Raw genomic sequence first — 56,001 nt, 5'->3', positions numbered from 1 at the left:
GGCCCGGTTCGATCAGCCCCAGATCAAGAAGTTGCTGCGAATGCCAGCTGAAGCGCAGACTGCCGGGCCAATGAAAACCGGTAATGTCTTCGCGGCTGCCGGGGTTGCGGCGCAGTGCCTTTGCCGTCCGAAATGAGCACACCGCCGCAGTTGGGCTGTGGTGCCAAGGGCAGGCAAATGTGTTGTATTCCGGCATATTGAACAGGCGGTCTGCGCCCATTTCCAATCCCGGACGGGCGCGGAACACCGCAGCGCGATCAATGCGGCGGCGATCCCACGGCACATGTTCTTCGAAACGCCACCGTAACCCGCCAAAAACATCCATTTGCCGGTCCAGCGCAACACCGCGGGTGTCATGGCGGGCCAGGGCGTAATAGCCGGTCTGGTCGAAATGCGCGTCATCGCGTGACACGCCGTCGGGTCCCGTCGCCAGATCGGCGGCATATAAATCAACAACCTGACACATGACGGTGTCGCGTCGTTCTTCGGTCACAAACGCAGTCAGTTCAGGCAGGCTGCGTGTTTCGCAGAACGGGAAATACAGGTATTCCGCGTTGTAGCCGTAATAGAGCCACTGCCCGGGTGCCGCCTTGATCGCGGCATTCACAATCTGTTCCAGCGCATCGTCCCGGGTGACGTCATAATCGACGCGTCGCACCCGATCGCCAAGTGTGGGCAGACCCCTTTCGGGATCACAGAACAGGATGATTTGCGCGAAACCGGCGTTTTCGTGATGGGTGATCGTGCTTGCCACCTCGACGTCATCCTCGACCAGGATCAGCGCGACCGGCCCTGTGGCAAGGGCGTTGCGGCGATCGGCGACTAGGGCGGGCAGGTCTGGATAATGCATATGTGTCCATGGATGTTCAGGCGCGCTGCAAATTCGATCAAATCGCCTTGCATTGCAAGCCTGCACCGGGCCGGTTAGAAGGCCTTGAACCCGACCACCCGCAAAGAGCATTCCCATGTCCGCGCCCAAGAAGCTTTATATCAAGACCTACGGCTGCCAGATGAACGTTTACGACAGCGAACGCATGGCCGAGGCGCTGGGCGGCAAGGGCTATGTCCAGACGGATACGCCGGGCGACGCTGATATGATCCTGCTGAACACCTGCCACATCCGCGAAAAGGCCGCCGAAAAGGTGTATTCCGAACTGGGCCGGTTCAAGGGACTGAAGGCGGAAAATCCCAACCTGAAGATCGGCGTGGCAGGCTGCGTGGCCCAGGCCGAAGGGGAAGAGATCATGCGCCGTCAGCCGCTGGTCGATCTGGTCGTCGGCCCGCAAAGCTATCACCGGCTGCCCGCGATGGATGATGCGGTGCAGACGGGCGCCAAGGCGCTGGATACTGATTTTCCCGAGGACGACAAGTTCGACACGCTCAAAAGCCGCCCCAAGGCCAAGCGCGGCCCGACGGCGTTTCTGACCGTGCAGGAAGGCTGCGATAAATTCTGCGCGTTCTGCGTGGTGCCCTACACCCGCGGGGCAGAGGTGTCGCGCCCCGCCGACCGAATTATCCGCGAAGCGCGTGAACTGGTCGATGCGGGCGTGCGCGAGATCACGCTTTTGGGGCAGAACGTGAACGCCTATCACGGTCACGAGCAGGGGCTTGCCGGCCTGATCTGGGAAATGGACAAGATTGATGGCCTGGAACGCATCCGTTTCACCACCAGCCATCCGAACGACATGGATCAGGCGCTGATCGACGCGCATGGGACCTGTGACAAGCTGATGCCCTATCTGCATTTGCCGGTGCAATCGGGGTCCGACCGCATCCTCAAGGCGATGAACCGCAAACACACTGCAGAAAGCTATCTGCGCCTGATCGAACGCATCCGCACAGCACGGCCCGATTTGCTGCTGTCGGGTGATTTCATCGTGGGTTTCCCCGGTGAAACCGATCAGGATTTCGAGGACACGCTGCAACTGGTCCGCGACGTGCATTACGGGCAGGCCTATTCGTTCAAATATTCCACCCGCCCCGGCACCCCTGCCGCCGAAAAGCCGCAATTGCCCGAGGATGTGATGAACGATCGCCTGCAACGCCTGCAGGCCTTGCTGCGCGAACAGCAGCAACAGACACAGGCCAGCATGGTGGGCCGCGACGTCAGTGTGCTGTTCGAAAAGGCGGGCCGCGAGGCCGGCCAGATGATCGGCAAATCCGAATATCTGCACGCCGTCTATGCCGATGCGCCGGCGGAGGTGCTTGGTCAGGTCCGCCGGGTCAAGATCGTGCAGGACAGCCCCAATTCCCTAAAGGGTGAATTGATCGGGTAATGTGGGTTGGACCCCGCCTTGCGGGGCAGTGTCTGCGCCGCTTGTGCCATTTTTGATGTGAAATTTGTGACAATTGCATCGTGGTGCTTGCGCCTGCCCGCATGACTTGCCACCTTGAGTGTCAAGACAGACTCAAAGGAGAGCTATGTGGCCACCGGTGCCCTGACCCCAACTGCCCAAGACGTCACCGAATCCCTGTTGGAATTTCCCGACAATTTCCTGTTGATCGATCTTTGCGGTGAATATGACCGCAACCTCACCACCATTGAAAACAGTCTGGGTGTGCAGATCCTGCGCCGTGGCAACCAACTGGCCGTCATCGGCGAAGAAGCGCCGCGCCGCGATGCTGTGGATGTTTTGCGCGCCTTGTATAGCCGGTTAGAGGCGGGACGTTCGCTGGACCCCGGCGATATCGACCGCGAACTGCGCATGGGGCCGGCGTCCGGGGCGGGTCCTGATGACCAGATCGAACTGTTCAAGGGCGAAACCGCGCGGGTCGAAATCAAGACACGCAAGAAACTGGTCGAGCCGCGCACCGACGCCCAAAAGGCCTATGTGAAATCGCTGTTTGACCATGAACTTGCGTTCGGGATTGGCCCGGCCGGTACCGGCAAGACCTATCTGGCCGTCGCGGTCGGTGTGAACATGCTGATCAGTGGCCATGTCGACAAGATCATCCTGTCGCGTCCGGCAGTCGAGGCGGGCGAAAAGCTGGGCTATCTGCCCGGCGACATGAAGGACAAGGTCGATCCTTACATGCAGCCGCTTTATGACGCGCTGAACGATTTTCTGCCCGGCAAGCAGGCCGCCAAGATGATGGAAGAAAAGGTGATCGAAATTGCGCCGCTGGCGTTCATGCGCGGGCGGACACTGTCGAACGCTTTTGTCGTGCTGGACGAGGCGCAGAACGCGACGACCATGCAGATGAAGATGTTTCTGACCCGTCTGGGCGAAGGATCCCGCATGGTCATTACCGGCGACCGCACCCAGATCGATCTGCCGCGCGGGGTGAATTCGGGGCTGTGGGATGCGGAACGGTTGCTGAAAAACATTCCCAAGATCAGCTTTAACTATTTCACATCCAAAGATGTGGTGCGCCACCCGCTTGTCGCCGCCATCATTGAAGCCTACGAGGCGGACGAGCCGCAGTGACCGTCGATTGTGTGATTGAGGATGGGCGTTGGGACGATATCGCAACCCTTGCGCAGACAGCGACGGACGCGACGCTGGAACGGCTTGGGCTGGAACCATCCGTCTTTGAAATCAGTGTCCTGGCCTGTGATGACATCCGAATCGCCGCCCTGAACGCCGATTTTCGTGACAAGCCGCAACCGACGAATGTGCTCAGCTGGCCATCGCAGGAACGTGGGGCCGCAGTGGACGGCGAAATGCCGCAGTCCCCCGCGCCGGGGCCTGACAATGAACTGGGCGATATCGCCATCGCCTATGACACATGCGCGCGCGAGGCGGCGGCGGCAGGCAAATCCATGGCCGATCACACGACCCATCTACTTGTTCACGGCACGCTGCATCTGTTGGGTTTCGATCACGAACGTGACCGTGATGCCACCCTGATGGAAGGGTTGGAAACAGAGATACTTGGCAAACTGGGTCTTGCTGACCCATATAGGGACTGACGGGGCCATGGGGCCCTTTGATGGTAAGGACGAAATGGGCGATACAGACGGCGCTTCATCTATCGCTGCGCAAAGCGCGCAAACCGATGAAACAGACACGCAGGATGATGGGTTCTTTGCCCGTATCCGCAATGTATTCACTCCGAACCCCGCCGATGACGCGGCAGAGCAACCCGTCCGCGAAATCACGCGACCAGCCGGATCCATGCTGGGTATGCTGAACCTGCGCCGCAAGCGGGTCGAGGATGTATCCGTTCCCAAGGCCGATATTGTCGCGGTGCCTGTCACGATTGCCAAGGATGAACTGGTCGAGGTGTTCCGCGAGAGCGGTCTGACACGTCTGCCGGTTTATGATGGTACGCTTGATACGCCCATCGGGATTGCAAACCTAAAGGATTTCGCACTGCTTCACGGGTTCAACGGCGATAGCCCGGAATTTGATCTGCGCGATATGTTGCGACCGCTTCTGTTCGTGCCCCCGTCGATGCCGTTGGGAGTGTTGTTGCAGAAAATGCAGGCCGAACGCATCCACATGGCCTTGGTGATCGACGAATATGGCGGCACCGATGGTCTGTTGACGATCGAAGACCTGATCGAACAGGTCGTTGGAGAGATCGAGGATGAACACGACATCGAAGAGGCGCAGAGCTGGGTGCTTGAACAATCCGGTGTCTACATGGTGCAGGCCCGCACCGACCTTGAGGATTTTGAGGCGGAAATTGGTATGGATCTGACCGCCCATGATGAAATTGACGAAGAAGAAATCGACACGCTTGGCGGGCTGGTCACGATGCTGGCCGGTCATTTGCCTGCCCGGGGCGAGGTGATCGTGCATCCGGACGGCGTGGAATTCGAAGTCGTCGATGCCGATCCGCGCCGGATCAAGCGGTTGCGCGTCTGCTTGCCCAGACGATCGGATGGCTGATACGCCTGCGCGCCTGATGGCGTTGCCGGGATGGTTGCGGTTTCTGGTGCTGGTCGGTGCCGGGGCCGTTGCCGGCCTAGGGCAGGCGCCCTTTGATCTTTGGCCCGCGACGATTGTCTCTTTGGCGATCCTGTTCGGTGTCCAGGCCCGCGCGGACACGACTAAAGTTGCGGTTTTCGCCGTCTGGTCATTTGGTCTGGGGTATTTCGGGTTCAGCCTGCGCTGGATCGTGGAACCCTTTCTGGTGGATGTCGCCCGGCATGGCTGGATGGCGCCCTTTGCACTGGTGCTGATGGCCGGCGGTGCTGCACTGTTCTGGGCCGTGGCGGGATGGCTGGCGCGACGGATGGCCCCCGGGGGGATGTTGTTCTTTGGGCTGATGCTGGTCTGGGCCGAGTTGACCCGGTCGCTTGTCCTGACGGGGTTTCCCTGGGCGCTGCTGGGCCACATCTGGGTGCCGACCGCGCTGGCGCAACTGGCCGCGTTCGGCGGTCCGCATTTGTTAACTCTGATCACCGTCCTGGCCGCGTGGTCGCTGGCTGCGGTGTGGCACAACAAGATTTTTCCGGGGCTGATCGTGCTAGCCGTACTGGGAGGGGGAGCGGCCTTCTTGCGCATAGGGCCGGCACCAGAGCCGCGTGCGGATGCGCCGCTTGTGCGCATCGTGCAGCCGAATGCGCCGCAGCACCTGAAATGGAATCCGGCATATCGCGATGTGTTTGTGAACCGTTTGGTTGATCTGACCGGACAAGGCGCAGTTCCTGATCTGGTCGTCTGGCCTGAAACGGCGGTGCCGACCTTGCTGAATTATATCCAGTCAGATCTGAGCCTGCTGGATGGCGCGGCCCGTGGTGCGCCGCTGGTCTTTGGCATCCAGCGGCAAGACGCGACCGGTGGGTTTTTCAACAGCATGGTGGTGATGGGGCCGGGAGGTGTGATCCGCGACATCTATGACAAACGCCATCTGGTGCCGTTCGGGGAATATATACCCGGTGCACGGTTGATCGCAGATATGGGTTTTACCGGCCTTGCCGGTCTGGTTGGCACGGGTTTTACCCCCGGCGCGCAGGAGGAGCACGTGATGATCCCGGGGATTGGTCCCGCGGTCCCGCTGATCTGCTACGAAGGTATCTTTGCCGAGGAAATCAATCGCGGGCCAGCGCGCCCGCGCCTGCTGTTGCTGATCACCAATGATGCGTGGTTCGGTCAGGCGGCAGGCCCCTATCAGCATCTGGCGCAAGCCCGGTTGCGCGCCATTGAACAGGGGCTGCCCATGGTGCGCGCGGCCAATACCGGCGTCAGCGCGATGATCGATGCAAAAGGGCGCATCATAGATCAGATTGCGCTTGGCGGGGTCGCGGCAATCGATGTGCGCTTGCCGCCCGTATTGCCGACACCGCCCTATGCCCGCTGGGGGGAGTGGCCGTTTGCTGCAGTGCTGATTTTGTTAACCTTTGTGTTCTATTTCAGGCGGTTCCGCTTTCCTGATTGACGCCATTGCCCGCAGCGCATAGACGATTGTCTGGTTCTGTCACAACGGCTTCCTGACGTGGCAGAGAAATTTCATTGGAGCACTTCCCCATGACACGACAAGACTACACGTTCACCTCGGAATCCGTGTCCGAGGGACACCCGGACAAGGTCTGTGATCGCATTTCGGATGCCATTCTGGACGCACTGCTGGCCGAAGAGCCAGAGGCGCGGGTTGCTTGCGAAACCTTTGCCACGACAAACCGGGTCGTCATCGGGGGAGAGATCGGGCTGGCCGATCAGGACAAGCTGCGCGATTATATGGGCCGCATCGACGAAATTGCGCGGGCCTGTATCAAGGATATCGGATATGAGCAGGACAAGTTCCATCACGCGACCTGCGAGATCACCAACCTGCTGCATGAACAATCCGCACATATCGCCCAAGGCGTGAATGCCCGTGCGGGCAAGGATGAAGGTGCCGGCGATCAGGGGATCATGTTCGGCTTTGCGACCAACGAAACCAAGGCGTTGATGCCTGCGCCGATCCAATATGCCCACGCCATCCTGCACCGTCTGGCCGAGGTGCGCAAATCCGGGCAGGAACCCACACTGCGCCCCGATGCCAAAAGCCAGATATCGCTGCGCTATGCCGATGGCAAACCGGTCGAGGTGACGTCGATCGTGCTGTCCACGCAGCATCGCGATGCCAGCCAGACCAGTGCCGACATTCGCGCCATCGTCGAGCCGTATATCCGCGAGGTCCTGCCAGAGGGGTTCATTACGCCGCGCACCGAATGGTGGGTCAATCCGACCGGCACATTTGTCATTGGCGGCCCCGATGGCGATGCGGGACTGACCGGACGCAAGATTATCGTAGACACGTATGGCGGCGCCGCACCCCACGGCGGCGGTGCATTTTCCGGCAAGGATCCGACCAAGGTGGACCGCTCTGCCGCCTATGCCGCGCGCTATCTGGCCAAGAACGTCGTGGCGGCTGGCATGGCCGAACGCTGCACGATCCAGCTCAGCTATGCCATCGGTGTGGCGCGGCCCTTGTCGATCTATGCCGATACCCATGGCACTGGCGAGGTTGATCCGGTGGCGATCGAACGGGCCATCGCGCAGGCGATGGACCTGACACCGCGCGGGATTCGGGAACATCTGAGACTGAACCGTCCGATCTTTGAACGCACGGCGGCTTATGGTCACTTCGGGCGTGAACCGGACGCCGATGGCGGGTTCAGCTGGGAAAAGACCGATCTGGCAGCGGCATTGGCCCGCGGGATCTGACAGGCAGGGTGGGTCAAGACCCACCTTACATGCGATTGCACACGGCGCAGGCCCTTGCTACATCCCGCGCCATGACAAAGACCAAACACCCTTCGGGCGCGCCTTGGCGCAATTTCTATGGCCGGTTTCGTGGCAAGACGATCCGTGCCAGCCAGCATGACTATCTGGAAAACGATCTTGGGCCGCTGTCGCCCGGTCCTGTCAGCTGGGAAGACAACCCTGACCGCACGCCATTGAATTTGGCAACAGTTTTTGGCGACCGCGAGATCTGGCTTGAAATCGGCTTTGGCGGCGGCGAACATCTGGTGCACATGGCGCAGCGGTATCCCGATATTGGGCTGATCGGCTGCGAACCATTCATCAACGGGGTTGCCATGCTGCTGGGCAAGATCCGCAAGGCAGAGGTTGAAAACCTTGCCGTGCATCCCGGAGACGTGCGCGATCTGTTCGATGTGCTGCCGGATGCGACCCTTTCCAGGGTCTTTCTGAACTATCCCGATCCCTGGCCCAAGAAACGCCATCACCGCCGCCGGTTCGTGACCACAGAACATCTGGTGCCGTTGCATCGCGTGATGAAACCCGGTGCGATCCTGCGGGTTGCGACGGATATTCCCGATTATGTGCGGCAAACGCTGGAACAGGTGCCGCGTCACGGGTTTGACTGGCTGGCAGAGGGGCCGGACGACTGGCGCAACCCGTGGGAAGACTGGCTGTCCACCCGTTACGAACAAAAGGCCCTGCGCGAAGGCCGGACACCCCATTATCTGACGTTCCGCAGGCGGTAGGCGTCGGAGCGCTCCGCGCGGGGATATTTATGCTCGGAAGAAGCGGGGCGTGATGGACCCCGGCGTAGGCCTGCGGTATCACCGGCCTGACGCAAGACAAGGAACAAGACATGTCCGGCCACGGCACCCCCATTCCGATGATATCGCGCACCTGCGGCCCGCTGACGGGCATCGCCCATGTGCCGGGAGACAAGTCGATTTCGCATCGGTCCCTGATCCTTGGCGCGCTTTGCGTCGGGAAAACGCACATCACCGGTTTGCTGGAAGGTGAAGACGTGCTGGATACCGCGCGTGCGATGCGTGCCTTTGGTGCGGTCGTGACCAACCATGGTGGCGGGGAATGGTCCGTGCAGGGTGTGGGTGTGGGTGGTTTTGCCGAGCCTGACCAGGTTATTGATTGTGGCAATTCGGGCACTGGTGTCCGCCTGATCATGGGGGCGATGGCCACATCGCCGATCACGGCGACCTTTACCGGTGACGCATCGTTGAATGGGCGGCCAATGGGGCGCGTGACCGATCCGCTGGCGTTGTTCGGGGCACAGGCGGTGGGGCGTGCGGGTGGACGCTTGCCTATGACGATCGTGGGCGCGGCCGACCCGGTGCCGGTGCGCTATACCGTGCCGGTGCCGTCGGCGCAGGTGAAATCGGCGGTGTTGCTGGCGGGATTGAATGCGCCGGGCCAGACCGTGGTGATCGAAAAGGAAGCGACCCGCGACCATACCGAACGGATGTTGCAGGGTTTTGGCGCGACACTGACGGTGGACGACACCGCCGAGGGCCGCGTTATCACGCTGACAGGTCAGCCGGAGCTGCAACCCCAGACGATCATCGTGCCCCGCGATCCTTCTTCGGCGGCGTTTCCGGTCTGTGCTGCACTGATCGTACCCGGATCGGATGTGCTGGTGCCCAATATCGGATTGAACCCGACCCGTGCGGGGCTGTTCACCACGTTGCAGGACATGGGTGCCGATCTGACCTATGAAAATTTGCGGACCGAAGGGGGCGAGCCTGTTGCCGACCTGCGTGCGCGCTATTCGCCTGACCTCAAAGGCATCGCCGTGCCGCCGGCGCGTGCGGCGAGCATGATTGATGAATATCCGGTGCTGTCGGTCGTGGCCGCCTTTGCGGAGGGCGTGACCGACATGCAGGGTGTCAAGGAATTGCGCGTCAAGGAAAGCGACCGGATCGATGCGATGGCCAAGGGGCTGCGCGCCGCGGGTGTGATCGTGGACGAGGGGCCGGACTGGTGGCGTGTGACGGGGCTTGGCCATGGCAATGTGCCGGGGGGGGCTACGGTAGCCAGCCAGTTGGATCACCGGATCGCCATGGCCTTCATGGTGCTGGGGATGGCGACGCAGGACCCGATGCGCGTGGATGATGGCAGCCCGATTGCCACGTCTTTCCCGGTGTTCGAGCCGCTGATGGCGGGCCTTGGCGCACAGATCATCCGGGACGGCACATGAGCTTTGTCGTCGCCATCGACGGCCCTGCGGCGGCGGGCAAGGGGACCATTTCGCGGGCTGTGGCGGAACGGTTCGGGCTGGCCCATCTGGATACAGGGCTGCTGTATCGGGCGGTCGGGGCCAAGGTGCTGGCGGGGGGCGATCCGGTGGACGTTGCCCGAGCGCTGGACCCCGTCGATCTGGAAAACGATGATCTGCGCACCCCGGCCGTGGCGCAAGCGGCCAGCGAAGTGGCTGTCATCCCGCAAGTGCGGCGTGCCCTTGTCGATTTTCAGCGTGCCTTTGCCTGCCGCGCGGGTGGTGCCGTATTGGATGGCCGCGATATCGGGACGGTGATCTGTCCCGATGCGGATGCAAAGTTGTTCATCACCGCCAGCCCGGAATGCCGCGCCGCGCGCCGCCACAAGGAACTGATGGACAGGGGCATGGATCACACATTTGAGAATGTTCTGGCCGATGTCAGGGCGCGCGATGCCCGTGACAGCGACCGGGCCACAGCACCTTTGATCCCGGCCTCAGATGCGGTGCAGATCGACACATCGGACCTGACGATCGACGCAGCGGTCGCGCAGGCTGTTGCGGTGGTCGCTGCTGCACGACAGCAAAAGGGATAGCTGGTCTTTCAGCTGTCACGACAGTCGCGATGACGTAGCCAGAACGCTGGTGGTGTGCCGATAGCGCCGTGCCTGCCTTAATCCGCAGCGACCAAGGTCACCGGCAAGGTTCCGATCCCGTCGATCACGACCTCGACGATATCCCCTGCCTTGACCGGCCGCGCGCCAAGCGATGTGCCGCAGGCAATGATGTCGCCGGGGTGCAGTGTCATGTCTTGCGACAGTTTGCTGACGATATCGGTGGGGGCCATTATCATGTCTGACATCGGATAGGATTGCCGTTCGCGCCCGCCGACCAAGACCTTGACCGTCAGGTCGCGCCAATTCACATCGGTCGCGATCACCGGGCCAATCACGCCGAACCCGTCATAGCCTTTGGCGCGGGTCCACTGGGGAAAGGACGGATCGGCGAACAGGACTTGAAGCGCGGTAATGTCATTGACACAGGTATAGCCAAGTATTGCTGCCTCGGCCTGTTCCGGGGTCACGTTTTTGCATGTCTTGCCGATGACAATGCCAAGTTCGCCTTCGAATATCACCCGCCCGATCCCGTCGGGAATTGTCACACTGTCGCGCGGTCCTGCCAATGACGTCGCGGACTTGAGGAAATAGAGCGGGTGGTCCGGTGGTGTCAGCCCGTTCTTTGCGGCTGCGGCGTGAAAGTTGTTCCAAAGCCCCAAAAACTTGCCGGGCACACAGGGCGGCAGCATGGTCGCATCGTCCAGGGCCACCGGATCGCCTGCGGATTCGGACGCCCCAAGCGCGGTGCGCGGATGCAGCGCTCCTGCGCGGATCACGCCTGTCAGGATTGTGCCATCCTCTGTCTGAATACGGGCCCACTGCATGGCGCTTCTCCTGCTGTCGCTTGTCATCACTTGGCAATTTTTGCCAGCCGCGATGTTAGCGTGGATCAGACCAGCCGCCAGCCCCCAAAATTGCCCTGTCTTGCATTTGACCGCCGTCAATCAGTTGGCGCGGGCACCATGCTAGAAATGGATAGTTTCAGTTCATCAAAGGGGTCTGCGATGGAAGATGTGGAAAAGTTGCTGAAGGGGACGGTTGAAGAACTGGATCGCCTTTTGAATGCCAAGAATGTGCTTGGTGATCCGATAGAACGCAATGGTGCGACGGTCATTCCAATCGTTAGTTACGGGTTCGGCTTTGGCGCCGGGGGCAATACCGGGGCCAAGACCGGAAGTGGCGCGGGAACCGGCGGCGGCGGCGGCATCAAACCACTGGGTGCGATCATCTTTGATGCAAACGGTGCCCGGGTCGAAGCCGTCAAAGGCGCGCTGTCCAATGTGGCCGAGGTCATCGGCGAAGCGGCGGCACATGCAATGGACAAACCTTCGGCCCGCAAAGACAGCGCGGACGGCTGATGTTGACGGCCCTGTTCTGGGGGCTTTTGGGGGTTTTTGCCCTTTTACTGGCAGTGCTGATAACGCCGGTCAGGCTACAGGTTCGCCTGCAGACGGACCCAAAGCTGCGCTATCTGGTGCAAGTCCGGATTTTGGGCGGGTTATCCCCGCCCATGGCAATCATCGACAGCGCCCGCCCGCGCAAGAGCAGACCAAAGCGGACCAAGCGGCGCAAAAAACCGTCGGACGCGAAGAAAATGGCGGGCGGGGGCAGGGCGGTCGCCGCTATTCCGCAACTGGTGAAAGGGGTGATGGGCGCCATCCACCTTGATTATCTGCGGCTTGATGTGGTGGCGGGTCTGGATGACCCTGCCGATACTGGCTGGATGTATGGTGGCCTTGCCCCGCTACACTATGGTGCGCCATGGTCGGACAAGTTTGTGATTTCCTTGCAACCGGATTTTGCGCAGCAAAGGTTTGATTGCGCGCTGGATGCCGCAGCGCATGTCACGGTGTTCGCGCTGGTGCCTGTCTTGGCGCGATTTTGCTGGCGCATGTTTGGGCCGGTTGCAGGATGATGCGGCTTGATATGCGTGTGGTTTCAGACACCACGGTGGTCGCCGCCGTGGTGGGCAACGCCGTAAAAACGTATGCGATCGGCCCTGTTTTCCTGATCACTGGTAACAGGCGGCCGTTTGCCCTGTTGGTGCGGCGCGGCGATCTGATAGATGCGTTTACACCAGCGGGAGCACCAATGACGATGGCCGAGGTTGACACCTTTTGCCCCGGCGCGGTGGCGCAGGTGCTGTCGGTCGAGTTGAAGGGGATCACGCAGGGATGAGCCTAAGGTGCATGGCCGTCTTGCGGGCCACCTTTCCTGACCGGGCGGATATGACCGACCCCAACTGGCGCCGGTTGGGGCAAACCCCCTTGCAAACAAGCCTCATCCGGCATATATGGCCGATGTCGAAGCGCCGGGACAGGCGCGGGCGTGAGACTTGGGCGGGGTCGGTTCTAACCGGCCCTGTTGTTTTATGGCCGCCTTGGCGCCCAAACCAACTGAAACCTGAAAGACCGGCGGAGACAACCGCGCGGCCCGTATAAAACAAAACGTTAGGAAAACGACGCCACATGGCTAACACAATGGAAGAGTTTGAAGCACTCTTGAACGAAAGCTTCGAAATTGACACGCCGAGCGAAGGTTCGGTCGTCAAAGGCAAGGTCATCGCAATTGAAGCGGGACAAGCCATCATCGACGTGGGCTACAAGATGGAAGGCCGCGTTGATATCAAGGAATTCGCAAACCCCGGGGAAGAGGCCGAGCTGGCCGTTGGCGACACTGTCGAAGTGTTCCTGCGTCAGGTCGAAAACGCCCGTGGCGAAGCCGTCATTTCGCGTGAAATGGCCCGCCGCGAAGAAGCCTGGGATCGCCTGGAGAAAGCCTATGCTGACGAAGAGCGTGTCGATGGCGCGATCTTTGGCCGCGTAAAGGGTGGCTTCACCGTGGACCTTGGCGGCGCAGTTGCGTTCCTGCCCGGCTCTCAGGTTGATGTGCGCCCTGTGCGTGATGCAGGCCCGCTGATGGGTCTCAAGCAGCCGTTCCAGATTCTGAAAATGGACCGTCGCCGGGGCAACATCGTTGTATCCCGTCGTGCCATCCTTGAAGAATCCCGTGCCGAACAGCGCGCCGAGGTTATCGGCAATCTGACCGAAGGTCAGGAAGTTGACGGCGTGGTCAAGAACATCACCGAATACGGTGCGTTCGTTGATCTGGGCGGCGTTGACGGCCTGCTGCACGTCACCGACATGGCATGGCGCCGGGTCAACCACCCGTCCGAAATCCTGTCGATCGGTGAAACGATCAAGGTGCAGGTCATCAAGATCAACAAGGAAACCCACCGCATCAGCCTTGGCATGAAGCAGCTGCAAGACGATCCATGGGATGCGGTCGAGCAGAAGTTCGCGCTGGGTTCCGTGCATCAGGGCCGGGTGACCAACATCACCGATTACGGTGCATTTGTCGAGCTTGAGGCCGGTGTCGAAGGTCTGGTTCACGTGTCCGAGATGTCCTGGACCAAGAAAAACGTGCATCCCGGCAAGATCGTATCGACCAGCCAGGAAGTCGAAGTCATGGTTCTGGAAATCGACAGCGCCAAGCGTCGCGTTTCCCTTGGCCTGAAACAGACACAGCGCAACCCATGGGAAGTCTTTGCCGAGACACATCCAGAGGGCACCGAGGTTGAAGGCGAGGTCAAGAACATCACCGAATTCGGTCTGTTCATCGGTCTTGAAGGCGACATCGACGGCATGGTGCACCTGTCTGACCTGACATGGGAAGGCCGTGGCGAAGACGTCATCGGCGATTTCCGCAAGGGTGACATCGTGAAAGCCAAGGTTGCCGAAGTCGACGTTGAAAAAGAGCGCATTTCGCTTTCGATCAAGGCGCTTGACGGTGATCCGTTCGCAGAGGCCGTTGGCGGCGTAAAGCGTGGGTCGATCATCACTGTTGAGGTTACCAAGATCGAAGACGGCGGTATCGAGGTCGAGTATGAAGGTATGAAATCCTTTATCCGTCGGTCCGACCTGTCCCGTGATCGTACCGAACAGCGCCCAGAGCGTTTCGGCGTCGGCGACAAGGTTGACGTCCGCGTGACCAACATCGACAGCAAGACCCGCAAGCTGGGCCTGTCGATCAAGGCGCGTGAAATCGCGGAAGAAAAGGAAGCCGTCGAACAGTTCGGTTCGTCTGATTCCGGTGCATCTCTGGGTGATATCCTGGGTGCTGCATTGAAGCGCGACGAATAAACTTTTTGCCGCTTGGCAAATGCGAACCCCGCCGCAGGAGACTGCGGCGGGGTTTTTCGTGTTCGGGCGGTTGGCGGATGAAAGATTCGAACATTGCAAACCAAAAGGGTTGTGTGAGCGCAAACATAAAATCGGTAAAGGTGTTTTCCGCCCTTTGAGGGCCCTGAAAAGTGATCCGCGAAAAACGGCAGAGGCATTGTTTTATAAGGGAAGTTTTGAAGAAGATTCTGCCATGGAAAAAGAATGCCGGGTAAATTGGTAACATTTACTTGCCAATTTTCGTGTATCACATAAACTTCACCTGAAGAGACTTGAATCGTCATTTGGCGGAGGAGCGATCTTTGACCTGCGGGTTGGATACGTCGCCAATGTTCGGAACAGGCCTTCTTTGCGAAAATGGGCGATGCGCCCCAATGTGATCCGGCTGCCGAAATGGCGATGCCGTTGGGAGGAAAAATGTCAAACAAACTAGACCGCAGAAAGTTCCTGCGTGGTTCCGCTGTTGCGGGTGCTGCTGCACTTGCCACGCCTGCCATTGCGCAGAATGCAACGACAACACTGAAAATGCAGGCGTCATGGGGCGGTGGTATCTTTCTTGAAAACGCACAGTCCTATGTGGATCGCGTGCACGCTATGGCCGGTGACGCGCTGCGCATCGATCTTCTGGCCGTTGATTCGGTCGTAAAGACCAGCCAGATGCAGGATGCTGTTCACCGCGGTGTGCTGGATGCGGCCCACTATGTGCCGGCCTACTGGTATTCTAAATCCAAGACAGCGTCGCTGTTCGGCACCGGCCCCTGCTTTGGCTGGTCCAGCCAGGAAGTGCTGGGTTGGGTCCATTACGGTGGCGGTCAGGAACTGTTCGACGAACTGATGGGTGAACTTGGCCTGAACATCGTCTCTTTCTTCAACAGCCCGATGCCTGCGCAGCCCCTTGGCTGGTTCAACGAGCAGATCACCAGCGCCGAGCAGATGAATGGCCTGAAGTATCGCACCGTCGGTCTGGCTGCGGACGTTCTGCTGGAAATGGGCATGTCGGTTGTGCAGCTGCCCGGTGGTGAAATCCAGCCGGCCATGAAATCCGGTCTGATTGATGCAGCCGAATTCAACAACCCGACATCCGACCGCGACTTTGGTATGCAGGACGTGTCCAAGCATTACCACCTGGCGTCGTTCCACCAGAGCCAGGAATTCTTTGAAGTTACCTTCAACAAGCGCAAGTTCGAAGGTCTGCCGGCAGAGCTTCAGGCGATCCTGAAGTATGCATCAGAGGCTGAGAACTCCAACTTCTACTGGAACAACACCAAGCGGTATGCAGACGACCTGAACACGTTGCAGACTGAACAGGGCGTGAACGTCTATCGCACACCTGATGATGTCATGGCGGCACAGTTGAAGGCATGGGATGTCGTGGTTGATCGTATCTCGGAAGAAGACCCGTTCTTTGCCCGCGTGATCGAAAGCCAGAAAGCCTACGCCAAGAACGTGATGGGCTATCTGAACCTCAACCAGCCTGATTACAAGCTGGCCTACAACCACTACTTCGCTTGATCTGAAGATCGTCCAACTGATCCGGGGGCCTGAGAAAGGCCCCCGGATTTCCATTGCCTGAGGGAGAGCAACGCCGTGAGCAAATTCGTACATGCCATTGAGGGGTTAAGCCTGTGGGTCGGTCGGGCCTTTGGATGGTGTATCCTGATCCTGACGCTATCCGTCAGCTATGAGGTGTTCATGCGTTATGTGCTGAACGCCCCGACGGTATGGGCCTTTGATGTGATGGTGCAGATGTATGGCGCGCTGTTTCTGATGGCGGGCCCTTATGCGCTGGCACAAGACAGCCACGTGCGCGGCGACGTTTTTTACCGCCTGTTTCCGGTCCGCTGGCAGGCCCGGGTGGATTTTACACTCTACATCCTGTTCTTTTTCCCCGGGATCCTCGCGCTGTTCTGGTTCGGGTGGGAAATCGCATCGGATAGCTGGCGCTACAAGGAAGTCAGCTGGAACAGCCCGGCGCGTATCCAGATCTATTTTTTCAAGACGCTGATCCCATTGGCGGGTGCCTTGCTGCTATTGCAGGGGTTTGCCGAAATGATCCGCTGCTGGAAGGCGATGAAAACAGGCGTCTGGATGGACCGGCTCGACGATGTAAAAGAGACCGAAGACATGCTGATGCATATGGATGAGATGACGGTTCCCGTCGTCGTCCCCGGCACCGACAGCAAGAACAACTGAGCCTCTGGCCGCTTCAGAAAGAGAATAACAAATGAGTAACCCCGAAGTCGCCATTTTCATGCTGTGCCTGTTTATCGTGCTGGTGCTGCTAGGCTTTCCGATTGCATTCACCCTGATCGCCATGGGCGTGGGTTTTGGCTATTACGCCTATTATCAGGGCCCGCCCGAGGTCTTCTCGGACATCTTCAACAACAACATCTTCTATCTGCTGAACCAGAACACCTATTCGGTGATGGAAAACGACACGCTGGTCGCCATCCCGCTGTTCTTGTTCATGGGCTATGTGGTGGAACGGGCCAATATCGTGGACCGGCTGTTTTTCTCGCTTTACATGGCGGCGCGAAACCTGCCCGGATCATTGGCAATTGCGGCGTTGTTGACCTGTGCGGTGTTTTCGACTGCATCGGGCATTGTGGGCGCGGTCGTGACGCTGATGGGCCTTCTGGCGTATCCTGCCATGGCCAATGCGGGCTATAACAAGTCATTCGCATCCGGTGTGATCTGCGCGGGCGGGACGCTGGGTATTTTGATTCCGCCGTCGATCATGCTGATCGTCTATGCCGCGATCGGCAACCTGTCGCCTTTGCGTCTCTACGCCGCGGCGGTGTTCCCCGGTCTGCTGCTGGCCAGCTTGTATATCGTCTATGTGATTGTCCGCGTCTGGATGAACCCGGGGCTGGCGCCCAAGCCGAACCTGAAGGATATTCCGCCAACGGCACAGATCTACAAGGATTTGCTGGTATCCTTTGTGCCGCTGACCGTGCTGATCGCCCTCGTGCTCGGTTCGATCCTTGGTGGTCTTGCGACCCCGGCAGAAGCCGCTGCAATGGGCGCGCTGGGCGGGATCGTGCTGGCCCTTATCTACCGGTCAATGTCGTGGCAAAAGATGAAGGAGAGCGTGTTCCTGACGGCCAAGGCGACGGCAATGGTGTGCTGGTTGTTCGTTGGCTCATGGACCTTTGCATCGGTCTTTTCCTATCTGGGCGGCGAACACCTGATCTCGGAATGGGTGATCGGGATGGATCTGGAACCGTGGCAGTTCCTTGTCATGGCGCAGTTGATCATCTTTGTCCTGGGCTGGCCTCTGGAATGGTCGGAAATCCTGATCATCTTTGTGCCGATCTTCCTGCCACTGCTGGACGTGTTTGGCGTGAACCCCTACTTCTTTGCCATGCTGGTCGCGCTGAACCTGCAAACGTCCTTCCTGACCCCGCCGATGGCGATGTCGGCCTACTACCTCAAGGGCGTATTGAAAAAGCAGATCGAGCTTGTCGAGATCTTCAAAGGGATCATTCCTTACCTTGGGATCGTGATTTTCACGATGGTGATGATGTATCAGTTCCCTGGCATTGCGCTGTGGTTCCCAGACTATCTGTTCGGTGAATACATCCCGTGAAGCCTGCACCATACACCCTGACAGCGACTGAGGCGGCTGCGGCGATTGCAGCGGGTCGGCTCAGTTCGGTGGAATTGGTCAAGTCCTGTCTGGCCCGGATCGACGAAACCGATGGCGCGATCAAGGCTTGGGCGCATCTGGACCGCGACGCGGCATTGGCGCAGGCGGCCGAGTGTGACCGTATCCGCAAAAGCGGTTACGCGGTCGGTGCGCTGCACGGGGTGCCGGTGGGGTTGAAAGACATCATCGACACCGCCGATATGCCTACCCAGCGTGGCACGGCAATCTTTGCAGGCCGGCAGACGGAAACAGATGCGCGGTTGGTCGAACTGCTGCGCGACGCCGGTGCCGTGATCATGGGCAAGACCGTGACGACCGAACTGGCCTTTGTGCACGCCAACGAAACCCGCAATCCGCATCATCCCGAACACAGCCCGGGTGGATCATCCAGCGGGTCTGCGGCGGCGGTCGCGGCGAACCACGTGCCGCTGGCGATTGGCACCCAGACCAACGGGTCAGTCATCCGGCCCGCGTCGTTCTGCGGGGTTTTCGGGTTCAAACCGACCCGCGGTGTGATTTCGCGTGATGGATTGTTGCAGACCTCTGTATCCTTGGACCAGGTCGGTTGCTTTGGCCGGACGCTTGCCGATGTGGCGCTTCTGACTGATGCCATCGCTGGCTATGATCAGCGCGACCCGGTCAGTTTCGCGCGGCCCCGCCCCGTGATGGTGAAAGGCGCGGCAGAGGATGCGCCGGTAAAGCCTGATTTCGCCTGGTTCGATCTGCCCTTTAACGACAGGCTGAGCGAAGCCGCAGTTGACGGGCTGGATGCCGTGTTGGAAACGCTTGGGGACCAGTTGACCAGACTGCCCGTCGCCGATGCGCTGGCCAATCTGGTGGCCGTGCAGGCCCGCATCCATGAATTTGAGATTTGTCAGCATCAGGCGGATGTCTTTGATACACATTGGGACCAGATCAGCGACACGCTGAAACCTGTGATTACGCGTGGCCGTCAGATTAGCCGCGCCGAATACGAGGACGCGCTGGCGGTAAAACAGTCGGCTCAGGATTTTTTTGCCGACTTCTTTACCGAGTTCGATGCGATCATCGCCCCCGCCGCTGCGGGTGAGCCACCCCGTTTTGGCGAGGGCACGGGCGATCCGATTTTCTGCACGCTCTGGACCCTTGCGGGGCTTCCGTGCGTGACGCTGCCGATGCTCGTGGGGGAAACGGGCCTGCCGATCGGTGTGCAACTGATCGGCCCGATCGAGAAAGATAACCGCCTGTTGCGCACCGCGCGCTGGCTACAACTTCATCTGGCAGAATCTGCCTGAAACGAAAGGGAACATCATGTCCTATCCGGTTAAAGTCATTATGGGTCTGATCGGCACTGCGTTGTTGCTGACCTTTGTTGGCGGTCTTTCGCTGAGCATTTCATCCGGGTTTGCCGGTTTCGAAGGCGGTTTGCCTTTCATGATCATCGTGATCTTCGTGGGCCTCATGGCCGTCTATGATTTTTTCGATGAATGCGTGCGCCGCAAGAAATGACCAAGCCGCGCCTTTGGATCACCCGCCGCCTGTCGGATGCAACGCTGGAACGCGCCGCGCGCGATTATGATGTGGTCGTGAACTATGACGACACACCCGGCAGCGCCGCCGATCTGATCGCGGCCAGCCATGAATTTGACGCGATCATCCCCTGCCATTCTGAACATTTCACCGCAGAGGTGGTGGCACAGTTCGGGGAGCGGCTGAAAATCGTTGCGAACCATTCTGTCGGCGTGGATCATTGCGATCTGCCGGCTCTCAAGGCGCGTGGGATCGCGGTGACCAACACGCCGGATGTCCTGTCCGATGCAACGGCCGAGATTGCCATGCTGCTGATGCTGGGTGCGGCCCGCCATGCGGTTGCTGGCGACAGGATCGTGCGGACTGGCGCATGGGATAGCTGGTCACCCGCCTTTATGGTCGGCAAACAGGTGACGGGCGCGCGGCTGGGCATCATCGGGATGGGCCGCGTCGGACAGGCCTTTGCCGCCAAGGCGCGCGGGTTCGGGATGGACATCCACTATCACAACCGCCGCCAGGTGTCAGAGGCCGAGGCCCAGGGCGCACAGTTCCATGACACTGTGGAAAGCCTGCTGGGCGTTGCCGATTTCCTGTCGCTGCATTGCCCGGCCACGCCGGACACGGTAGACCTGATGAATTCTGAACGCTTTGCAATGTTGCCGCAGGGTGCGGTTGTCGTGAATACGGCCCGCGGTGCGCTGATCGACGAAGACGCGCTGATGGCGGCGATCGACAGTGGGCAGGTGATGGCGGCAGGCCTGGATTGTTTCAAGGTCGAACCGGGGGGAAATCCGGATTTTGCCGCTTATGACAATATCTTCATGCTGCCCCATATCGGCAGTGCGACGACCCGCACGCGTGATGCGATGGGGTTTCGCGCGCTGGACAATCTGGATGCGTTTTTCAAGGGCGAAACACCAGGCGACAAACTGTAATAGCTTGGGCAATTGCGACGCGGCGATGGCTGGATTATCAGGTCCCGGCAGTAAAGGGGACTGATCATGTATGATGGCAATCTGCTGGCACATGCCTTGCGCGCGGGGGCGTTGGGACGCAACGATGCGCCATTCGTTACTGACCGCACGACCGGGCAAGTGACGCCCTATCGGCAGCTTTGGCAACAGGCAGACCGGGTCGCAGGTGCCTTGATTGCGCTTGGCGTCGTGCCTGGTGACCGTGTCGCGGTGCAGGTGCCAAAATCTGTTTCCGCGATCCCGCTGTATATGGGCACCATCCTGTGCGGCGCGGTGCATTTGCCGCTGAACACCGGCTATACTGCGGCCGAGGTCGATTATTTCCTGACTGACGCCCGCCCGCGTGTCTTTGTCTGCGACCCGACCGAAAAATCCACGCTTGAACAGGTTGCTGCCAAGGCAGGGGTGGCCACGGTCCTGACGCTGGATGCCAAAGGCGCGGGCACGCTGGCCGATGCTGTGCAGCAGGCCGCGCCCATAGCGCAGGCCGTGCCGCGCGGGGCGGATGATCTGGCGGCGATCCTTTACACGTCGGGCACGACGGGCCGGTCCAAGGGCGCTATGCTGACCCATGAAAACCTTGCGTCGAACGCGCTGGTGTTGCGTGATTTGTGGCGGTTCACGGCGGATGATGTGCTGATCCACGCGCTGCCACTGTTTCACACACACGGGCTGTTCGTAGCGATCAATGTGACGCTGATGGCAGGCGGCGCGCTTTTGCTGCACCGCGCGTTTGACGCGCCCGCGGTGCTGGACGATTTCGCCCATGCCACCGCGCTGATGGGGGTGCCCACACTCTACACCCGCCTGCTGGATGAACCTGGGCTGAACTGCGACGTGGCGCGCAACATGCGGCTGTTCATTTCCGGATCGGCCCCGATGCTGACGGAAACCCACCACCGCTGGCACGACCGGACCGGGCATTGGGTGCTGGAACGCTACGGGATGACCGAAACCTCGATGAGCACGTCAAACCCCTATGACGGTGCGCGGAAACCCGGCACCGTGGGGTTGCCGCTGCCCGGTGTCGATCTGCGGGTGGTCGATGACGCGGGCGCGGCGGTGCCGGTGGGTGCAGTCGGCGGGGTCGAGGTGCGGGGGCCGAACCTGTTTGCGGGCTATTGGCGGATGCCCGACAAGACAGCCGAGGATATGCGCCCCGATGGCTGGTTCAAGACCGGTGACTTGGGACAGTTGGACGATGATGGCTACCTGACGATCGTTGGCCGGTCCAAGGACCTCATTATTTCAGGTGGCTACAACATATATCCCAAAGAAGTCGAAACGATGATCGACGCGCTGGATGGCGTGGTGGAAAGCGCGGCGTTTGGCGTGCCTGATCCCGATCTGGGCGAAGTGGTGGCCGTGGCCGTGGTGTTGGCCGCAGGTGCCAATCTGGATGCGGACGCAGTCAGGGCGGGTATCGCTGCTGATCTAGCGCGGTTCAAACTGCCGCGCCAAGTGCATATTCTGCCCGCCCTGCCGCGCAACACCATGGGCAAGGTGCAAAAGGCGCAATTACGCGCAAAGTTTGCGCAGGGCTAGTGTTCATGACCTGACGAGAGATTCCCGCGCCCCAAGCGACGCGGTGCAACAGGCAGCTGTGCGGGACGGAGTTGCCCTTGGCGCCGCTCAGTTCAATGGCCGCTTTCGCGGGGCTTTCCGACTTCCATCATCTGTCAATGAGGGCCGGTTCGGCTAACTTAGAACGACTTCGGGTGCAATGACCTGACTGATCAGGCCACCAGTGTTCACCGCACTATAAATGGATCTAGGCGGGCGGGCGGCTCCATCTACGCTGCGGCACACCCAGCTCCTTGCTTCCATTGATTTCAATGACTGAGACAGTGCTCGATCTGTAATCGTCGGCAGGTGTCGCTTGATACCCATGAAATGGCTTGGTTTGTGGAGCGACGTCAGAACCGGCAAAGTCCATGACCGGCGAAGCAAGGGCCAATCTTTCTCCGAAGAAACATCGTGAATTTTATCGGCGATGGCCGCGACCGTCTTCCCCAGCTTTGTGAGCCGGAATTCAGGGCGCAGCGGATGACCGTATCCGGGGTTTCGTTCAAGCAAGCCCAGTTCGATCAAATGATCCATGCTTTGCACGAAGGCTGTCCTGCTTGCGCCCGTCGCAGCCAAGAGTGGCGCTTGTCGTCCGGCGATACCTGAATGAAGGCACGATAATATGGGCATCGCCCAAGCCCTTGAGGTAATGTTGACAAACAGTACTATGTCCATAAAGTATAGTTAGTATATTTAAAATCGTAAGGAAAGCCCATGTCTCTCGTTTCCGTAGATCAGACCATCACCATCGCCATGTCGGTCGAAGATCGCCATGCAAGCGCGAAATGGTACGAAACAATGCTTGGGTTCGAGCTGCTTTATCATGCCGATGATGCGGGCTGGTCCGAGATACGGACGAACACGCCAGGTGTCGTCATCGGCCTTGGCGAGCACGCCAAGCCAGCACCCGGCAACTGCGTCCCGGTCTTTGGGATCGCTGAACTGGATTCAGCCCGGCAGAAACTGGAGCAGGCGAACGTGAAATTTGATGGGGAGACGGATGTCGTTGAGGGCATGGTCAAGACCGCGACTTTCTACGATCCCGACGGCAATGCGTTGATGCTTGCTCAGGACTTGACCGGAGGAATTGGGTAATATGTGAATTTTTCATGGATTCTGCGCCGTGTCCGCCTCTGGCGGGCACGGCTTCAACTGCTCCTGATGGCACTTCTTCGGGGCTGTATGTTCAGCCGCAATCGCCAGATCTGTCACCATAGCGGTCTTTTGAGGCCTTCGCAGCATTTGTCGGAATGGGCTCTAAGCCGTCATTCACAAGTGTTGCGTTGGGGCCGAACACCAGGCGTTTCGACCTTATCCTGAAAAAAATTCGCGGCCTCTCTCTGATGGCCGAACGCGATTTGTGATGTCAGATCACTCAGTTAAAATCGAAACGGCTTAGTGGCTCATCAATACGGGGATATTCGCGCGCATCGCGATGTCGCGCGTGACGCCGCCGAACAGACCTTCGCGCAGGGGGGAATGTTCATAGGCCCCCATGACCAGCAGATCGGCGCTGGTTTGCTGGCAGTGTTCCACCAGCGTATCCGCGATTGATCTCTTGTCGCGGGGCAGTTCTGTCAGCGTCACGTTCAGATCGTGGCGTTGCAGGATCAGGCCTGCGTCGATCCCCGGCAATGACCCCGAAAAGGGCGACCGCCCGACCGATACGATTTCGACTGGATCATCCTTTTCCAAAAGCCGGATCGCATCAGCCAGCGCGCGCGATGCCGCCCGCCCGCCATCCCACGCCACCACAGTTTTCTTGCCAAAGGTGGTCTTTTTATATGTGGCGGGGAAGATGACCACCGGACGCCCGCTGTCGAACGTAATGCGGTCGGGGTAAATCTCGATGTGGGATTGGCCATATTCGGTTGCGGCCTCGTGCATACCAAGGATTGTCAGGTCATAAAGCCGCGCATAAGCCGCCACTGTGCGGTGGACAGGCCCGCCGCTGTCGATCCAGTGCCGCTTTTCATGCGGGACACTGGCGCAGATCTGATCGAATTTCGCGCGCAGCTCTGCGTGCGAGTCATCCTCGACCTGCATGATCGCATCCTGCACCTTTTGCGGCATCCAGGGTTTGATCTGATGCGACAGTTTCGACCCGCCATGTGCGAACAGCCCGGTCAGATGGGTGTCGTAATGCTGCTGGATCGCGACGGCACCGTGCAGTGCCGCCTCTGATCCGGGCAGGCCATTATAGGCGACGAGGATGTTCTTGATGGCCATGATATGCCCCTTCAGCCGCTATAAAGCCCTGCGGTGCGGCCCCGCAGTTTGATTAACGCCAATACCGTGTCGATGGTGGGGGTGGGCGTGTCCGTAACCCGGCCCAGTTCCTGCACTGACCCGACCAGCGCGTCGATTTCCATCGGTCGGCCTGCATCCAGATCCTGCAACATCGATGTGCGATGCGCGCCCACGGCCGCGCCGCCGTCGATCCTGCGTTCCACGTCGATCGGGAATTTGACGCCCAGCTTTTCCGCAATCTCTTGTGCCTCGACCATCATGCCGCGTGCCACGGCCCGCGTGCCGGGATCGGTGCACAGCACGTCCAGCGTTGCATGGGTCAGCGCGCTGATCGGGTTGAACGACAGGTTCCCCCAAAGTTTCACCCAAATCTCGTCGCGCAGGCGGGGCCGCACGGGGGCCTTCAACCCCGCCGACGACAACGCCTTTGACAGGGCCATCGCGCGTTCCGATTTGCTGCCGTCAGGTTCCCCCAGCGAAAAGCGGTTGCCTTCGATATGCTTGATCACGCCGGGTGCGATGACCTCTGCTGCGGGATAAACCACGCAACCCAGCACCCGGTCGGGGCCGAACCCGTCCCATTGCGCATTGCCGGGGTCCACGGATTCAAGCCGCGTGTCTTCCAGATCGGTGCCGATCTTGTGGAAATACCACCACGGCACGCCGTTTACGCCGCTGACGATGGTCGTGTCATCGCCGATCAGCGGTTGCATCTTGTCCACCACCGGTGGGACCGAATGCGCCTTGAGGGTGACAATCACGTAATCCTGCGGTCCCAGATCAGCCGGATTATCGCTGGCTGTGACGGGCACGGTGACGGGTTCGCCGCCTTCCTCGATCAGGGTCAGGCCCTTGTCCTTCATCGCGGCCAGATGCGGCCCACGCGCCACAAGGCTGACATCCGCCCCGGCCTGTGCCAGTTTCACGCCCATATAGCCGCCGATGGCGCCCGCGCCAAAAATACAGATTTTCATGTGCTTCAGGCCTTTTCCACCAGGCCCAGCTTTTCAGCCAGCCCGATCCGCTGCATCTTGCCGGTGGCCCCCTTGGGGATTTCATCCATGATGATCACCTTACGCGGCACCTTGAAATCGGCCATATGTTCGGCGGCAAAGGCGCGAATGTCCTTTTCAGTCGCAGTGGCCCCTTCCTTGAGCACGATGGCTGCGGCGACGTCTTCACCCAGTTTGGGGTGGGGCAGGGCAAAGGTGACGACCTGCGCCACATCGGGGTGATCCAGCAGGACGCCGTCCACCTCCAGCGGGCTGATCTTTTCGCCGCCGCGGTTGATGATTTCTTTCAACCGGCCGGTCAGGTGCAGATAGCCTTCGTCATCAAAGGCACCCTGATCGCCGGTGCGGAACCAGCGTTTGCCATCCGCCTCGAAAAAGTTCTTTGCGTTGGCCTCGGGGTTGCCTTCGTAACCGGGCGTGACGTTAGGGCCGGAAATTACGACTTCGCCTGTGCCCTGGACCAGTTTATTTTCGGTTTCATGCGCGATGCGCATTTCGGGGCCGGCAGGAATGCCAACCGCACCCGGTTTCTGCGTGCCGGATGCCAGCGGGTTGCACGCCATCTGGTGCGCGGCTTCGGTCATGCCGTATGCTTCGACCACAGGTGCGCCAAAGGTTTCGTTCAACTGCACCATGACCTGCGCGGGCAGGGATGCAGACGACGACCGCAGAAACCGCAACGGGTTTTCGGCGATGATATCGGCGTTGCGCCCTGCGCGGGCCAGGATTGCCTGATGCATGGTCGGCACAGCGGTATACCATGTCGGCTGTGCCTCTTTCATCCAGGCAAAGAATTGCAGGGCATTGAACCCCGGCGCGCACCAGATCGATGCACCAGCGGCCAGCGATGCGGTGACGGCGGCGATCAGCCCGTGAATGTGGAACAACGGCATGACGTTCAGGCAGCGGTCGGCGGGTGTCAGTGCCAGCGACGCGCGGATGTGTTCGGCGGATGCGGCAACGTTCGATTGCAGCAGCGGCACGATCTTGGGCCGTGATGTGGTGCCCGATGTGTGCAGGATCAGGGCGACATCATCAGCGGCGGGCGGCGTGCTGTCGCCATTGCCGGCAGTGTCCGAGGACAGCGTGAAATAGCCGGCGGCCGCGCCTTGTGGCACCGATAGGCGGATGATGGCCATCCCTGCCCTGGTCGCGGCGGCGACGGCGGGGCCGTCATCATCTGCCATGACAACCAGCGCCTTGGCTTTCAGATCCGACAGGTAGAAATCATATTCTTCCTCGCGGTAGGCCGGGTTCAGCGGTGCCGTGGTGGCGACCTGCGCGATGGTGACAAACGCCGTCGCCATTTCCGGCCCGTTGGGCAACACGATCGCAACGCGGTCACCACGCCCGACACCCATGCTGTTCAGTGCGCTGCGCACATCATCCGTCAGGCCGCGCAGCCCGTCATATGTCAGCCATGGGCGATCCGGTGCGCCAATGGCGGGGGATGCGCCATCATGACCGGACAGAAGTGCGCTCATCGTTGTGTGCATGGGGTGGTCCTTCGTTCTTTGGAGTTATGCGGCAGGCCGTTCTGTAGTCGCTTTGCGGCGTGACAGACTGCGGGCGTGTTTGAGAAGCGGCAACAAAAAGAAAACCGCACTGATCGCGATGAACGTAGCAGACAGCGGACGTTCGATAAATGCCATCATGTCACCTTGTTCTGCAATCAGCGTCTGGCGGAAACTTTTCTCCATAAGGGGACCAAGCACAAGGGCCAGGACCAGCGGAGCCATTGGATAATCCGCCTTGCGCAGCAGATAGCCCACGACGCCAAAGCCCGCAATCAGCCAGACATCATGCATTTTCTGGCTTGGCGCATAGCCACCGACGATGCACAGCACCAGCACCATCGCGCACAGCACGGTGAACGGCATCCGCAGCGCCCAGACAAACACCGGGATCAGCGCGAGGTTGACCAGCACGGCAAACAGGTTGGCGGTATAAAGCGACGAAATCAGCCCCCAGACGAAATCGGGCTGTTCGATAAACAGCATCGGCCCGGGCACCAGCCCCCACATTACCATCCCTCCCAGCAGCAGCGCCGTGGTCGGTGATCCGGGGATGCCCAGCGTAAGCATCGGCAAAAGCGATCCGGTCGATGCGGCATTGTTGGCGGTTTCGGGCGCGGCGACCCCTTCGATGTTGCCCTTGCCGAAACTGTCGGGATCCTTGGACATCAGCTTGGACAGGCCATAAGCCATCAGCGCAGCGGGGGTCGCCCCGGCAGCCGGCAGCATGCCGACGAAAAACCCGATGAATGATCCAAAGCTCATGGTGCGCCACAGCTTGTTCATTTCCTTGATCCCCAGCCACAGCGACCCAAAGGTCAGCCGCGCGGGTGTCACTTGCGGGGCGGTTTTCGAGGTTTCGATCGTGTGCAAAATCTCGCCCACCCCATAAACGCCGATCGCCAGCACGAGAAAGCTCATCCCTGAATAGAACCCGGGCTGGTCGAAAAAGATCAGCCGCGGCTGGCCTGAAATCAGGTCAAGCCCGACGGTGGACAGGACCAGCCCCAGACAGATCATGATGATGGTTTTCAAAACGTCATCGCCGCCCAGCCCCACAAAGGTTGTAAAGGCCATCAAGACAAGTGCGAATTCCTCGGCCGGGCCAAAGGCCAGCGCCACATCGGCCAGCGGAGCCGCGAACAGGGTGAACAGGACGACAGATATAGTCCCGCCGACGAAAGACGCAACTGCGGCGGCAATCAGCGCCAGCCCCGCCTTGCCCTGCTGCGCCATGGGCCGCCCGTCAAAGGTGGTCGCCACGGCCGTAGATGCCCCCGGTATGCCCAGCAGGATCGAGCTGATCGCGCCGCCATACATTGCCCCGTAATAGATGGCCGCCAGCAGGATAATGGCGGACGACGGCGGCACGATAAAGGTCAGCGGCAGCACGATCGCCACCCCGTTGACCGACCCCAATCCCGGCATCGCCCCAATGAAAAGGCCCGCCGTCACACCGATGATCACGATCATCAGGTTGAGTGGTGACAATGACGTGGCAAAGCCGTCTGCCAGATGTGCAAACATTTCCATGATCTGTGCGCCTTAGAAGAAGATTGCGTAGAGAGGGGTGAAAGCCGGTTCTGTCAGGCCTTTCGGCAGCAGGATCTTGAGCGTAACCTCGAAGAAGAAGAACAGGAACAGTGGGGTCGCGATGGTGAGCGACGCCGTCAGCACCCACCCATGCTTGCCGAAAATCCTCAGATACCACAGCAGGAACAGCGGCAGCGCGATGTAGGCGCCGACCCAGGGGATCAGCCCGATGGTAACCACCAGCGCAATGACGACGCTGACCACGGACCGCAGGGTGTCGGGATCAAAGAAATCGCCGGAATAGTCGGTCTTGCCGCGCAGGGACCGGACCAGGATTGCCGCTGCGGTGGCCATCATGATGGCCGACAGCCAGAACGGAAATGCGCCGCCCCCCGGACCGCCCGTCATGCCATTCCAGCCAATGGGAAGAACCGTGGCGTGCCACATGAAATATGCAGACAGGACCATGATCCCCACTGCGATTAGTCGATCAGCCGTCACCATGGGTGTCGCCTCTTGAAAATTCCGGGTGTCGCAGAAGGGCGGCCCGACAGGGACCGCCCGGGTGTGTTTCGCAAGTGTCTGGGGTTCAGGAACCTTCGCCGATCGACGTGAGCAGGGCAGCATGCTTGCCCCGTTCTTCAATGAAATAGGCCTGAAGCGCGTCACCGGTCAGGAATTCGTTCATAAGCGCTTTTTCGTCAGTGTAGGTTTGCCATTCTTCGCTCTGGCTCAGCTGTTCGAACATGGCGGTGTAGTAAGCGACAGCTGCCGGATCCATGCCCTTTGGCGCAACAAAGGACCGTTGCATCCAATAGACGAGATCATGACCCAATTCGCCCATGGTCGGTGTGTCGGGGAAGGCGGAAATGCGCTCTGGTGTGAATGCAGCGATCGGGCGCAGACGGCCTGCCTGATAAAAGCCCAGAGCTTCGGATGGGTTGTTCACCGATGAATCGATGTGCCCGCCCACAAGGTTCTTTGCCACGTCGCCACCACCGCCGAAGGGGACGTAAGTGACGTTGATGCCGAATTCCTGTTCCAGCATCGCGGTGACAAGGCTGTCCTCTTGGCCTGTGCCTGTGCCGCCCATTTTCCATGTGCCACCCGCTGCTTTTACGGCCGCGACATAATCATCAAGTGTTTCGATGTCGCTGTCTGCGTTGACCCACAATACGAACGTATCAAGGGCCATCCGCGCGATGGGGGTGAACTGTTCGATATCAACGCCGATGTCTGTGCGCAGCGGTGTTGTGTAATAGCTGTTCAGTGTCGCCATGATGGTGTGGTTGTCACCTTCCTTATCCATCAGATAGCGCAGTGCCTCTGCACCCGATCCACCGCCCTTGTTGACGGGTAGAATCGGCATGGATGACAGGTTTTCCTTTTGAATGATTGACTGGAAAAGCCGCGCAAGGCGATCTGCGCCGCCGCCCTGTCCGGCCATGATGACCATTTCGACCGGTTTGATCGGGGCCCAGTCCTGTGCAAACGCCGGAGTCGTTGCAACCAGGCCCATGCTGGCGGTGGCTGCGATGGCAAGGCGCCGTGTGAAATTGTAAGTCATGTAAAGTCCTCCCATGGACGGAAAAGGGGAATTTCCGTTTATATTTTCAACCTGCGCGAAAGTGATGGCTGGTTTCGACCTGTTAACCTTACCTGCGCGAAATAAAATTTCACCAAAAATGCCGTCACAATGTTTATCGTTGCGCCGACAAAAGACAAATGTGTAATGTTGTAAATATGAGCAAGACACTTATCGGTCCCCAATTGCGCCAACTCAGACGGGCGTATAACCAGACGCAGGCTGAAATGGCCCGACAGCTGGGGGTCAGCGCGTCCTACATTAATCTGCTTGAAAACAACCAGCGCAGCCTGTCGGTCAAGGTGTTGATGGAACTGACCGATGCTTATGGCGTGGACTGGCGCAAGCTGGTCAATGACAACGAAGCAATTCTGCTGGCCGATCTGCGTGCCACGGTGCGCGATCCTATCTTTGCAGGCGCGGCACCCGATCTACAGGAATTGCGCGCTGCGTTGGACCACGCGCCGCAATTGGTCGAACAGTTTCTGAAGCTGCATCAAAGCCACCGCTTTTTGTTGGATACGTTGCACCATGTGGGTGACCCGGAGAGCCGGAGCGGTGTTCTCGCGGCTTCGCCTGAGTCGGTGATCCACGATTTTTTCCGCCAGAACGAGAATCACTTTGCTACCCTCGAGCGCGCGGCAGAGGCTGCACGCGATCGGCTGGGCGGTCGGCAGGATGATCTTTATGCGATGCTCAAGTCGCAGTTGCAGCGGGCGCACGGCATTGATGTGGATGTCGTCGCCATTGATGAAATGACCGATACGTTGCGCATCTTCGAGGCAGAAAACGGGCGGGTGATGTTGTCCGAGGCGCTGGATCCGATTAACCGGACGTTTCAGTTGGCACATGTCCTGGGCTTGGTCAGCTGTGCCACACAGATTGACGCATTGATCGCAACCGATGGCAGCCTGCCTGAAATCGCCCATGCCCGATGCCGGGTGGAACTGGCCAATTATTTCGCAGCTGCTGTCCTGATGCCCTATGGGCCATTCCTGAACCTGGCCGAGACGACAGACTATGACATCGACCGGCTGACTGCGACATTTACCGCAAGTTTTGAAATGGTGTGCCAGCGGCTGACGACGCTGCAACGCCGGGGCGCGCAAGGGGTGCCGTTCTTTTTTCTGCGGATCGACAGGGCGGGAAATGTAAGCAAGCGGTTCAATGCCACCCCTTTCACGCTTGCAGAACAGGGTGGGTCATGTCCGGTGTGGAATATTCACAGCGCGTTTGCCAGCCCTGGAACGATCGTGCCGCAACTGGTTGAATTGCCTGATGCGGGGCAGTTTTTCACGATCAGCCGCACAACCGACCGCCCCGCGATCAGCCGGCACACCCAAGACCGCAGGCTGGTGGTGGCACTTGGGTGTGAGCGCGCGCAATTACAGCGTGTCGGCTATGCGCGGCGGTTTCATATGGCCGAAAACGCAGATGTCGCTGAAATCGGGATCAACTGCCATATCTGTCCGCGTCAGGCTTGCGCACAGCGGGCCCATGAACCCCTGCATCGCAAACTGCCGATTGACGCAAACCGCCGCGGGTCCACACGCTATGAAAGCTGACGCTGTTCACGCACGCCGGCAAAGCGTTCCGACCATTCTGCGCGTTCCTCATCCGTGATTTTGCGAAACAGGTTTTCAGGCACAGCAAAGGCATGACCTGCGGGCAATGCGGTCAGCGCCGCAGCCACATCGACGGGCCAGCTGTTGTCATCGGTCTGCATCGCGGCGATCATCGTGCCGGATGCATCGGGGATAAAGGGCGCGGACAGCACCGCGTAGATGCGGATCAGGTTCAGCCCCAGACGCACCTGCATCGCCGCCGTTTCGGGATCGGTCTTGAAGGTGGTCCAGGGGGCACCGGCCTGCAAATACTCATTTCCCAGCACCCAGATTGCGCGCAATTCAGCGGCGGCCTTGCGCACTTCGATCGCGTCCATGTGGCGTTCATAGGCACGGATCCGCGTCGTCAGGTCGGTGATCAATTGTTCTTCGGCGGGGCCGGTGGCGCCGCCTGTCGGCACGGTTTCGCCAAATTTTGACCGGCAGAATTTCGTGATCCGGCTGACAAAGTTGCCCAGCACATCGGCCAGATCCTTGTTCACGTCCTGCTGGAACGCCTCCCACGTGAATTCCGCGTCGGATGTTTCGGGTGCGTGGCTTAGCAACCACCAGCGCCAGTAATCCGGCGGCAGGATTTCCAGCGCCTGATCCATGAATACCCCGCGCCCGCGTGAGGTGCTGAACTGCCCGCCGTCGTAGTTAAGATAGTTGAACGATTTGATGTAATCGACCAGCTTCCACGGCTCGCCTGTGCCCATGATCGTGGCCGGGAATGACAGCGTGTGAAACGGCACGTTATCCTTGCCCATGAACTGGGTGTAGCGCACGTCATCCGCGCCCTTGTCGGTGCGCCACCAGCGTTCCCAATCGGTGCCTTTGCCCGCGTCTTCCCATTCCTGTGCGCAGGCGATGTATTCGATGGGCGCATCGAACCAGACGTAAAACACCTTGCCTTCCATGCCGGGCCAGTCCTGATCGCCGCGTCTGACAGGAATCCCCCAGTCCAGGTCGCGGGTGATGCCCCGGTCCTGCAAACCATCGCCGTCGTTCAGCCATTTCTTGGCAATCGAGGTGGTCAGGATCGGCCAATCGGTCTTGCTGTCGATCCACGCGGCCAGTTCATCTTTCAGCCTGGACTGGCAAAGATACAGATGCTTGGTTTTGCGCACCTCAAGCTCGGTCGCGCCAGAGATTGTGGAATGCGGGTTGATCAGGTCGGTCGGGTCAAGCTGTTTGGTGCAGTTGTCACATTGGTCACCGCGTGCGGATTCAAAGCCGCAGTTCGGGCAGGTGCCTTCGATATAACGATCTGGCAGGAACCGGCCATCAGCGACAGAGTATACCTGTTCTTCGGTTACTTCGCGGATCAGCCCCTGATCGGCCAGACGGCCCGCAAAGGCTTGCGTCAGCTTGTGGTTCTGCAGGCTGGACGACCGCCCGAAGTGGTCAAACGACAACCGGAAACCATCGGCGATCCGCGCCTGCACGTCATGCATTTCGGCGCAGTATTCTGCGACGGGTTTGCCCGCCTTTGCCGCCGCCAGTTCCGCAGGCGTGCCGTGTTCGTCGGTGGCGCACAAGAACAGCACCTCTTGCCCGCGCTGGCGCAGATAGCGGGCATAAAGATCGGCGGGCAGTTGGCTCCCCACCAGATTGCCCAGGTGTTTGATCCCGTTGATATAGGGAATGGCGGATGTGATCAGGTGACGGGCCATGCGTGCTACTTCCTGTGACGTTTGCGCCTGACTAGCAAGGGACGCGACCAGATACCAGATGTTGCATCGCGGCGCTGGTCAACGGGGCACGGCATGATAAAGTCAGACGATATAACAAAGAGGCCGAGGAGCTTACAATGAAACGACTATCAATAATGCTGTCTGTGCTTGTGATCGGGTCATCCGCTGCGGCGCAGGATATTTACGGCGGGCTGACACTGGATCATGCCAAACCCCATTCAGGCGACAGCCAAACCGCAGCATCCTTTCTGGGCGGGGCCATGTTTGGCGGACCTGCGCTGAAATACGGGATCGAGGCAGAGTTGGGCCTGCCGCTGGCGGGGGATACCGATTATGACACCGCCCGGCTGCGCATCATGGGATCCTATGATTTTGGCGATTACACCGTGATCGCCGGTGCAGGTGTGGCGCAGTACGATACGCCACTGGGTGACGTCGATGGCGAAAGTTATTCGCTTGGTGTGCAGCGGGCCATCTCCGACCGTGTGACGCTGCGCGGTGAATTCATTCGCGATTTCATGGATGAAGGTGTGGCCGACACCACGATTACCCGGATCGGCGCAATCTATAATTTCTGATGATTGCCACGAAAGGCGGGCCGCAGAAAGCGCCCGATGAAGAAACCGGTGCGCGCGGCATGGACATCACCTGTACCTTGCCCGCGCGCATCCGGGCTTGTCACCCTGCGTTGCCGCGTTAAGGTCCGCGCAACATAAAATTCACAAGGCAGACTGATGCAAAAACTTCCCCTTGGTCGTAGCGATATCATGGTTTCCGAATGGTGTCTGGGCACGATGACCTTTGGCAACCAGACCCCCGAAAGCGACGCACACAGCCAGATCGACATGGCGCTGGATGCCGGGATCAATTTCATCGACACCGCAGAAATGTATCCGGTCAACCCGATCCGTGCGGAAACTGTGGGGCTTTCGGAACAGATCGTCGGCAACTGGCTGGCCCGCACGGGCCGCCGCGACGAGGTGGTGATCGCGACCAAGGTGTCGGGCGACAACCCCGGCTGGGTCCGCGAGGGGCGCGGCTATGACGGTGCGGTGATCCGCGAGGCGGTGGACCAGTCGCTGCAACGGTTGCAGACCGATGTGATCGACCTTTACCAGATGCACTGGCCCCTGCGCGGGTCTTATATGTTCCGGCAAAACTGGACATTTGATCCGTCGGGCCAGAACCGGCAGGACACGCTGGACCACATGCTGGACGTGCTGGGCGCGCTGGATGATTGCGTCAAGGCGGGCAAGATACGCGCCATCGGCATGTCCAACGAAAGCGCATGGGGCATGACCAAATGGGTTGATCAGGCCACCGCGGCGGGCCTGCCACGGATGGCGTCGGTGCAGAATGAATATTCGCTGCTGTGCCGGTTGTATGATACCGACATGGCCGAAATGGCCGTGAACGAGGACGTGACACTGTTGTCGTTTTCGCCGCTGGCCTGTGGTTTGCTGACGGGCAAATATCAAAATGGGGTCGTGCCCGACGGCAGCCGGATGGCGATCAACGGCAATCTGGGCGGGCGGATGAACGACCGGGTCTTGCCGGTCACACAGGTCTATCTGGATCTGGCTGCGCAAAATGGACTGGACCCTGTGCATATGGCGATGGCATGGCAGCGCACACGGCCCTTTCCGGTATCGGCGATTTTCGGGGCGACGACAAAGGACCAGCTGGCGCAAATCCTTGCTGGCCGTGATGTCGTGCTGGATGATGACGTCATTGCAGACATCGATCAGGCCAATCGCGCGCACCCGATGCCTTACTAGACGCAAGGTGCTCTTGTGTCGGGCAGACATTCCCGAAATGCTCTGTCACGTCAGACCTGCACCGAAGAAAAGGAAGCCCTGTGATGCCGCTTGCCATGAACCGCGAGGTTTTCATCACTTGCGCCGTCACCGGGTCGGGTGCCACGCAAGACCGCAGCCCGCATGTGCCGCGATCGCCCGCGCAAATAGCGCAAAGTGCGATCGATGCCGCCCACGCCGGTGCCGCCATAGTCCATTGCCATGTGCGCGACCCTGAAACAGGCGCGCCTTCGCGTGACCTGGCACTTTACCGCGAAGTCACCGACCGCATCCGCGCAGCAGAGATTGACGTGGTGCTGAACCTGACTGCGGGGATGGGGGGCGATATCGTTTTTGGCGGGACGGAAACGCCCCTGCCCCCGGTCGTCGGCACCGACATGATCGGCGCGACACAGCGGCTGGCGCATGTGGCAGACTGCCTGCCCGAGATTTGCACGCTGGACTGCGGCACCATGAATTTCGCCGAAGCAGACTATGTCATGACCAACACCCCCGGCATGCTGACGGCAATGGGCGGTATGATCACGCAGATGGGCGTAAAGCCCGAAATCGAGGCATTCGATACCGGCCATCTGTGGTATGCCAGACAACTGGTTGCCGATGGCGTGCTGGCACCCGATGCGTTGGTGCAGCTTTGTATGGGCGTGCCCTGGGGCGCGCCAGATGATCTGAACACTTTCATGGCGATGGTGAACAATGTGCCCGACACATGGACCTTTTCCGCCTTTGGCCTGGGCCGGTCGCAGATGCCCTATGTCGCCGCATCGGTGCTGGCAGGGGGCAACGTGCGCGTGGGGTTGGAAGATAACCTGATGTTGGATCGCGGCGTGCTGGCCACCAATGCGCAACTGGTCGAACGGGCCGTCACGATCATCGAGAACCTTGGCGCCCGTGTGATCGGCCCCGACCAGGTGCGCGCAAAGCTGGGTCTGACAAAACGCGCTCCGGTGGCGGCATGAGGGTGCTGGTCCTTGCCCTGCTGCTGGCGGGGTGCGGCACATTCGATGTTTACCGCGACACCGATGCGCCGATCGCGTCCAAGGCGGTTTTTGAGCCGGAACGCTATCTTGGCCTGTGGTATGAGGTTGCCCGCTTTCCGGTGTTCTTTGAACAGGGCTGTGTCGGGGTGACGGCGGAATACGGGCTGCGCGATGACGGGCTTTTGTCGGTGCTGAATATCTGCCGCAACGCGGACGGGTCTGAACGGTCGCGTATTGCAGGCACGGCGGAAATCGTGGGGCCGGGGCGGCTCAAGGTGCGGTTTCCCTCGGTGCCGTTCGGCGCGGCGGATTACTGGGTGTTGTGGACCGACGCGGATTATCGCACGGCGGTCGTCGGTGCGCCGAATGGCCGGGCTGGGTGGATATTGAACCGCACCCCCGATATCCGGCTCGACCGTCTGAACGCGGCGCGTGATGTTTTGAAATTCAACGGGTATGACGTAACCCGATTAATGGAGGTGCCACAGTGAAACGATTGATTTTGGGATGTGTGCTGGCTTTGGCCGCCTGCGAAGGTGCGCCGGTTGATGGCGGCGGCGGTTTCCGCGAATTCATGGTGATCGGCAACAGCATGACGTTCGAACAGTGCCGCGCCCGCGGCGGGCTGATTATCCGTGATGCCACCACGTCGATGGTGGCTTGCGATCCGACCGTGCGGCGTGAACCGGTGCCTGCGGATGAATTCAACCACCCCAGCGCACAGACCTGACCGCCATGGCGCAAACAGCGGCGATTATCGGCGGTGGAGTTATCGGCGGTGGCTGGGCGGCGCGGTTCCTGCTGATGGGGTGGGATGTGCAGGTCTTTGATCCGGACCCGGATGCGCGGCGCAAGATAGCCGAGATCGTCGGAAACGCACGACGGTCACTGCCCGGCCTGTCGGATGTGGCCGCGCCAGCCGAAGGCAAACTGACGTTTCACGCCACGATGTCCGCTGCCGTCAAAGGTGCCATCTGGATACAGGAAAGCGTTCCGGAACGGCGCGCGTTAAAACGCAAAGTCTATCAGTCGATGCAGGAATTCTGCGATCCGGATGCTGTCATCGCCTCTTCCACCAGCGGGTTCAAACCGTCAGAGTTGCAAGGCTGCGCCACGCGCCCCGGGCAGATCATCGTGGCCCACCCATTCAATCCCGTCTATCTCTTGCCGCTGGTTGAGCTGGTGCCAAGTGATGCCAACCCGCCCGAATTTGTGGACCGGGCTGCGCATATCTTGACCGACATCGGGATGCACCCGTTGCGTATCAGGGCCGAGATCGACGCGCATGTGGCTGACAGGCTGCTAGAGGCCGTCTGGCGCGAGGCGCTGTGGCTGATCAATGACGGCATCGCCACGACAGCCGAAATAGACGACGCGATCCGCTATGGCTTTGGCTTGCGCTGGGCGCAGATGGGCCTGTTCGAGACCTACCGCATTGCGGGGGGCGAGGCGGGAATGCGCCATTTCATTGAACAATTCGGCCCGTGCCTGCAATGGCCGTGGACCAGGCTGACCGATGTGCCGGACCTGACTGACACACTGATTGATCGCATCGCGGATCAGTCCGATGCGCAGTCAGGTGCGGTATCGATCCGCGACTTGGAACGCATCCGCGACGATAATCTGGTTACGATCCTGCGCGGGCTCAAGGCCCGCGACTGGGGCGCTGGTGCGCTGTTGAACGCGCATGACCGTCGGGTCGAAGGTGCGGTGACGTTGCCTGATGACCTGAGCCAACCCATCCCCACGATGGCCCGCGCGGTGCCGTTGGACTGGACCGACTATAACGGCCACATGACCGAGGCGCGTTATCTGCATGCCTTTGGCGAGGCGACGGACCGGATGATGCACCTGATCGGCTGCGATGCCGATTATATCGCGGCGGGCCGCAGTTTTTTCACCGCCGAAACCCATATCCGCCATCTGGCCGAGGCGCACGCCGGCACCGTCATTCGCATCGACACGCAGGTTCTGGCGGCGGCGGGCAAGAAAATGCATCTGTTCCACCGGATGTATGCTGATGACAGGTTGTTGGCGACGGGCGAACACCTGCTGATCCATGTCAGCCTTGAAACGCGCCGTGCCTGCGATCCTGAACCGGCGCTGGCTGCTGTGCTGGAACGGATTGCTGCCGCCCATGCCGGCCTGCCGTACGATGGCGCGGGCAAGGCTGTGGGTGTCAAGGGTTAAAGCGGGCTGCGGCCGCCCAAACGGGCCACCAGATGGGCCTCATCATCGTTGCGAAAGAAGGGGACACTGGCAGGCGGTCCGCCGCGTTTGACGTGCTGGGCCAGTTCGGCCAGCACCACTTGGGTAATGAATGGCAGGTCGAAATTGCGCGCCTGTGTCAGCGGAACCCATTGCAGATGTGCCAATTCGTCCTCGGCTCTGGTGAAATCGTCGGGGTCGGTTGCCAGATCGGCGGCATCCGCGAGAAAGAACCGGGCATCGAAACGGCGCGGACGGCCAACCGGCGTGACGGCACGGAAAAAGAATGTCAACGCGGCCGCGTTTGGCAAGTGGCCGCTGGCCGCGAAACCGCGCCAACCCTGCGGCGGGTCCGACCATTCACCCCGAACCCCTAAAACCTGTCCTGTTTCTTCCCACAGCTCGCGAATGGCGGCCGCCGCAAGTGCGTCTGGTGGCTGGTGGGTTTCCTCTGCCAGTCGCGACTGGCAGTCATCATTCAACAAACCGACAGGAACCCTTGCGTCGTTCGCATCAACAGCCCCACCGGGAAAGACAAACTTGCCGGGCATGAACGCAGCACCTGCGCCACGCTGGCCCATCAGAACCGCCGGATGGCGATCTGCATCGCGCAGCAAGATCAGTGTGGCCGCATCGCGCAACCGGGTCTTGTCCACCTTGCGCCCTCCTGCTCAGGCCGGTCCGCCAAACCCGTGCATCCGCCGGGCCCATTGAATACCCACAACCATCCCCTTGAGCCGGGGCAGCAGAAACAGCGACAGCCCCACAGCCATCACGGTCAGGACCGTCGCCATGACCAGCGGATCGGGCCGGAACTGGACCCACATGAAGTGGACGGCAAAACCAATAATGTGGCCGACAACCAGAATCGTCAAATACGCCGGGCCATCATCGGCGCGGTGGTGGTGTAGTTCTTCCTGACACACAGGACAGGTCTTGGCGACCGACAGGTAGCCATCGAACATCATGCCTTCGCCACAGCTGGGACAGCGCCGGCGCAAGCCACGCATGACTGCCGGCTTGGTGGGCCGTTCGTCGGTCAATGTTTGAAGATTGGACATCAGAAAACTCCGCTTATCCCGATCACATGGCGTATCCTGACAGAATTTAAAAGGGGCAGGGGCATATTTGCGTCGGCTTGTCGCAAGAGGCGCAAATTTTTCAAAGATCGGCGACGGAACCTTGCAGGCCATCCGTTCAAGCAGGGTCAGCGGCGAACAACCCGCGATAAAAACAAATGAGGACCGAACATGAAAACCACGATCTTGCTAACAGCCCTTTTGTCGGGCGCCATGATGACGGCAGCCGCGGCGCAGGGTGCCGGCCACCAGAACCGCCCCGATTTCGCGACACTTGATCTGAACAGTGATGGGGGCGTGACAATGGAAGAAATGCAAGCGCAAGGACAGGCCCGCTTTACGGCCGCTGATACTGATGGTGACGGCGCGCTGTCCGTGGCAGAAATGACGGCTGCGGCGCAGGCCCGCGCCGGCGCGCGGGCAGCGCAGATGCTCGAACGCCTGGATTCAAACGGAGACGGCCTGTTGCAGCAGGCGGAAATGCAGCCACGCGGCGGCGCAAGGCTGGACCGTATGTTTGCCCGTCTTGACGCCGACGCGGATGGCATGATCAGCGAAGCCGAATTTGCGGCCGCACAGGACCATTTCGGCGGCGGCAAGGGAATGCATCGGGGCGATGGTCATGGACCACGCGATCGTGGATAAACGGGAATGCGGCAGGGGCCGGCGACGCCCCTGCCGATTGCGCGATGCAGCAGCAGGAGATAGCACGGTTCAGGATGATAGCTGCGCCCGCCACCACTTTGCCAATCCCGGACGATGCGCTTTTGCTAGCCTTCGCCAATGGCGATCCGCATGCGGCGCGTGAACTGTCCGTGCGGCTTTTGCCGCGGGTTCTGGCGCAAGCCACGCGGATGCTGGCCGACGCAGCCGAGGCCGAGGATGTGGCACAAGATGCGATGATGCGGCTCTGGAAAATTGCGCCAGACTGGCGGCAGGGCGAAGCACAGGTCAGCACGTGGCTTTATCGTGTGGTGGCCAACCTTTGCACTGACCGTCTGCGCAAACGGCGGGGGAAGACATCGCTTGATCAGGTGGCGGAACCCGTGGATGACACGCCAGGCGTCACTGTGATGATGCAGACGCAATCGCGGATGCGGGCGTTGTCGGACGCGCTGGGGCAATTGCCCGAGCGACAGGCACAGGCCGTCGCGCTGCGCCACCTGGAAGGGCTGGCGAATCCCGAAATCGCCATGATCATGGACATCAGCGTGCGGTCCGTGGAAAGTCTGACAGCGCGGGGCAAACGGGCCCTGACCGACATATTGGGGACACGCAAGGCTGAACTGGGGTATGAGGATGACTGACGAAAAAGACGATATGCTGGATGATCTCTTTGCGGTGGCGCGCATGCAGACCCCGCAGCCCGGTGATGCGTTGATGGCGCGGGTGCTGGCAGATGCCGCAGGTGCTCCGGCACCGCAGCGCGTGGTCGATCATCCGGGGCTATGGGCGCAGCTATGCAATGCGCTGGGCGGATGGCCTGCGGTCGGGGGGCTGGCGGCGGCCACGGTGGCCGGGATCTGGGTCGGTGTCGCGCCCCCGTCCAGCATTGAGAATCTGGCGACTTCCGTCATTGGCGACACGATGACAGTCAGCCTTTTCACGGTGGATGCGATGTATGATGTCGGGGATTTTGCGGATGGATAATGACAACCTGACCAGGCCGGGACCGTCGCGACTTTGGCGTGCGGTGCTGGTATTATCGCTGGCGTTCAACCTTGCCGTTATCGGGATGGTCCTGGGGGCCGGTTTATCGGGGCGTTTCGGTGATCGGCCACCGCGCAGTTTCGATTTCGGGCTGGGGCCGCTTGCGCGCGCGCTGGAGCCATCCGAGCGGCGCGCGATTGGCGGTGCGATGCGCCGCGACGGGGCGCTGCGCGCTGTTGATCTGCGGGGCAATGCCCAAGAGGTGATCGCAGCATTGCGGTCCGACCCGTTCGATCCGGTCCGGCTGGAAACAGCGATGGCGGCGCAGATGGCGCAGACGGCCATGGTTCAGCGCAGCGCGCAAGAGGCGCTCTTGCGACAAATCACGGCCATGTCGCCGCAAAGGCGCAACGTCTTTGCCGATCGCCTGCAACAAGAATTGTCACATGCGCATGATCGACGCGACGGGCGGTCAGGCCGCTGATCTTGTCATCGCAACCTGGTTGCGCCCTGCGGATTTTGCAGCATAAAGGGCGGCGTCGGCCTGATCGCACAGTAATTTTATCTGGGCAGGCTCCGACTCGCAGCGGCCGCTGACGGCAACGCCGACCGAAACCGTAACCCGTAGCGGTGGCACATGTGAGTCGAGTTCAAACGGCCTGCAATTGACCAGTCGGCGCAGCCGGTTCGCCGCCCGTTGTGCCTGTGCGGCGGTTGTGCGGGGCATCGCGACAAGAAATTCCTCGCCTCCGATGCGGGCCACAAGATCGATCGCACGCAGGTTTTCACGCAGCCGGTTTGCCATTTGCACCAACACCTTGTCTCCGGCGGCGTGGCCGTGGGTATCATTGATCAGCTTGAAGTGGTCGATATCAAGCATCATCACAGCCAATTCTGCCCCCGACATGCGTGACTGTTCGGCCAGTGGCGGCAGATGCGTGTCCAGATAGCGGCGATTGTAAAGACCTGTCAGCGGGTCCGTGACTGCGGCATGCAGGCCGTCGCGGACCATGTCGCGCATTCGGTCATGCATCAACTTGCGCCTGATCAGCGCGTGCGCGCGCAGCTTGATTTCGCCATCTGACGTATTTCGCGTGACGACGTCATCGGCCCCCAGATCCAGAAACATGGCTGCCAGATCTGGCTGATCAGGGGGGACAATGACCAACAGGGTGGATTGGCGCGTTTCCGTCCGTGAGTGCAGGTCAGACACCAGACCAAACAGTGCTGCCTCACCAGACCGGACTGCACTGGCATCTATGATGAAAAGATCGGGCGGGGGTCCAACCTCGACCTGTTTGAGCACGCAGTTCGGTTCAAGTTGCCGGATGTTCATCCGCAACTCACGTTGGAGCGCCCGGGTCATATCAGAAAATAACACGACATCTGTTGACAAGAGCGCCACATGCGACGCGGTTTCAAATGGTTTCGGTGCTTCCTGAAATCCGAGCGCGCGGCTGGTATTGTCGCGCAGCAGCAATTCCTGGTTTGCGCTGTGCGCCCGCAAAAGGCTGCGGATCCGCGCCATCAACAATGCATCATTGATCGGGCGCGGCAACACATCATCTGCCCCGGCATCAAGGGCCGCAAGCCGGGCGCGGGATGTATCGGCGACCCCGACTGCAATAATCGCGATCGCACCGGTTTTCGCGTCGGCCTTGATCCGGCGACAGAATTCATGCTGGTCTTCGACCGGGTTTGACAGATTCATCAAGATCAGATCGGGCCGGGTTTTCTCGATGATCGCCATGGCCTCTTGCTGGCAGGAACACGCATCGACCGCAAATTGCGCCGACAGCATTTTCACCTTCAAGACGATCCGGTTCGTTGCGATTGTATCAATGATAAGTATGCGACCGGACATGTCTTGATCCTTATGCGGGCAAGCTACCCTTTTATGCCTGTCAATGTCGCGTAGAATGGTTAAAAAACGGTTTCTGAAAGAATGAGGCTGCGAAATGAACGCTGATCAGGCACAGGTGATCGCATTGCAGGCGCTGGGTTGGCTGGCGGCAAACGATGATCTGTGCCCTGTTTTTCTGGGTGCCACAGGTGGTGCGATAGACGATCTGCGCGCCGGTGCGACGGACCCTGCGTTTCTTGCGTCGGTGCTGGAGTTCATCACAATGGATGACGCCTGGGTTGTGGCATTTTGTGACACCGCGGGGCTGGCCTATGATCAGCCCTTGCGTGCCCGCTATGCCCTGCCGGGGGCCGAGGCGGTGCATTGGACTTAAAGGTCGATGGCGATGATCCCGTCGGGGTCTGCCGCGCGGCTTTGGCACAAGATCATTTCATGGGCCTGCTGGGCCTTGGACAGCACGAAGTCGCGGTGTTCCACGCTGCCGCCGAGCACACCGCATTTGCAGACACCGCACAGCCCGTCGGCGCATTTGACATTCACGTGCATGCCTGCCGCAATCAGCGCATCCGATGCGCTTTGATTGGCTGCCACGGGTATCTTGCGCCCGTTTTTCAGGGCTAGTGTGAATGGGTGGTTTTCAAATTCAGGCTGTTCCGGCACGGCGAAATATTCAAGATGCCGCGCGTCCTCGGGAAAGCCGTTTTCGGTGGCGGCATTCATCACCCCTGCCATATAGGCATCTGGCCCGCAGGTATAAATATGCGCGCCTTTTGAATAGGTTGTGATTACGGGCAGGTCTGCGCGTGTGCCTTCGGCGCTGATATGCAGGTGCACTTGATCCGCCCAGGAGACCGTTTTCAGATCGTCCAGGAATCCCGCCTCGGACCGTGTGCGAAAACTGTAGTGCAGTGCGAAATCCGCACCGATCGCATGCAACCTATGCGCCATGGCGATCATCGGCGTCACGCCGATCCCCCCGCCCATCAGCAGGGTTTTCGGCGCAACCTCGATCAGTGGAAAATGGTTGATCGGGCGCGAAATGAACACCCGCCGCCCTGGTGTGAATATTCGGTGCATCAGTTTCGATCCGCCGCGTCCGGTATCTTCGCGCAGCACGGCGATCTGATAGGTGCTGCGGTCGGCGGGATCACCCGACAGGGAATATTGGCGAAAAAATTCAGGCGCCACGACAACATCGATATGCGCACCCGCCGTCGCAGGGGGCAGATCGCCGCCGTCGGGCTTGGCAAATTCGTATTTGGTGATCGCGTCGGTCATTCGTGTCACCTTGCGGATCACCACCTGCATGACTGGCGTATCGCCCTTGACGGGAGAATAGATATGCTCGGGCGGCAAGCCGTCGGCTCGTCGTTTGCGATGTTCGGTCGCGGGGATCATCGCAGCATAGGCGGCGATCCCGGCCTCGCGGTCCATCGGGTAGGGCCAGGGATAGGGCGGCGGGGCCAGCGGTGCGGGATAGACGGCCAGCGTCTGATCCTCGAATCGCAGTGACAGGTCTTTTTGCAGGTTACGCTTGTTCACCGGATGACGGGACGGGCGATAGGCGCCGTCGTCCTCCATTTCCAGATCCCACCACCATTTCTTGACAGGGTTGATCGCACCTTTGCCAAGCTTATCATCCAGTTTGGCCAGCGCCTTGGCGGCTTGAGGGACAGTCATGGCCAGCTTGCGAAACGGGGCTTCGGCGAACAGCCCTTCCAGGTTCCACGGGCAGGTCTTCATGCAGCGCCCGCACATCGCGCCGTTTTTCTGGCTGACGCGGTATGTCGTGCATTTCTGGCTGTCGGATTTCCAGATCTCGTAGCCGTTGAACATCAACTTTGGCCCGGCGGTAATCGCCCCGCTGGGGCATTCGCGGGCGCATTTGTTGCAAGCCTCACAGAACCTTTGCAGGCCGAAATCAATCGGCTTGTCATGGGTCATCGGCATATTGGTTGTGACCACACCGGATTTCAGGCGCGGGCCAAGGAACGGGTTCAGGATGACCTCGCCGATCCGGCTGACCTCGCCCAGCCCCGACAGCAGCAACAGCGGCGGATGCAGCACCTCGTCATCCATCACCGAATGGACGCGGGCGGTGTAGCCAAGGTTGCGTATGTGTTGCGCGATAACCCCGCCCAGCAGGGAAAACCGCAGATAGGCGCGCATCGATTGCGCGCAGGCGATCCAGTCATCGCCGGATGCGCCCTCCATCGTTTCATGGCCCTGGTCGATGATCATGGATATCGCATTGGTGTGGTAGGGCGTGATCGGGTCGCCCGCCGCATCATGACTGTAATACGTCCAGTCGGGGCAGGCCGACAGGCCCACCGCATCGACACCAAGAAAATAAAGTGCAGCCTTGATATCCTGCGCGGTTATTTCGGGTTTGACTGTGTTTTTTTGCTTTGCTGCCGCGCCATCCTGCAACAGGACAAAGGCCCCTAGCGAAGGGCGAAATGCAAAGGCGGCCGCGGACTTGCGCACATAGTTGCCGTTCTTCGCCGCCTCTTGCACCTGCTTGCCCATATCGCCGAACAGCCCGCGCGCAAACAGGTTGGCCCGTTTGGGCACCCGCGCCACGTTGGGCCGGTCGATATACGTTGTGGGGTCATCCACCCGCTTCAGCGTTTCAAACGGGTGCGGACCCGCCGCGAAATCGCGCCGCGCAAACGGGTCGCGGGTGCGGGCCGATCTGGCGTGCGTGCCCAGCCCGCTGCGATAGCTGGGGGGTGGTTTCTGACCCGGCGCAAGCGGTTGATCTGCAGTCAGCGACAGTGTTGTCGTGATTGCGGCCAAACCGAAACGGTCACCTGTAAACGGGTTGAGCAACAGCCCGTTTTCCAGCGTCACCAGCCCCGCCTGCACTGCCAATGCGCCCAGATGCATATCACTGGCGGCCATGGAATGGGCGCGGGCATCATGGCCCAGCGTCCGGATATAGCTGGCCAGCGTCACGGCGGTTTCCGCACCCCGCAGGCAGGCGCGATGATCCAGCGCATCCTGTATCCAATTGGTGCCCGGCTCATCCGCGCGCGGCGCACGCGGGTGGTCATACAAGAATACCAGCGCGTGGGTGTGGTGGCGGCAGTCGGTCGGAGGCGCGGCCATGTTTTCACGCAGGCCCGCCATGATCACGTCGATACCCGCGGCCAGCGTTTTGGGTTGCATATTGCGCAGCTTGTCGGCCAACCGGTCAACATCGGGGTTGGTGATGGGCGTATCCAGCCAAGCGGCATCCGGGATCAGACAGGTGCCGACCATGCTGGCATCGCAGTAATACCCGAATGCTTTCAGATGGTTGGCGCGTTCGGTCGGATCATCGGGAATTTCGGCCATTTCCCGTTTGACCAGCCCGTCGCGGGTTGCGTCCAGCATCGCCTGATACTCTTGCATTGCGTTCACGATGCTGCGGGGGTCATCCGGGCGGCGGAATGACAACCCTTGCATCGGGGGCAACCCCGCAAAACCGGCTTGCGGTTGGCGGACCAATGCCTCAAGCGGGAAAGGACCCAGATGCATGGGACGGGAACGGTATGAGCGGAACTTCAGCATGTCGTTGACACCGTCTGCGCGACGGGTTCCGGTGTCAATGTGGACAATGGCAGGGCAGGCATGATCAAGGGCATCATCTTTGACAAGGACGGCACGCTGTTCGATTTCAATGCGACCTGGGGTGCCTGGGCGCGGCTGATGTTGCAGGCTGAGGCGGGCGATGATCCGATCTTGTTCACAGAACTGGCGGATGTGCTTGGATTTGACGCAGCCAATGATCGTTTCCTGCCCGGCAGCGTGGTGATTGCGTCAACCGTCGATATTGTGGCCGATCATATCTGTCAGGTGATGCCGCATCTGTCAAAACCCCACCTGATCGCGCGAATGAACGCGGGTGCAGCACAGGTCGCCCAAGTCGAGGCGGTGCCGTTGGAGCCCTACTTCACCGGCTTGCGGGCCCGCGGGCTGCATCTGGGCATTGCGACCAATGATGCCGAAGCCCCTGCGCGCAAGCATCTGGAACGGGCCGGTGTGGATGCGCATTTCGATTTCATCGCAGGCTATGACAGCGGGCATGGGGCAAAACCGGGGCCCGGGCAGCTTTTGGCCTTTGCCACGCTGACGGGGGTTGACCCTGTTCAATGCGTGATGGTGGGCGACAGTCTGCATGATCTTGATGCCGGCCGTGCGGCTGGCATGCGCACCATCGGCGTGTTGACCGGCCCGGCGCAGCGCCCTGAACTTGCGCCTCATGCTGATGTGGTTTTGGATACGATTGCCGAAATTCCCGGCTGGTTAATGGCGGAAAACCTGATCTGAAAATCCGGCAAGGGCTGCTATAAGTCCAGCCAGATCGTCACCGGCCCGTCGTTCGTCAGGCGCACAGCCATATCCGCGCCGAATGATCCGGTTGCCGTCGGGATGCCAAGTGCGCCCATATCCTGCACGAATTGTTGGTATAATGCGCGCCCCTGATCCGGCTTTGCCGCCTGCGAAAACCCCGGCCGGTTGCCGCGCGAGGTATCGGCGGCCAGCGTGAACTGGCTGACGATCAGTGCAGCACCGCCTGTATCGGCCAGCGACCGGTTCATTTTGCCCGCATCGTCCTTGAAGATGCGCAGCTTGCTGATCTTGGCGGCAAGAGTGGCAGATTTCCCCGCATCGTCGCCCTCCATCGCGCAGACAAGGATCAGCAAGCCCGGGCCGATTTCACCGATCACCGCACCGTCCACAGTGACGGATGCCTCTGTCACCCGCTGTATCAGCGCCCTCATAGTTCGGACGCCCAAGGCGGGTTTGCGCCCGCACGGCTGACGGTGATTGCAGCAACCCTGGCCCCAAAGGCCGCCGCATCAGCCAGATCGTCAAGGCTTGCGTCGTCCATCTTGTCTTTTGTCAGGTGGCCCTTCGCCTGCATTCGCGCCAGAAACCCCGCGCTAAAGGTATCGCCGGCGCCAACCGTATCGACCACATCGGCCTTTTGCGCGGGCACTTCGACGGTGCCATCGGGGGTCAATACCGTAACCCCGTCACTGCCACGGGTCAGCAGGATAATCTGCGCTGATGTCGTGTCAAACAGCGCCCGCGCATCCGCATTGCCGGTGATCCACGCCAGATCTTCGTCCGATGTCTTGATGATATCGGCAACCCCCAGCAGCCGGGACAACCGTGTGCGATAGGCGGCTTCGTCGGCAATGAAAGAAGGCCGGATATTTGGGTCGATCATCGTGATGCAGTCCGGGGCCGTGCGCAGCATCAGCGTTTCATACGCGCTGGCACAGGGTTCCACCATCAGGCTGATTCCACCAAAAAACAGGGCATCAGCCCGCGTTTGTGGCAGCTCATCTGGCGTCAGCATCCGGCCGGCCGTATTTTCATCGTAAAATGCATAGGATGCATGGCCATCGTTCAGCGTCACGAACGCCAGCGTCGTGGGCCGGTTACTGATCGCGGCGGGCGTGCTGTCGACACCGGACGCGGTCAGCCCGTCGCGCAGGATGTCCCCAAACAGATCCGACGACAGACCCGAAAAGAATTGCACCGGCGCGCCCAGCCGACCCAAGGCAACGGCCGTGTTGTAAACCGACCCGCCCGGATGAGGGGCAAAGGCGGCTTCGCCCGCCGCAGTCTGCCGTGGCAGCATGTCGATCAAGGCTTCTCCGCAGCACAGGATCATGATTTTTCCCCCGAAATTACTGGCTGTTAGCGATAACAAATCCTGCGATAGCCGCAAGGATCGCCCCGATCAAGACCGCAAATGCAATCTTCCATACAGACCAGGGCCGTTCACCCTGCACCCGGCCTGTGCGCCCGTTGACCACAAAACGATAGGTTTGCCCCCGGTACTTATAGGCGGCCAGCCAGACGGGCAGCAGGATATGCTTGAAGGTGACATCGCTGATGGTGGTCTGCACATCATGCACGCGCTGTTCATCGCCACCGATGTCGTATTTGCAATCGCGCAGGATCATCCGGTCCATATACTGCCGCGCCTCGCTGAAACCTTCGGCCAGTTCCACCTGATAGCCTTCGGCGCGGAACCCGGCCAGGTATTCAGGGTTGTAGGGTTCCAGCGCGGAAAGATCCCAAGGTTCCAGCCCGTCGGTATAGCGTTTGGGCAGCGACCGCGATGCCAGCACCAGCACATCATCAAAAAACCGCGCGACGCGCCCCGATGCGGGCCGCCAGCGCGTATTGCGCACGCGGACCTGTCGGCGCTTGCCGTCGCGGATCACCGTTTTGGTGGTGTAATAATGCGTGCCGCGCTGGCCGGTATAGCGGCTTTGCGTGTCGGCATCGAACGTCCAGTAGGGCACATAGATACCGGACATCCGCCGGCCCTTGCGGGCATAATCCCGCAAGCCGTTGGGCGCAAACCAAAGGCTGCCCAGCCAGTCCGACATCGCCTTGCGCGCCGTGCCTTCGTCTAGGGCAAAGGGCAGCAGGCCGCGCGGTTTGATATGGCGATGGGTGCCTGTGTCGGTGACGACAGGGGTTGCACAAAAGGGACATTCCGCAGCGTGCGTGTCGGGATCGAATTCGAAACTGGCCCCGCAATTGGGGCATGTGACCGTGCGGGTTTCCTCGATCTCGGCCTCGGCCAGCCGGTTTTCGATCGCACTGCTGAAATCCAGTTCCCTAATGCCGCCAGCGGCGCGTTTTGTCGTTTCGATCGTTTGGATGTTACCGCAATGATCGCAGATCAGCCGATGCGTGCCGGGGTCATAACGCAGGTCGGACCCGCAGGCATCACAGGGAAAGTGATGTTCCGCGATTGGCGATTCGGGTGCTGTGGGCGCGTCGGTATCCATGCACCATCATTAGCAACGCATCCCGCGCTGCGCCATGGCGGGATCACAGGAACCGGTGCAGGATTTTGGGTGCCATGATCCGCAGCGCATTGTCACGCAGCCGAAAGTGACGCCAGATATGAAAACTGGCATGCGCCGCGACGATCGCGCCCAGAAGGTAGAATTCATAGATATGGAATTTTCCGATCAGGTGGTTCAGTTGCGGCATGTCCAAGGGCGGCGCGATGGGCAGAAACCCTCCGGCCTTTAGCACGCGGTTTGCGGTCAGCCCCAGCAGGAAACCCGTGATTGCGACCCCCCACAGGCCCCATATGATCGCCGTATTCAGCAAGCGGTGCAGCACCCGTGCCCGTGGACCCAATTTCGGGCCCGGACGCCCGGCAAGCCCACGGCGCATATGGTCGGCCATCCAGATGAGTGAAAGGGTCACAAAGACCAACGCAAGGATCGAATGAAACTGAAACGCCGCCGGGCCAAGCGGCACCACATCGTCCGGCGTGACCACGATGAACCACACCAGCAGCGGGATCATCGCGCCGTGCATCACCTTGAGCCACGTGCGTCGGTGCGGCAAAAGCCGGTGCAGGTTGGCAAGAATATGCGATCCTGGATAGGTCATACCCTAGATACGCGGCAGCGCAGGTTTTGGTTTCAAAGGAATTTATGCATGAAACGCGGGCTCATCACGCGCAAGGCACCATCGTTCAGCGCAGTATGGCGCCAGAAATGAAACAACCCGTGAAAGGTTGATGCGACCAGCAGGACCAGCAGCGCGTTCCACGCCCAGCCCAGTGGCGACAGGTCCAGCAGTGCGGTCAGGTTCAGCACCGCCGCGATGCCGACAAGTGCATACATGCCCCGATGCTGTGCCGCAAAGGTCTGGCGCAGGCTGCCTTGCAATTTTGGCCCCGGTTTTGCCAAGACACCCCGCGCAACGGCCAGTCCGACCCACAGCGCGGCGGATATGACAAAAACCCAGCGCAGAGCGGGGGCCGCGCTGCCGCCCTTGATCATGGCCAGCACCAGCATCAGCAGCGACCAATGCAACAAGATCGTCAGGCTGCGACGTGTCATGCGCCGGGCGGCGGCGGTGGCATCACCGTGAACAAATGCGCCAATTCGGTCACGTCCTCGGCCCGCATCCAGCCGTCCTGCCCTTGGGTCCAGACCATACTGTCACGGTGCAACGCGCCCTCGGTCACTTTGCGGCCCATTGCAGCCTTGGAAAACGGCCCCGAAACCTCACCGCCAAGGGCGATATGCCAGACATGTTCAACCGGTGGTGGCGGCGGTGGGGGGGCAGCAACAGCGGGGGCCGCGCCCCATGGCCCCGGATGGGCCATCTGCCCGGCCATCGCCATGCCCATGCCAGCGCCCAGTCCGGCGGCCATGCCACCGCCTGCGGGGTTGTTTGCGGCGGCGGTCATCGCCTCGGCGGCTGAATATTGGGTGAATTTGCCCAGATCACCGGCCAGTCCCATCGATGTGCGTTTGTCCAACGCCGCCTCGACCGCGGGGGGCAGGCTGATATTTTCGATATAAAGCTCGGGGATGCTTAGCCCGTATTGATGCATCACAGGGTCGATTGCCGTTGCCACCAGTTTGCCCAGATCGGCGGTGTTTGCAGCCATATCCAGCGCGGGAATACCGGACGCGGCCAGCACGCGTGAAAATTCCTGCACGATGATATTGCGGATTTGATAGCTGATTTCGTCCATGGTGAATTCGCCGTCGGTGCCGACGATTTCACGCAAGAACAGCGCCGGGTCCGCGACCTTGACCGTGTAAGTGCCATAGGCCCGCAGCCGGGTTGGGCCGAATTCGGGGTCGCGCAGCATGATCGGGTTCTTGGTGCCCCATTTGAGGTTTGAAAACCGGGTAGTGTTGACGAAATAAATTTCCGACTTGAAAGGGCTTTGAAACCCGTGATCCCAATGCTGCAAGCTGGTCATGATCGGCAAATTGTTGGTTTCAAGCAGGTATAGCCCCGGCGTGAACACATCTGCCAACTGGCCCTCATGCACGAAAACGGCGGCCTGACCTTCGCGGACGGTCAGTTTCGCGCCATATTTGATTTCGTGGCCTTCGCGTTCGAACCGCCAGACCATTGTGTCGCGGGTGTTGTCCGTCCAGTGAATGACGTCAATGAACTGACCGTTCAGAAAATCGAAAATGCCCATGTCAAAGTCTCCGTTCAAAGTGTCTGGGGGCAGGGTGGACCATCAACTCGCCCCTCCTGCCAAAAGATCCCGCGCGATCTGGCGCGCGATTGGTGCTGCGGTTGCGGGCGACATGCCAGGTTGCAGCCGCCGGTCATACAACATCCGTATCAGCAGTTCGTCGTGGCGGGTCAGCAATGCGAATTCTTCGTCATCATTAAAGATGGACGGGCGGGCGACAGGACTGTCATTGGCCAACCCCATCCCTTGGGCCAGTTCCTCGTGGATGCAGGCAGATCGCATCAGGTTGGGGTGTTCGGCCCGGATCAGGGCAACCGCCTGCCGATAGGTGGATTGACCCGGCTCGAACGTGCCGATCACAAAGCAGAGCTGATCGCGGGGCAGGTTGATGACAGTCCGCACAGTGGCGTCCGAGATATTCGGGATAATCCGGCGCAGTTCATCTTCGAACCCCAGGCGGTCGTCTTCGCCCAGAAAATACACACTGAAATTGGGGTTTTCGTCATCCATGCTGATTGGAATTCCGCTGAGCCGTGACAGGCGGGCGGCGTAACTGCTGACACTGGCGCGGTCCATATCGCGCTGGAGCAGCGGCACGGTATCACCGAATTGCACAGACATGCGAATGGGTTGATCCCAGCGGCGCAGTTTCGACAACGTGGCGCGGGGGGTCAGGAAATCGCTGTCGTCACGATATTCGTTGAACAGCGCGATACGCACGAAATTGCGCGCGAGCAGTGTATCGGTAAAGGGGGTGTCTGACCCGCCGCCGTCACCGCGCAGCAAGCCTTGGGTCAGCAGTTCGTTCTGAAGCCGCTGGTAATACCGCGCGAGTTCCTCGCTTTTCGCGCTGGGGGCGGCGACGGTCGGTGATGATGCCGGGGGCGTGGTGCCGCTTGGCACGGGGGGGGTCGGTGCCGGCATACGCGCCGCGGTGAACCCGTTGCAGGCCGCCAGCAAGGTCAGGCAGGCACAGATTGCCACGCTGCGTGTCATGCCGACCGTCCCCATGACCGATTACTCGCCGCCGGCGGCGCTGCCGATGACTGTGCTGTCGCTGGTTCCCCGCGCCTTTGCCGAGGCCAGCGTTTTCTTGAGTTCGGCTTCCATCTTTTGCAGTTCGACTTCGGCTTCTGCGCGCTTGCGTTTGCCCTCATCGGCAATCTCGAGGCTTTCGTTGATGGTGGCAATCAGGTTGGCGTTGGCCTCTTTCACTGCGTTGATGTCAAAGACGCCGCGTTCCATTTCGGTGCGGATGACCTTGTTTGCGTCGCGCAGGTTCTGGGCATTCGCGGTCAGCAATTCGTTGGTCAGATCGTTCGCATCGCGCACGGCCTCGGCCGCTTCGGCGCTGCGTTGGATCGTGACGGCCTGTGCCAGTTGCGTTTCCCAAAGCGGCACCGTGTTGACCAGCGTCGAGTTGATCTTGGTGACAAGCGACTTGTCGTTTTCCTGAACCAGCCGGATCGAGGGCAGGGACTGCATCGTCACCTGCCGCGTCAGTTTCAGGTCATGCACCCGGCGTTCCAGATCGTCGCGCACGCTGCGCATGTCGCGCAATTCCTGTGCCTCCATGACCGCATCGCCTTCGGCAGCCTTTTCCACCTCGGCCTCTTTGGCGGGGATGGTCTGGGTGTCCATCTCGGTGATCTTCGCCTCGCCGGCCGCGATATAAAGCGCCAGTTCATCGTAGAATTGCAGCGTCTTGTCATACAGCATGTCAAGGCTTTCAATGTCTTTCAACAGCACATGCTCATGGCGCAGCAAATCGTCGGTGACGTGATCGATCTGGCCCTGCACCTCTTCGAAGCGGGCCGCAAATTTGGCCATTGGTGCGGCGCGCCCCAGCAGTTTTTCCCAGAATGTCCGATCGCGGCGCACATCCAGTTCGGACACTGAAAAACCGCGAATTGTGGTGACAATACTGCGCAGGCTGTCCCCCGCTGGGCCGACATCCTTGTTGCGCACCCCGGCCAGCATGGATTGGCTGATATTCTGCAATTCGGCCTGCGCGGATGACCCGAACGACACGACAGATTTTGTATCGGTCACGTCAATTTCGGCCATCCGCTGTTTGATGGCGTTGCTGGTCGATGTGTCGGCGTCATCCAGCGTGACCAGTTCGCCCTTTGGTTCGGGCAGCACGGCGGCGGTGACTTTTTCAACCTCGGCAAGGGCGGCTTCGGCCTTTTGGCGGATGGTGTCGGACATGTTAATTCCCCTTTGGTTTCAGGCTGACGCCTTCGCGCTGCAATCGGTCGCGCAAGACGTTGATTTCGATATCCATATCGCCACGGTCATCCAGCAGCATCTTTTCCGTGCGGGCGGCGAAATTCTGTTCCAGATCGTCCAGCAACGCCTCGTATTTTTCGCGCGCGGCGGGGTTTTGGGTGCGTCTGTAAAGGTCAACGAACTTGGTCGTCGCATCGCGCGCGCCCATCAGGTAGACGCCCAGATATTTGCGCGCACCCGTCAGGTCGCGGGGGTCTTCCTCGACCGTGCGGATCATACGGCGGGCGATGGTTTGAAAACCTGCGACGCGGATCTCCAGCTTGCGGTCGCCAAGGGTTGCGATCTGGGATCGCATGGCATCCAGATGTGCCTCGGCGGCGTCAACGACGCGGGCGACACGATCCTGCTGAAAGGTATCGACCCCTTCCATCCGTTTGTCCGTCATTGGATCAATGCCAAAGGCGGCCACATGCAGACCCAGCGCCGCCAGGCCATAGAGAGCGGACCCGATCAGCCCGCTGTCGCCGGTAAAGGCCGCAATCGTGACGCCAATACCCGTCAGCGCAGATGCCAGCATCTTGCGCGGGAGCGCCGGGCGACGCGCCACGCGGCGGGCATTATAGGCAGCCTCGGCGCGCAGACCTTCCTGCAAGAGCCACGCCGCAAGCGTCAGAACGCCACCACCTGCAAGGGCCGTGACAAGCGTTGTGGGCCCGTCGTTCAGCGATGTCAGAACCAGAACGATCGGCGGCAGGTAAAGCAGGCGCCCCCGCGAACCTGCCGCATGAATAGCACGTTCGTCCAACACCTGCGTGTGTTTGGTGTCGCCGTCGGGGCTGTATTTGCCGCCAAACCGTTTGGCCATCAGGCGGCCCCCAGCCAACCGGCACTGACGCCCAGCATCAAGAGAATCAGCACCGCATAGGCGATTTTCTGGAATGTGGCTGGCATCCGGTCCTCTTGCGTAGCGGTCGGTGGTAACGTCATCGCCTGTATTGTCCCCACCATGGCGGCGATTGCAATCAGAACCGCCGCTACAAGCAGAATTAGCAGGATCAAACGCAACATTTCATGACACTCCGCACTTGTTTTCTACGGTCAAGATAGGAAACATCCGCCCCGATTACGAGTTGTGAGGCCGCACCGGATGCGCCTTTGCAGGGCTTAGCCCTGACGCTTGCCACCTTTCGCTGCGGGCCGCCTGACCGGCTTGCGCACCCGCGTTGGCGTCAGCTTGTCAGACAGGCCTAACTGATCGCGCACAACGCGCTGTTTCAACTCCTCGACTGCACCGGGGGCCAGATTGCCCAGCTGGAACGGGCCATAGCTGACGCGGATCAGCCGGTTCACGGTGACGCCGATCGCCTCCATCGCGCGGCGGATTTCGCGGTTCTTGCCCTCGCGCAGCGACACGGTAAGCCAGGCGTTCGCCCCTTGCTGGCGGTCGAATGTCACGACCATGGGCTGATAGCGGGTGCCCTCAACCTCGATCCCCGCGCGTAACTGATCCAGTCGCGCCTCGCTGACGGATCCGTTGATGCGGACGCGGTAGCGGCGCAGCCAGCCAGTGCTGGGCAGTTCCAGCCTGCGTTTGACGCCACCATCATTTGTCAGCAGCAACAGACC

At 60.2% G+C, this 56,001-nt stretch carries 58 protein-coding genes, 1 pseudogene and 1 riboswitch (1 of these 60 only partly in view); of the genes and pseudogenes, 34 read left to right on the top strand and 25 right to left on the bottom strand.

Going from position 1 to position 56,001, the window contains the following annotated elements:
• Positions 1-850: the 5' portion of a hypothetical protein gene (locus ACTG4B_RS06190; protein ID WP_439154821.1), read on the bottom strand. 11 nt of this gene lie to the left of the window's left edge; only the first 850 of its 861 coding nucleotides appear in the window; its start codon is at positions 848-850; the stop codon falls past the left edge of the window.
• A 115-nt stretch (positions 851-965) separates the two neighbouring features.
• Here ACTG4B_RS06190 and miaB point away from each other — a divergent pair, with 115 nt between their 5' ends.
• From miaB to ACTG4B_RS06145, 9 genes are all read left to right on the top strand, one after another.
• Entirely contained in the window at positions 966-2,276 is a 1,311-nt protein-coding gene (miaB, locus tag ACTG4B_RS06185; protein WP_439154820.1) for a tRNA (N6-isopentenyl adenosine(37)-C2)-methylthiotransferase MiaB, read from the top strand.
• A 147-nt stretch (positions 2,277-2,423) separates the two neighbouring features.
• On the top strand, positions 2,424-3,428 hold the full coding sequence (locus ACTG4B_RS06180) for a PhoH family protein (protein WP_439154819.1): 1,005 nt from the start codon (positions 2,424-2,426) through the stop codon (positions 3,426-3,428).
• Entirely contained in the window at positions 3,425-3,913 is a 489-nt protein-coding gene (ybeY, locus tag ACTG4B_RS06175) for an rRNA maturation RNase YbeY (protein ID WP_439154818.1), read from the top strand. The genes ACTG4B_RS06180 and ybeY overlap by 4 nt, the downstream gene beginning before the upstream one ends.
• 34 nt (positions 3,914-3,947) lie before the next feature.
• A complete protein-coding gene (locus tag ACTG4B_RS06170) occupies positions 3,948-4,838 on the top strand; it encodes a transporter associated domain-containing protein (RefSeq protein ID WP_439154817.1) in 891 nt (296 codons plus the stop codon).
• Positions 4,831-6,330, top strand: a complete 1,500-nt coding sequence (gene lnt / locus ACTG4B_RS06165) for an apolipoprotein N-acyltransferase (RefSeq protein ID WP_439154816.1) — start codon at positions 4,831-4,833, stop codon at positions 6,328-6,330. Before ACTG4B_RS06170 ends, lnt begins: the two co-directional genes overlap by 8 nt.
• 33 nt (positions 6,331-6,363) lie before the next feature.
• Positions 6,364-6,412, top strand: a riboswitch (SAM-SAH riboswitch).
• A 7-nt stretch (positions 6,413-6,419) separates the two neighbouring features.
• Entirely contained in the window at positions 6,420-7,601 is a 1,182-nt protein-coding gene (gene metK, locus ACTG4B_RS06160; protein ID WP_439154815.1) for a methionine adenosyltransferase, read from the top strand.
• A 71-nt stretch (positions 7,602-7,672) separates the two neighbouring features.
• Positions 7,673-8,386 carry a tRNA (guanosine(46)-N7)-methyltransferase TrmB gene (gene trmB, locus ACTG4B_RS06155; RefSeq protein ID WP_439154839.1) on the top strand — a complete coding sequence of 238 codons (714 nt, stop codon included), beginning with the start codon at positions 7,673-7,675 and terminating at the stop codon, positions 8,384-8,386.
• A 110-nt stretch (positions 8,387-8,496) separates the two neighbouring features.
• Positions 8,497-9,849: a 3-phosphoshikimate 1-carboxyvinyltransferase gene (gene aroA, locus ACTG4B_RS06150; RefSeq protein ID WP_439154814.1), complete on the top strand. Its 1,353-nt coding sequence runs from the start codon at positions 8,497-8,499 to the stop codon at positions 9,847-9,849.
• The gene (locus ACTG4B_RS06145) at positions 9,846-10,463 is read left to right on the top strand and encodes a (d)CMP kinase (RefSeq protein ID WP_439154813.1); all 618 of its coding nucleotides are present in this window, start codon (positions 9,846-9,848) and stop codon (positions 10,461-10,463) included. Before aroA ends, ACTG4B_RS06145 begins: the two co-directional genes overlap by 4 nt.
• A 77-nt stretch (positions 10,464-10,540) precedes the next feature.
• Here ACTG4B_RS06145 and ACTG4B_RS06140 read toward each other — a convergent pair whose 3' ends face one another.
• Positions 10,541-11,308: a fumarylacetoacetate hydrolase family protein gene (locus ACTG4B_RS06140; protein ID WP_439154812.1), complete on the bottom strand. Its 768-nt coding sequence runs from the start codon at positions 11,306-11,308 to the stop codon at positions 10,541-10,543.
• A 180-nt stretch (positions 11,309-11,488) separates the two neighbouring features.
• Between ACTG4B_RS06140 and ACTG4B_RS06135 the strand changes: the two genes are divergently transcribed.
• The 11 genes from ACTG4B_RS06135 to ACTG4B_RS06085 all read left to right on the top strand — a co-directional run bounded on the left by ACTG4B_RS06135 (position 11,489) and on the right by ACTG4B_RS06085 (position 22,342).
• Positions 11,489-11,842, top strand: coding sequence for a GerW family sporulation protein (locus tag ACTG4B_RS06135; protein WP_439154811.1), 354 nt, complete (start codon positions 11,489-11,491; stop codon positions 11,840-11,842).
• On the top strand, positions 11,842-12,399 hold the full coding sequence (locus ACTG4B_RS06130) for a hypothetical protein (RefSeq protein ID WP_439154810.1): 558 nt from the start codon (positions 11,842-11,844) through the stop codon (positions 12,397-12,399). Before ACTG4B_RS06135 ends, ACTG4B_RS06130 begins: the two co-directional genes overlap by 1 nt.
• A gap of 11 nt (positions 12,400-12,410) precedes the next feature.
• Positions 12,411-12,662 carry a hypothetical protein gene (locus ACTG4B_RS06125; RefSeq protein WP_439154809.1) on the top strand — a complete coding sequence of 84 codons (252 nt, stop codon included), beginning with the start codon at positions 12,411-12,413 and terminating at the stop codon, positions 12,660-12,662.
• A gap of 290 nt (positions 12,663-12,952) precedes the next feature.
• On the top strand, positions 12,953-14,626 hold the full coding sequence (gene rpsA, locus ACTG4B_RS06120; RefSeq protein WP_439154808.1) for a 30S ribosomal protein S1: 1,674 nt from the start codon (positions 12,953-12,955) through the stop codon (positions 14,624-14,626).
• A gap of 456 nt (positions 14,627-15,082) precedes the next feature.
• Positions 15,083-16,177: a TRAP transporter substrate-binding protein gene (locus ACTG4B_RS06115; RefSeq protein ID WP_439154807.1), complete on the top strand. Its 1,095-nt coding sequence runs from the start codon at positions 15,083-15,085 to the stop codon at positions 16,175-16,177.
• 75 nt (positions 16,178-16,252) lie between these two features.
• Positions 16,253-16,858, top strand: a complete 606-nt coding sequence (locus tag ACTG4B_RS06110; RefSeq protein WP_439154806.1) for a TRAP transporter small permease subunit — start codon at positions 16,253-16,255, stop codon at positions 16,856-16,858.
• Between the two features lie 31 nt (positions 16,859-16,889).
• Entirely contained in the window at positions 16,890-18,254 is a 1,365-nt protein-coding gene (locus tag ACTG4B_RS06105; RefSeq protein ID WP_439154805.1) for a TRAP transporter large permease, read from the top strand.
• Complete coding sequence (locus ACTG4B_RS06100) at positions 18,251-19,588, top strand: amidase (RefSeq protein WP_439154804.1); 1,338 nt, start codon at positions 18,251-18,253, stop codon at positions 19,586-19,588. The genes ACTG4B_RS06105 and ACTG4B_RS06100 overlap by 4 nt, the downstream gene beginning before the upstream one ends.
• Before the next feature lie 16 nt (positions 19,589-19,604).
• Entirely contained in the window at positions 19,605-19,802 is a 198-nt protein-coding gene (locus tag ACTG4B_RS06095) for a hypothetical protein (protein ID WP_439154803.1), read from the top strand.
• Positions 19,799-20,758 (top strand): 2-hydroxyacid dehydrogenase, encoded by a 960-nt coding sequence (locus ACTG4B_RS06090; RefSeq protein ID WP_439154802.1) that lies wholly within the window; start codon positions 19,799-19,801, stop codon positions 20,756-20,758. The genes ACTG4B_RS06095 and ACTG4B_RS06090 overlap by 4 nt, the downstream gene beginning before the upstream one ends.
• Before the next feature lie 66 nt (positions 20,759-20,824).
• Entirely contained in the window at positions 20,825-22,342 is a 1,518-nt protein-coding gene (locus ACTG4B_RS06085) for an AMP-binding protein (RefSeq protein ID WP_439154801.1), read from the top strand.
• A 153-nt stretch (positions 22,343-22,495) separates the two neighbouring features.
• Here ACTG4B_RS06085 and ACTG4B_RS06080 read toward each other — a convergent pair whose 3' ends face one another.
• Complete coding sequence (locus ACTG4B_RS06080; protein ID WP_439154800.1) at positions 22,496-23,038, bottom strand: winged helix-turn-helix transcriptional regulator; 543 nt, start codon at positions 23,036-23,038, stop codon at positions 22,496-22,498.
• Between the two features lie 39 nt (positions 23,039-23,077).
• Between ACTG4B_RS06080 and ACTG4B_RS06075 the strand changes: the two genes are divergently transcribed.
• A complete protein-coding gene (locus ACTG4B_RS06075; RefSeq protein WP_439154799.1) occupies positions 23,078-23,458 on the top strand; it encodes a VOC family protein in 381 nt (126 codons plus the stop codon).
• Positions 23,459-23,758: 300 nt separating this feature from the next.
• On the opposite strand, the gene ACTG4B_RS06070 is transcribed toward ACTG4B_RS06075, so the two are convergent.
• The 6 genes from ACTG4B_RS06070 to ACTG4B_RS06045 form a co-directional block, all read right to left on the bottom strand.
• Entirely contained in the window at positions 23,759-24,592 is an 834-nt protein-coding gene (locus ACTG4B_RS06070) for a universal stress protein (protein WP_439154798.1), read from the bottom strand.
• Between the two features lie 11 nt (positions 24,593-24,603).
• Positions 24,604-25,587, bottom strand: coding sequence for a 2-dehydropantoate 2-reductase (locus ACTG4B_RS06065; protein ID WP_439154797.1), 984 nt, complete (start codon positions 25,585-25,587; stop codon positions 24,604-24,606).
• A gap of 5 nt (positions 25,588-25,592) precedes the next feature.
• A complete protein-coding gene (locus ACTG4B_RS06060; RefSeq protein WP_439154796.1) occupies positions 25,593-27,122 on the bottom strand; it encodes an acyl--CoA ligase in 1,530 nt (509 codons plus the stop codon).
• A 24-nt stretch (positions 27,123-27,146) separates the two neighbouring features.
• The gene (locus tag ACTG4B_RS06055; RefSeq protein ID WP_439154795.1) at positions 27,147-28,673 is read right to left on the bottom strand and encodes a tripartite tricarboxylate transporter permease; all 1,527 of its coding nucleotides are present in this window, start codon (positions 28,671-28,673) and stop codon (positions 27,147-27,149) included.
• 12 nt (positions 28,674-28,685) lie between these two features.
• On the bottom strand, positions 28,686-29,177 hold the full coding sequence (locus ACTG4B_RS06050; RefSeq protein WP_439154794.1) for a tripartite tricarboxylate transporter TctB family protein: 492 nt from the start codon (positions 29,175-29,177) through the stop codon (positions 28,686-28,688).
• 85 nt (positions 29,178-29,262) lie between these two features.
• The gene (locus ACTG4B_RS06045; protein ID WP_439154793.1) at positions 29,263-30,240 is read right to left on the bottom strand and encodes a Bug family tripartite tricarboxylate transporter substrate binding protein; all 978 of its coding nucleotides are present in this window, start codon (positions 30,238-30,240) and stop codon (positions 29,263-29,265) included.
• Positions 30,241-30,416: 176 nt separating this feature from the next.
• Here ACTG4B_RS06045 and ACTG4B_RS06040 point away from each other — a divergent pair, with 176 nt between their 5' ends.
• Positions 30,417-31,823 (top strand): helix-turn-helix domain-containing protein, encoded by a 1,407-nt coding sequence (locus ACTG4B_RS06040; RefSeq protein ID WP_439154792.1) that lies wholly within the window; start codon positions 30,417-30,419, stop codon positions 31,821-31,823.
• Here ACTG4B_RS06040 and metG read toward each other — a convergent pair.
• Positions 31,811-33,538 (bottom strand): methionine--tRNA ligase, encoded by a 1,728-nt coding sequence (gene metG / locus ACTG4B_RS06035; RefSeq protein WP_439154791.1) that lies wholly within the window; start codon positions 33,536-33,538, stop codon positions 31,811-31,813. The two genes, ACTG4B_RS06040 and metG, sit on opposite strands and share 13 nt — an antisense overlap.
• A 137-nt stretch (positions 33,539-33,675) precedes the next feature.
• Here metG and ACTG4B_RS06030 point away from each other — a divergent pair, with 137 nt between their 5' ends.
• The 6 genes from ACTG4B_RS06030 (at position 33,676) to ACTG4B_RS06005 (ending at position 38,546) form a co-directional block, all read left to right on the top strand.
• Positions 33,676-34,137, top strand: a complete 462-nt coding sequence (locus ACTG4B_RS06030) for a hypothetical protein (protein ID WP_439154790.1) — start codon at positions 33,676-33,678, stop codon at positions 34,135-34,137.
• 156 nt (positions 34,138-34,293) lie between these two features.
• Positions 34,294-35,337, top strand: a complete 1,044-nt coding sequence (locus tag ACTG4B_RS06025) for an aldo/keto reductase (protein ID WP_439154789.1) — start codon at positions 34,294-34,296, stop codon at positions 35,335-35,337.
• A gap of 83 nt (positions 35,338-35,420) precedes the next feature.
• Positions 35,421-36,335, top strand: coding sequence for a 3-keto-5-aminohexanoate cleavage protein (locus tag ACTG4B_RS06020; protein ID WP_439154788.1), 915 nt, complete (start codon positions 35,421-35,423; stop codon positions 36,333-36,335).
• The gene (locus tag ACTG4B_RS06015; RefSeq protein WP_439154787.1) at positions 36,332-36,847 is read left to right on the top strand and encodes a lipocalin family protein; all 516 of its coding nucleotides are present in this window, start codon (positions 36,332-36,334) and stop codon (positions 36,845-36,847) included. The genes ACTG4B_RS06020 and ACTG4B_RS06015 overlap by 4 nt, the downstream gene beginning before the upstream one ends.
• Positions 36,844-37,086 (top strand): hypothetical protein, encoded by a 243-nt coding sequence (locus ACTG4B_RS06010; RefSeq protein WP_439154786.1) that lies wholly within the window; start codon positions 36,844-36,846, stop codon positions 37,084-37,086. Before ACTG4B_RS06015 ends, ACTG4B_RS06010 begins: the two co-directional genes overlap by 4 nt.
• Before the next feature lie 5 nt (positions 37,087-37,091).
• The gene (locus ACTG4B_RS06005) at positions 37,092-38,546 is read left to right on the top strand and encodes a carnitine 3-dehydrogenase (protein WP_439154785.1); all 1,455 of its coding nucleotides are present in this window, start codon (positions 37,092-37,094) and stop codon (positions 38,544-38,546) included.
• Here the strand turns inward: ACTG4B_RS06005 and ACTG4B_RS06000 are convergent.
• A complete protein-coding gene (locus ACTG4B_RS06000; RefSeq protein ID WP_439154784.1) occupies positions 38,543-39,220 on the bottom strand; it encodes an NUDIX hydrolase in 678 nt (225 codons plus the stop codon). The two genes, ACTG4B_RS06005 and ACTG4B_RS06000, sit on opposite strands and share 4 nt — an antisense overlap.
• Before the next feature lie 15 nt (positions 39,221-39,235).
• The gene (locus tag ACTG4B_RS05995) at positions 39,236-39,625 is read right to left on the bottom strand and encodes a DUF983 domain-containing protein (RefSeq protein ID WP_439154783.1); all 390 of its coding nucleotides are present in this window, start codon (positions 39,623-39,625) and stop codon (positions 39,236-39,238) included.
• Between the two features lie 189 nt (positions 39,626-39,814).
• Between ACTG4B_RS05995 and ACTG4B_RS05990 the strand changes: the two genes are divergently transcribed.
• The 4 genes from ACTG4B_RS05990 (at position 39,815) to ACTG4B_RS05975 (ending at position 41,777) form a co-directional block, all read left to right on the top strand.
• On the top strand, positions 39,815-40,288 hold the full coding sequence (locus tag ACTG4B_RS05990; RefSeq protein WP_439154782.1) for an EF-hand domain-containing protein: 474 nt from the start codon (positions 39,815-39,817) through the stop codon (positions 40,286-40,288).
• Between the two features lie 74 nt (positions 40,289-40,362).
• Positions 40,363-40,950 (top strand): RNA polymerase sigma factor, encoded by a 588-nt coding sequence (locus tag ACTG4B_RS05985; protein ID WP_439154781.1) that lies wholly within the window; start codon positions 40,363-40,365, stop codon positions 40,948-40,950.
• Positions 40,943-41,293, top strand: a complete 351-nt coding sequence (locus tag ACTG4B_RS05980; protein ID WP_439154780.1) for a hypothetical protein — start codon at positions 40,943-40,945, stop codon at positions 41,291-41,293. The genes ACTG4B_RS05985 and ACTG4B_RS05980 overlap by 8 nt, the downstream gene beginning before the upstream one ends.
• A complete protein-coding gene (locus tag ACTG4B_RS05975) occupies positions 41,286-41,777 on the top strand; it encodes a periplasmic heavy metal sensor (protein ID WP_439154779.1) in 492 nt (163 codons plus the stop codon). Before ACTG4B_RS05980 ends, ACTG4B_RS05975 begins: the two co-directional genes overlap by 8 nt.
• Here ACTG4B_RS05975 and ACTG4B_RS05970 read toward each other — a convergent pair.
• Positions 41,766-43,157 (bottom strand): diguanylate cyclase, encoded by a 1,392-nt coding sequence (locus ACTG4B_RS05970; RefSeq protein WP_439154778.1) that lies wholly within the window; start codon positions 43,155-43,157, stop codon positions 41,766-41,768. The genes ACTG4B_RS05975 and ACTG4B_RS05970 overlap by 12 nt on opposite strands.
• Positions 43,158-43,251: 94 nt before the next feature.
• Between ACTG4B_RS05970 and ACTG4B_RS05965 the strand changes: the two genes are divergently transcribed.
• On the top strand, positions 43,252-43,530 hold the full coding sequence (locus tag ACTG4B_RS05965; protein WP_439154777.1) for a DUF3572 domain-containing protein: 279 nt from the start codon (positions 43,252-43,254) through the stop codon (positions 43,528-43,530).
• Here the strand turns inward: ACTG4B_RS05965 and ACTG4B_RS05960 are convergent.
• The gene (locus ACTG4B_RS05960; protein ID WP_439154776.1) at positions 43,527-46,712 is read right to left on the bottom strand and encodes a reductive dehalogenase; all 3,186 of its coding nucleotides are present in this window, start codon (positions 46,710-46,712) and stop codon (positions 43,527-43,529) included. The two genes, ACTG4B_RS05965 and ACTG4B_RS05960, sit on opposite strands and share 4 nt — an antisense overlap.
• Before the next feature lie 60 nt (positions 46,713-46,772).
• Here ACTG4B_RS05960 and ACTG4B_RS05955 point away from each other — a divergent pair, with 60 nt between their 5' ends.
• Positions 46,773-47,471 (top strand): HAD family hydrolase, encoded by a 699-nt coding sequence (locus ACTG4B_RS05955; protein ID WP_439154775.1) that lies wholly within the window; start codon positions 46,773-46,775, stop codon positions 47,469-47,471.
• A 17-nt stretch (positions 47,472-47,488) separates the two neighbouring features.
• Here ACTG4B_RS05955 and dtd read toward each other — a convergent pair whose 3' ends face one another.
• From dtd to ACTG4B_RS05900, 11 genes and pseudogenes are all read right to left on the bottom strand, one after another.
• Positions 47,489-47,926 (bottom strand): D-aminoacyl-tRNA deacylase, encoded by a 438-nt coding sequence (gene dtd / locus ACTG4B_RS05950; RefSeq protein WP_439154774.1) that lies wholly within the window; start codon positions 47,924-47,926, stop codon positions 47,489-47,491.
• The gene (locus ACTG4B_RS05945) at positions 47,923-48,828 is read right to left on the bottom strand and encodes a carbohydrate kinase family protein (protein ID WP_439154773.1); all 906 of its coding nucleotides are present in this window, start codon (positions 48,826-48,828) and stop codon (positions 47,923-47,925) included. Before ACTG4B_RS05945 ends, dtd begins: the two co-directional genes overlap by 4 nt.
• 16 nt (positions 48,829-48,844) lie before the next feature.
• Positions 48,845-49,963 (bottom strand): primosomal protein N' (replication factor Y) - superfamily II helicase, encoded by a 1,119-nt coding sequence (locus ACTG4B_RS05940; RefSeq protein ID WP_439154772.1) that lies wholly within the window; start codon positions 49,961-49,963, stop codon positions 48,845-48,847.
• Positions 49,964-50,006: 43 nt separating this feature from the next.
• Entirely contained in the window at positions 50,007-50,582 is a 576-nt protein-coding gene (locus tag ACTG4B_RS05935) for a cytochrome b/b6 domain-containing protein (protein WP_439154771.1), read from the bottom strand.
• Between the two features lie 32 nt (positions 50,583-50,614).
• A complete protein-coding gene (locus tag ACTG4B_RS05930; protein ID WP_439154770.1) occupies positions 50,615-51,037 on the bottom strand; it encodes a hypothetical protein in 423 nt (140 codons plus the stop codon).
• Positions 51,034-52,143 (bottom strand): SPFH domain-containing protein, encoded by a 1,110-nt coding sequence (locus ACTG4B_RS05925; protein ID WP_439154769.1) that lies wholly within the window; start codon positions 52,141-52,143, stop codon positions 51,034-51,036. Before ACTG4B_RS05925 ends, ACTG4B_RS05930 begins: the two co-directional genes overlap by 4 nt.
• Positions 52,144-52,185: 42 nt before the next feature.
• The gene (locus tag ACTG4B_RS05920) at positions 52,186-53,139 is read right to left on the bottom strand and encodes a DUF2927 domain-containing protein (RefSeq protein WP_439154768.1); all 954 of its coding nucleotides are present in this window, start codon (positions 53,137-53,139) and stop codon (positions 52,186-52,188) included.
• A 21-nt stretch (positions 53,140-53,160) separates the two neighbouring features.
• Positions 53,161-54,354 (bottom strand): toxic anion resistance protein, encoded by a 1,194-nt coding sequence (locus ACTG4B_RS05915; RefSeq protein WP_439154767.1) that lies wholly within the window; start codon positions 54,352-54,354, stop codon positions 53,161-53,163.
• A gap of 1 nt (position 54,355) precedes the next feature.
• Complete coding sequence (locus ACTG4B_RS05910) at positions 54,356-55,240, bottom strand: 5-bromo-4-chloroindolyl phosphate hydrolysis family protein (protein WP_439154766.1); 885 nt, start codon at positions 55,238-55,240, stop codon at positions 54,356-54,358.
• A complete protein-coding gene (locus ACTG4B_RS05905) occupies positions 55,240-55,443 on the bottom strand; it encodes a hypothetical protein (RefSeq protein ID WP_439154765.1) in 204 nt (67 codons plus the stop codon). Before ACTG4B_RS05905 ends, ACTG4B_RS05910 begins: the two co-directional genes overlap by 1 nt.
• A gap of 96 nt (positions 55,444-55,539) precedes the next feature.
• Positions 55,540-56,001: pseudogene (locus ACTG4B_RS05900) on the bottom strand (pseudouridine synthase); the annotation flags it as partial.

Origin of the sequence: Yoonia sp., from assembly GCF_965660735.1 — a bacterium.
Lineage (GTDB): Bacteria > Pseudomonadota > Alphaproteobacteria > Rhodobacterales > Rhodobacteraceae > Yoonia.
The sequence above is the reverse complement of the archived record's forward strand: the minus strand, read 5'-3'. Positions and strand labels throughout refer to the sequence as shown.

Coding starts and splice junctions, on each gene's coding strand:
- miaB (WP_439154820.1), top strand. CDS start 966: ATGTCCGCGCCCAAGAAGCTTTATATCAAGACCTACGGCTGCCAGATG.
- ACTG4B_RS06170 (WP_439154817.1), top strand. CDS start 3,948: ATGGGCGATACAGACGGCGCTTCATCTATCGCTGCGCAAAGCGCGCAA.
- lnt (WP_439154816.1), top strand. CDS start 4,831: ATGGCTGATACGCCTGCGCGCCTGATGGCGTTGCCGGGATGGTTGCGG.
- metK (WP_439154815.1), top strand. CDS start 6,420: ATGACACGACAAGACTACACGTTCACCTCGGAATCCGTGTCCGAGGGA.
- trmB (WP_439154839.1), top strand. CDS start 7,673: ATGACAAAGACCAAACACCCTTCGGGCGCGCCTTGGCGCAATTTCTAT.
- aroA (WP_439154814.1), top strand. CDS start 8,497: ATGTCCGGCCACGGCACCCCCATTCCGATGATATCGCGCACCTGCGGC.
- ACTG4B_RS06145 (WP_439154813.1), top strand. CDS start 9,846: ATGAGCTTTGTCGTCGCCATCGACGGCCCTGCGGCGGCGGGCAAGGGG.
- ACTG4B_RS06140 (WP_439154812.1), bottom strand. CDS start 11,308: ATGCAGTGGGCCCGTATTCAGACAGAGGATGGCACAATCCTGACAGGC.
- ACTG4B_RS06135 (WP_439154811.1), top strand. CDS start 11,489: ATGGAAGATGTGGAAAAGTTGCTGAAGGGGACGGTTGAAGAACTGGAT.
- ACTG4B_RS06130 (WP_439154810.1), top strand. CDS start 11,842: ATGTTGACGGCCCTGTTCTGGGGGCTTTTGGGGGTTTTTGCCCTTTTA.
- ACTG4B_RS06125 (WP_439154809.1), top strand. CDS start 12,411: ATGCGTGTGGTTTCAGACACCACGGTGGTCGCCGCCGTGGTGGGCAAC.
- rpsA (WP_439154808.1), top strand. CDS start 12,953: ATGGCTAACACAATGGAAGAGTTTGAAGCACTCTTGAACGAAAGCTTC.
- ACTG4B_RS06115 (WP_439154807.1), top strand. CDS start 15,083: ATGTCAAACAAACTAGACCGCAGAAAGTTCCTGCGTGGTTCCGCTGTT.
- ACTG4B_RS06105 (WP_439154805.1), top strand. CDS start 16,890: ATGAGTAACCCCGAAGTCGCCATTTTCATGCTGTGCCTGTTTATCGTG.
- ACTG4B_RS06095 (WP_439154803.1), top strand. CDS start 19,605: ATGTCCTATCCGGTTAAAGTCATTATGGGTCTGATCGGCACTGCGTTG.
- ACTG4B_RS06090 (WP_439154802.1), top strand. CDS start 19,799: ATGACCAAGCCGCGCCTTTGGATCACCCGCCGCCTGTCGGATGCAACG.
- ACTG4B_RS06085 (WP_439154801.1), top strand. CDS start 20,825: ATGTATGATGGCAATCTGCTGGCACATGCCTTGCGCGCGGGGGCGTTG.
- ACTG4B_RS06080 (WP_439154800.1), bottom strand. CDS start 23,038: ATGGACATAGTACTGTTTGTCAACATTACCTCAAGGGCTTGGGCGATG.
- ACTG4B_RS06075 (WP_439154799.1), top strand. CDS start 23,078: ATGTCTCTCGTTTCCGTAGATCAGACCATCACCATCGCCATGTCGGTC.
- ACTG4B_RS06070 (WP_439154798.1), bottom strand. CDS start 24,592: ATGGCCATCAAGAACATCCTCGTCGCCTATAATGGCCTGCCCGGATCA.
- ACTG4B_RS06065 (WP_439154797.1), bottom strand. CDS start 25,587: ATGAAAATCTGTATTTTTGGCGCGGGCGCCATCGGCGGCTATATGGGC.
- ACTG4B_RS06060 (WP_439154796.1), bottom strand. CDS start 27,122: ATGCACACAACGATGAGCGCACTTCTGTCCGGTCATGATGGCGCATCC.
- ACTG4B_RS06055 (WP_439154795.1), bottom strand. CDS start 28,673: ATGGAAATGTTTGCACATCTGGCAGACGGCTTTGCCACGTCATTGTCA.
- ACTG4B_RS06050 (WP_439154794.1), bottom strand. CDS start 29,177: ATGGTGACGGCTGATCGACTAATCGCAGTGGGGATCATGGTCCTGTCT.
- ACTG4B_RS06045 (WP_439154793.1), bottom strand. CDS start 30,240: ATGACTTACAATTTCACACGGCGCCTTGCCATCGCAGCCACCGCCAGC.
- ACTG4B_RS06040 (WP_439154792.1), top strand. CDS start 30,417: ATGAGCAAGACACTTATCGGTCCCCAATTGCGCCAACTCAGACGGGCG.
- metG (WP_439154791.1), bottom strand. CDS start 33,538: ATGGCCCGTCACCTGATCACATCCGCCATTCCCTATATCAACGGGATC.
- ACTG4B_RS06030 (WP_439154790.1), top strand. CDS start 33,676: ATGAAACGACTATCAATAATGCTGTCTGTGCTTGTGATCGGGTCATCC.
- ACTG4B_RS06025 (WP_439154789.1), top strand. CDS start 34,294: ATGCAAAAACTTCCCCTTGGTCGTAGCGATATCATGGTTTCCGAATGG.
- ACTG4B_RS06020 (WP_439154788.1), top strand. CDS start 35,421: ATGCCGCTTGCCATGAACCGCGAGGTTTTCATCACTTGCGCCGTCACC.
- ACTG4B_RS06015 (WP_439154787.1), top strand. CDS start 36,332: ATGAGGGTGCTGGTCCTTGCCCTGCTGCTGGCGGGGTGCGGCACATTC.
- ACTG4B_RS06005 (WP_439154785.1), top strand. CDS start 37,092: ATGGCGCAAACAGCGGCGATTATCGGCGGTGGAGTTATCGGCGGTGGC.
- ACTG4B_RS05995 (WP_439154783.1), bottom strand. CDS start 39,625: ATGTCCAATCTTCAAACATTGACCGACGAACGGCCCACCAAGCCGGCA.
- ACTG4B_RS05990 (WP_439154782.1), top strand. CDS start 39,815: ATGAAAACCACGATCTTGCTAACAGCCCTTTTGTCGGGCGCCATGATG.
- ACTG4B_RS05985 (WP_439154781.1), top strand. CDS start 40,363: ATGATAGCTGCGCCCGCCACCACTTTGCCAATCCCGGACGATGCGCTT.
- ACTG4B_RS05980 (WP_439154780.1), top strand. CDS start 40,943: ATGACTGACGAAAAAGACGATATGCTGGATGATCTCTTTGCGGTGGCG.
- ACTG4B_RS05975 (WP_439154779.1), top strand. CDS start 41,286: ATGGATAATGACAACCTGACCAGGCCGGGACCGTCGCGACTTTGGCGT.
- ACTG4B_RS05970 (WP_439154778.1), bottom strand. CDS start 43,157: ATGTCCGGTCGCATACTTATCATTGATACAATCGCAACGAACCGGATC.
- ACTG4B_RS05965 (WP_439154777.1), top strand. CDS start 43,252: ATGAACGCTGATCAGGCACAGGTGATCGCATTGCAGGCGCTGGGTTGG.
- ACTG4B_RS05960 (WP_439154776.1), bottom strand. CDS start 46,712: ATGCTGAAGTTCCGCTCATACCGTTCCCGTCCCATGCATCTGGGTCCT.
- ACTG4B_RS05955 (WP_439154775.1), top strand. CDS start 46,773: ATGATCAAGGGCATCATCTTTGACAAGGACGGCACGCTGTTCGATTTC.
- dtd (WP_439154774.1), bottom strand. CDS start 47,926: ATGAGGGCGCTGATACAGCGGGTGACAGAGGCATCCGTCACTGTGGAC.
- ACTG4B_RS05945 (WP_439154773.1), bottom strand. CDS start 48,828: ATGATCCTGTGCTGCGGAGAAGCCTTGATCGACATGCTGCCACGGCAG.
- ACTG4B_RS05940 (WP_439154772.1), bottom strand. CDS start 49,963: ATGGATACCGACGCGCCCACAGCACCCGAATCGCCAATCGCGGAACAT.
- ACTG4B_RS05935 (WP_439154771.1), bottom strand. CDS start 50,582: ATGACCTATCCAGGATCGCATATTCTTGCCAACCTGCACCGGCTTTTG.
- ACTG4B_RS05930 (WP_439154770.1), bottom strand. CDS start 51,037: ATGACACGTCGCAGCCTGACGATCTTGTTGCATTGGTCGCTGCTGATG.
- ACTG4B_RS05925 (WP_439154769.1), bottom strand. CDS start 52,143: ATGGGCATTTTCGATTTTCTGAACGGTCAGTTCATTGACGTCATTCAC.
- ACTG4B_RS05920 (WP_439154768.1), bottom strand. CDS start 53,139: ATGACACGCAGCGTGGCAATCTGTGCCTGCCTGACCTTGCTGGCGGCC.
- ACTG4B_RS05915 (WP_439154767.1), bottom strand. CDS start 54,354: ATGTCCGACACCATCCGCCAAAAGGCCGAAGCCGCCCTTGCCGAGGTT.
- ACTG4B_RS05910 (WP_439154766.1), bottom strand. CDS start 55,240: ATGGCCAAACGGTTTGGCGGCAAATACAGCCCCGACGGCGACACCAAA.
- ACTG4B_RS05905 (WP_439154765.1), bottom strand. CDS start 55,443: ATGTTGCGTTTGATCCTGCTAATTCTGCTTGTAGCGGCGGTTCTGATT.